The organism is Rhodococcus sp. H29-C3 (assembly GCF_030063405.1).
Classification (GTDB): domain Bacteria; phylum Actinomycetota; class Actinomycetes; order Mycobacteriales; family Mycobacteriaceae; genus Rhodococcoides.
In genome coordinates this window covers 1-57,671 of record NZ_JASITC010000005.1, presented here as the reverse complement: position 1 = coordinate 57,671, position 57,671 = coordinate 1, and the positions used below count along the sequence as shown (strand labels likewise).

Genomic DNA, 57,671 nt, shown 5'->3' with positions numbered 1-57,671 from the left:
CGGCTCGAATCGCGGGCATTTCCGGGGCCAAGAAGACCTCGGAGCTGATACCGCTGTGCCATCAGCTGGCACTGTCTTCGGTGGATGTGCGCTTCGGATTCACCGAAACGACGATCACTGTCGAGGCAACGGCAAAGACCACCGGCCCGACTGGAGTGGAAATGGAGGCGCTGACGGCCGTCGCCGTCGCGGGTCTCACTCTCCACGACATGGTCAAGGCCGTCGACCCGTCCGCAACCATGAACAACGTCCGTCTGCTGAGCAAAGAGGGCGGAAAGCGTGGGCGATGGTCTCGGGGCGTCGAGAAGACCCACGAAACCACCTGCGCTGGAACGAGATCGGCTGTCGTGCTCGTCGCGTCGACCGGTGGTGCGCGAGGCACCCGTGAGGACACCACCGGACCGGTGATAGCGCGGTGGCTGCAGGAGCGCGAGTTCACTGTTCGCGGACCGCTGGTATTTGCCGACGCCGATATCGCATCCGGTCTGGACGACGCATTGACCGGTGCGCCGTCACTGGTGATCACCACTGGGGGCACGGGCGTGTCACCGACCGATGCCACTCCTGAGGCGACGCGAGCAGTTCTCGATTGCGAACTCCCAGGGATCGCCGACGCGATTCGGGCCAAGGGGACGACCGTCACTCCTCATGCGACCTTGAGTCGTGGACTGACCGGGCTCGCAGGAACGACCGTCGTGGTGAATTTACCTGGGTCCCCCGGGGGCGTGAAGGACGGACTCTCGGTTCTCGGGCCAATCCTCGACCATCTGCTCGCGCAGGTTGCCGGTGACGGTCTGCACGCCGAAACACAGGAAGGCGAATTGCCGTGAACGAGCCTTTGGCGAAGATCTCGAAGGATCGGATCGATATCGACATCGTCGAGACCGCAGTCGCCGGGCCGGAGCACGGCGCGGTCGTACTCTTCAGCGGTGTGGTGCGCAATCACGATGGTGGACACGCTGTTTCCGCGCTCGAATATCAGGCACATCCTGATGCAGAGAAATTTCTCCGTGCGTGTTGCGCGGAGGTGGCGGCAGAATCAGGGTTGCCCGTCGCGGCAGTACATCGTGTCGGGGACCTAGTCGTCGGCGATATCGCACTGGTCGCCGCGGTCGCGTCCCCACATCGGGCGGAGGCCTTCGCGACGTGCGCCACGCTGGTCGAACGCATCAAGTCCGAAGTTCCCATCTGGAAACGACAGCATTTCGCCACGGGTACCTCGGAATGGGTCGGTCTCTGACTGCTGCAGCAGGGCGTCTGTTCACGCCGGCTTCGAAGTATATCGATGGACCGGTAGCATCGCCGCTCGATCGGTCGGGTCCCCGGTGCGACGAATACAGTCGAGCAGGCGCACCTCGATGAATTCTTCATCGATATCCGTTCCGATCAACACCAGTGAGGTCGCTCGCCGCTCGTCGCGTCCCCAGGGGGTCGATTCGAATCGGATGTGACGACCGACCGTGCCGAGTACGTACTTTCCCGCGTAGCCATCCACCCCGAAATACACGAACCCTTTGGCACGGTATACCTCTCCCGATGGATTCTTCAGCACCTCGATGAAGCGGCGCGGATCCATCGGCTCTTCGGTCTCGAAGCTCGTAGTCGTATAGGCGGCGTGCAGATGCTGAGAGTGATCGCCTAGATCCTCGTCCTCGTACAGCACCTCGTCGAACGACAATTGCCGTGCCGAGCTTCTGTCGTCAGCACGTGTCGGAACATCGAAAAGTAACGCTGCGTCGACACGGCCATGTCTGGTCACCATGATTGGGACGTCTCCGACCGTCTCACGGACACTGTCGAAAACCGCGGCCGTCTCGGCATCGTCGAGTCGGTCGGTCTTGTTGAGCACCACGAGGTCTGCGAGTCGGAGGTGTTGTTCGATCTCGGGATGCCGTGCGACGGTGGCGCCGAATTCGACTGCATCGACGACTCCGACAAGGCCTCCGTAGACGATCGCCGAATTCTCGCTGGCAAGCACCATCCGAATGAGGCTTCTCGGCTCAGCGATGCCACTGGCCTCGACAACGATCACGTCGAGTGCCCTCGCGGGCTCGGACAGAACGTCGAACATCGAATCCATTTCCTCGATGTCCACGGCGCAGCAAATGCACCCGTTGCCGAGGGACACCATCGAATCTACTTGACCGGCAACCATCATCGAATCGATATTGATGGAGCCGAAGTCGTTGACGATGACTCCGATGCGAATCCCTCGATTGCGCCGAAGCAGATGGTTGAGCAACGTCGTCTTGCCTGCACCGAGAAATCCCGAGACGAGAATTACGGGAATCCTTCGGTCTCCGAGTGCACGCGCCACGAATCGTGAGGTTACTCGGTTGCGAGCATCTGCTTCAGCAGGCCCTGCGCGAAGTTCGACACAGATCGAACGTTGTCGTCGGTCACCAGATCCGACAATCCGTCGATCCCGACGGAATCGACGTAAGGCGCGATCCCCGCAAGCAAGCGCGCGAGCGGACTCCCCCCGGACGAACTCGGGGCGGCTTCGAGCTTCGGCTTACCCGCCGCAGGGGTCGCCGTGGCCGAGTCCGACGGTGCTTCCGGTCCAGTCTCCACGGATAGTGCCGCGACAGTGGTGTTCGGTCCCAGAAGATAGTCGATCAGCCCGGTGGAGATCGCGATGGCGTGCTTCAGCTGCCCCTCCGGGCTTTCGAGCACAGCCGCGTCGTCAGGATTGGAGCCGTTTCCCATCTCGACGAAAACCGAAGGCACAGCGGTGAGTGCCGGCCCGGCGATGTCGGAACGCTCCTGCAGTCCGTCGACTACCCCCGCGTAGTTGGCGGCACTGAACCCGGCTCGCTCGTACGCGTCGCGCATCAGATTCGATGCGGCCCGACCACCGTCCGACTGGGCCGCGTTGGCAGCTGCGTCGGGAATGGGGAGCGTGGGAACGATCAGGTGGAACCCGTGCTTGTCCGCATCGGTGCCCACAGCCGTCGAGTCCGCATGGATGCTGACAGCGACGTCCGCTCCGGACGCACTGGCCGCCCGCGCTCGATCATCGACACAGCCGCCCCAAACAGAGTCGTCGGCACGGCTCATGACGACCGAGGCGCCCAGGCTTTCCAGACTCGATTTCACCAGCTGAGCGACGTTCCAGTTGATGGTGTGTTCGGGAACGCCGTCGACGGTAGTCATCCCTGATGTTTGGCAGTCCTTGGTGCCGCCACGGCCGTCGTCGACCTGCGCAGCCAGATTCTCGGTGTGGCCGGCGCCTTGGTGACCGGGATCCACGAAGACCGTCTTGCCGTCGAGCTCCACACCCGAAGGGGCGGCCGACGCTGTTGCAGGAATCATCAGCGCGCCTGCCATCACACCTGCGGACAGCACGCCGAGCACGGAGGTTCTGTTCATCAAGCAGTTCGACACACTCTGACAAAGAGCGTGCCACTCCCCTTTCACATTGAGAATCAGCAGCCTCTGTGGCATACACGAGTATCAACAGACACTTTCGTCACAAGTGAAGCAGAGAGTGGGGCTGATACGGTCGCGCGATACCGCCAGATCCGAATCTGCAAGCGGAATGTGAGCAAGTCGACACCGAACCGTTGCAGTAGGAGTAGTGAACCGGCCACGGAGTAGTGCATCTCGCGGTAGAACAGGTTCATGACGTTCGTGATTCTTCAACCCTGCTGCAACGACGCATCGTGCGTCGATGTGTGTCCAGTCGACTGTATTCACCCCACCCCGGACGAACCTGGCTTCATGACCTCGGAAATGCTGCACATCGATCCGGATACCTGCATCGACTGCGGTGCATGTGTGGACGAATGCCCCGTCGACGCCATCCGCGCCGACCACGAATTGGAGCCCGAGCAAGAGCGATACCTCGGGATAAATGCCAACTACTTCCAATTTCACCCGATGCAGAGCAGCGGGTACAACACGGTTGCGTCGCCCTTCAAAGGCGTCGACTTCACCGGCCGCAGAATTGCCATCGTCGGATCAGGCCCTGCGGCGTTCTATGCCGCCACCGAACTCGCATCCATCCGCGGTATCGAGGTCGAGATGTACGACCGCCTGTTGACCCCGTACGGGCTGGTTCGGGCGGGCGTAGCACCCGATCATCCAGGCACCAAGGCTGTAACCGATCTCTTCCGCGCGGTCGGCGGCAAAAAGTCGGTACGAATCCATCTCGGCGTCGAGATCGGCTCGGATATCTCTCACGAAGAACTCCTCGAACACCACGATGCAGTCATCTACGCGACGGGCGCCTCCAACGATCGACGCCTCGGGATTGCAGGGGAAGATCTTCCCGGCTCTCACGCAGCGGCCGAGTTCGTCGGGTGGTACAACGGCCACCCCGACTACGCCGACCGCAGCTACGACCTGACCAGCGAAAGAGCAGTCATCGTAGGCAACGGAAACGTCGCCCTCGACATCGCTCGTGTTCTGCTGGTTTCGCCTGACGAACTCGAGAACACCGATATCGCCGACCACGCGCTGGAGGCATTGCGAGGCAGCAAGATCCGCGAGGTGGTAGTTCTGGGACGGCGTGGGTCAGCCCAGGCTGCGTACACGAACCCCGAATTGATCGGGTTGATGAATGCTGCCGACATCGACATCGTGTTGTCAGCCGACGAAGCCGAACCGGACCCCGCCACTTTGGCAGCTCTGGAATCCGGCACCACCGAACCCTCCACCGCGTTGAAGGTGGAACTGGCTCGCGAAATTGCAGCCGGAGACGGCCAAGGCGCAGGATCCGACCCGAACCGGAAGCGCATTGTGCTCCGCTTCTGTGTTTCTCCTGACGAGATACTCGGAGAAGAGTCGGTCACCTCTGTTCGTCTGATACACAATGAACTTCGAACCGACGAGTCCGGCACGGTGAAAGCCCAGCGAACCTCGACCGAAGAGATGCTCGACACCGGTCTGATTCTGCGTTCGGTCGGTTATCACGGAAGCGAAATACCAGGCGTGCCGTTCGATTCCGGTGTCGGCGTGATTCCTAACAAAGATGGCCGCGTGATCGATAATTCAGGCGAAGCGGTATCCGGAACCTATGCAACGGGCTGGATAAAGCGCGGGCCCACCGGCGTAATCGGAACCAACAAGAAGTGTGCGGCCGAGACCATTCGGAGCCTTCTCGAAGACATCGCTGCGGACCGACTTCCTCATGCCCGCGCGGATCGAGCGGAACTCGACCTATTGCTCGAGAAGAGGGCGCCCGACGCACTCGACTTTCCTGCATGGGCACGCATCGACAAAGCAGAGGTTTCGGCTGGCAAAGACACTGGGCGTCCTCGCGTGAAGTTCGTCGGCTTGGACGAGATGAGGCTCGCAGCTCAGCCTCCGAGTACAGATCTTTCCTGATCCCAATTATTCGGCTCCCAGAGCTTGGGCGATATCGTAGATTTTCTACTGGACAGATGAATACATGAACTTCCGATACACAGTCGCTGACATGGATTATTCGAGTGTTCGGTCGTATAGTTTCCTGAGTTCTACTTGGATTCATCCCGATTGATCATTGGAGACCTCCAGAATGGCCAAGAAAGTTTATGTTCAACTGGTCGACGATATCGACGACAAGCCGATCGACTCCGGCGGAGAGCACATAAGCTATTCCGTCAACGGCGTCAGCTACGAGATCGACCTCAGCGACAAGAACGCCAAAGAGTTCCACCGAAAGCTGGATTACTACATCGAACACTCGGCCCGTGTCGGCGGTAAGCGGGCCAAGAGGACCGTCGGCGCCACCTCGACCGGTCAGAAGCGCGATGCCAATCAGACGAAGGCTATCCGCGAGTGGGCAAAATCCAACGGATACACCATTTCGGCTCGGGGCCGAATTCCGTCGGACGTCGAGAACGCCTTCGACGCTGCTCACTGACCGGTCTCGGCACTCGGCCCGGCGACCGAGGCTGCAGCAAGTCGGAACAAGGAAAATGGGGGCCACCAAGAGGTGGCCCCCATTTTCCTTGTTCACCGCCACAAACAGCGCAAGCCCTGACCAGGATCACCGGTCAGGGCTTGCGTGTACTTCTTCTATCAGGACGAACTCGGTGGAGCTAAGGGGACTCGAACCCCTGACCCCCACACTGCCAGTGTGGTGCGCTACCAGCTGCGCCATAGCCCCGTGCTTCACACCCGCACTGTTCTGCGGTTGCTCGAACGAAGTTACACCATGGCCGCATACTGCGACAAATCCGCTGCTGGAAAGCAAATGTCCGGTCAGCCGATCGATTCGATCCAGGACGAGTCGCGGAGAGCATCGACGACCTGACCATCGACGAGAACACCGGGGGTTCCGGCCGCGCCGGCCGCGGACAGGGCTTCACGGGCGCTCGCCGCGTCTGCTGCGGCCACATCGGTCATCGCCCCGGACAGAATGCACTGCGCGGTCGCCTCTCCTGCGCCACTCTTTTGGGCGAGGTCGGCAAGTTCGGTGTCGGTGCGGTCGGAATCACCGTTTTCTTCGGGTTGAAATTCTGCGCCGAACAGGCCTGCGTGAAATGCCGAATAAACAATTGCGTTTTCGGATGCGGCGACACAATGCGATGCAGCAACGGCCCGACTCGAGTAGCTCCCGCTCGCCGAAGAAGCGTCCAGTTGAGGAAGCACAACCAGGTGATACCGAACGGCTATCGCACCCTCGTCGATCTTCTGTGCCAACTCCTGGCCGTGCTTGACTTCCAGATCACCGCAGAATGGGCACATCGGATCTTCGAACAGATCCACGACCGGCGCGGCATTTGCTGCTGCTAGTTGGACGACGCCATCGGGAAGAATGGTCAATTCCACATCTGGATTTTTGACCGTTCCGTAACCGTCATTACGCGGGGTGTCACTGCCGCGCTGCCACATGACCGCCACGACGACGACCACAGCGACCACGAGTACCGCCACCGCGGCCAGAACGTACGTAGAGGTACTGGACGTCGGTTGTGGGGTGTACTTCGCACTCGATGTTCGTTTTTGGCTCACGGTGCAAATAGTACGGAGTGCTATCCAACGGACGCGCGAGGTGCCGGAAACAGTTCATTGCTTACGGGCAGCTGCTTTTGCCGCACTCGCCGTATCCGTTACGAACAGCCACCACACTGCCGCCGCGATCAGAATTGCACCGGACATCACGAAGGCCGTTCCGTAGGAGTAGTACTCGACCACCATTCCGGCGACGATGGGACCGAGGATCGCCCCCACGTCGGACGCCATTTGGAACGTCGAGAGAACCGGGCCACCGCGTGCACGGGAGCCGATGATGTCAGCCACCGAAGCCTGCTGCGCCGGTGTCATCAATCCCGACCCGAAACCCGCAACGAAGGAGGCGATCATGAACAGGGCCAGGTTATCGGTCAGACCGATGGTGGCAGTTCCCACGCCCGCAACGACAAGGCCTGCAACGACGAACGGTTTTCGCCCGCGGACGTCGGACAACCGCCCGGACGTGATCAGCACGAGTGCATTTCCGACGGCGAATACCGCCAGCGCCACTGCAGCCACCGCAGCCGAACGGTCGAGAACTGCGACGACGAACAGCGGAACCAACGCAACGCGCACACCGAACACTGCCCACCCCGTTGCGAAATTCGAGGAAAGAGCAGCCCGGTATGCGGGCACTTTCAACGCAGCGCGCAGCGACATGATCGGTACTGCAGAATCGTGCTCGGATTCGGTCGAATCGACATTACCGAGGCTGAAATAGACGACAGCAGCAGCGATGATCAGAGCGATTGCGTAGATGATGAAGGGCGCCCGTAAACCCAATCCGACGACCGCGCCGCCGACGAGCGGGCCACCGATCGACCCCATCAGGAAGCTCGTCGCGTAGAACCCCGATACGCGTCCGCGGCTGTCTGCCGGGCTCATTCGGATAAGAAGGCCCAGAGCGGACACCGTGAACATTGTCGAGCCGATACCGCCGAGACCCCGAAAGATCAGGAGCTGCCAGTAGGTTTGGGAGAAGGCGCAGGCGCCGGTCGATGCAGCCACGATCAACAGACCTGCCAGGTACACCGGTCGCTCACCGAGCTTCTGCACCAGGAGTCCACTGGCAGGCGCGAACAAGAGTCGCATCGCCGCGAATACGCTGATGACCGCCGATGCAGCGACTACACCGACACCGAATTCGGTGGCGAACTGTGGAATTACCGGTGCGACGATGCCGAATCCAAGAGCTATCACGAAGCTCGCCGAGATCAGGACCCATATTTGCGACGGCAGTGCGCCACCCTTCACCTCGTCGGTGGGTTTCGACGCTGTCACGATCGGTCGAGTGCCTGCGACACCAGTTCTCTCGCAGCGGTCTGAACCTGCGCGAGATGATCTTCGCCCTTGAACGATTCGGCGTAGATCTTGTAGACATCTTCGGTTCCCGATGGACGGGCAGCGAACCACGCGCTTTCGGTGGTCACCTTCAGTCCCCCGATCGCGCCGCCGTTACCGGGCGCGGTAGTCAATGTGGCCGTGATCTTTTCCCCCGCGAGTTCGGTTGCGGTGACCTGATCAGCAGAGAGCTTCGCCAGGACGGCCTTTTCCTCTCTTGAAGCGGGCGCATCGACCCGCGCGTATACGGGACTGCCGTACTGCGCCGTGAACTCGGCGTAGCGCTGGGACGGCGTCATGCCCGTGACAGCGGTGATCTCCGAAGCGAGCAACGCAAGGATGATGCCGTCCTTGTCCGTCGTCCATACCCGTCCGTCGGTTCGCAGGAACGACGCTCCCGCCGACTCCTCGCCGCCGAATCCGAGACCGCCGTCGAGGAGTCCTGGCACGAACCATTTGAATCCGACAGGGACCTCGAGCAAGTCTCGGCCGAGGCCTGCGACGACACGATCGATCATCGAAGACGACACCAGAGTTTTTCCGACTTTGCAGTTCGGCGACCAACCGGACCGGTGCGTGAAGAGGTAGTCGATTGCAACTGCCAGATAGTGATTGGGATTCATCAGACCACCGTCCGGTGTCACCACTCCATGACGGTCCGAGTCGGCGTCGTTTCCCGTGGATATGTCGTACGAGTTCCGTGCTGCGATCAACGACGCCATCGCGTTGGGAGACGAACAATCCATTCGGATCTTTCCGTCGGTATCGAGTGTCATGAAGCGGAAAGTCGCATCGACGAGCGGATTGACGACAGTGAGGTCGAGGTTGTGACGCTCGGCGATCGCCTGCCAGTAGTCGACACTCGCACCACCGAGCGGATCGGCGCCGATGCGCACCCCGGCGGACCTGATCGCGTCGAGATCTACGACGTTCGGCAGATCCTCGACATACGTTCCGAGGAAGTCGTACTTGTCCACCGAGCTACTGAGTGCGGTCGACAACGACGCACGCTTCACACCTGCCAGTCCACCGCGCAGAATCTCGTTCGCACGGTCCGCGATGACGGACGTGGCGTCGCTGTCCGCGGGACCACCGTGCGGAGGGTTGTACTTGAATCCGCCGTCGCGCGGCGGATTGTGCGAAGGTGTCACGACGATGCCGTCGGCCTTGGCCGACGATCCGGCCGAGTTGTAGCGCAGAATCGCGTGACTGACTGCGGGCGTCGGCGTGTATCGATCTCCAGAGTCGACGAGTACCGAAACATCGTTTGCGGCAAGAACTTCCAACGCTGTGGTCCACGCGGGCTCGGACAGCGCGTGCGTGTCACGGCCGATGAACATCGGGCCGGTGATGCCCTGCGAGGCGCGGTATTCGACGATTGCCTGCGTCGTTGCGAGAATATGAGCCTCGTTGAACGCCGTATCCAGACTGGATCCACGGTGACCGGACGTCCCGAAAACGACGTGTTGGCCCGGATCCGACATGTCCGGAGTACGCGAGTAGTAGGCCGTGACCAGCTGGGCTACGTCGACGAGATCCTCGGGCAAAGCAACCGAACCAGCTCTATCGTGCGCCACGATGCGCCTCCTTCTAGTGTCCGAGTCAACCCGGGGTCAACAGTAGTTGGCTTGCCCGGACTTGCGTCGGTGCACCTACGAACTGCTCTTTCGAGAAGGCGGAAGCGGTACGAAGTAGCTCGTGCGACGCTGATACTCGCTGTACCCGTCTCGATTCGCCATCGACTTCTCCAGTAATCGCGCTCCGGTGGCGAAAACCAGAAAGTACGTCATCGCGATCGGTGAAAGAAGCGTGAACACGCCGGGCCAGGCGGACGCTCCGATGAGGAAGATGCCCCACCACACGCAAGCGTCACCGAAGTAGTTCGGGTGACGTGTCCAGGACCATAGGCCTTTATCCATGATCTTGCCCCTGTTGGCCGAGGCAGCTTTGAACGCACTCAACTGTGCGTCGCCGATGGCCTCGAACGCCAACCCGACAGACCACAGCGCGACTCCTACTGCCGCTACGAGCGCAATGGACCCATGCGCGACGGCCGAGACCTGGACCGGGAGCGAGACGAACCACAGCGCGATGGCTTGAGTGAAATAGATCTTGCGCAGCGCATACAGCGTCGGGTTGCCCGGTGCCCTCGAGAGCATTTCCTCGTAGCGGGGATCCTCCCCTTTGCCGCGGGAGCGACGAAACATGTGCAGCGCGAGACGCATACCCCATAACCCCACGATCGCGGCAAGAAGTAGTCGACGCCAGAGTTCACCCGTACCCACTGCAGCTGCAACGAAGGCAATCAACACGAAGCCGGCGCCCCACGTCACGTCGACGACGTTGTGCCTGCCGATTTTTGCGCCGATCAAGGCGGTGACCAGCATCAGCACGGCCGTAGCGACAAGGCTGGATCCAGAGACGGCCAGGAACCCGGTCCAGTCGAAGGTCGTCATACCGGCTTACCAGCCCACTGTGGGCGAACAGGTTCGAGTTCGACCCGGCCTCGGGGGCCTGGGCGCACAGCCAGGATCTGATCGACCCCCATCCTTCCGTCACGGAAAGCCATCCCGCCGCCGATGAGGTAGAGCCGCCATACGCGGGCAACCTCCTCACCGACCAACGCAACCACCTCGTCCCACCTGCTTTCGAAACGATCGGTCCACGAGTCGACCGTACGGACGTAGTGCTCACGCATCGCATGCACGTCACGGACCTCGAGGCCCGCTTCCTCGATCATCGCGACGGTACGACCGACCGGACGCATGTACATGTCCGGCGCGATGAACGACTCGATGAACGCACCTCCCCCCGGATTGTCACCCTCCTTTCGAGACATCTGCTGAATCAATACGCGACCACCGGGCCGGACGTTGTCGAACAACGCTGCGGTGTAGAGCGGATAGTTCGATTCGCCGACATGCTCGCCCATTTCGATCGAAGCGACCGCGTCGAACGGCCCGTCTGATATTTCGCGATAGTCCTGGATCCGTATCTCCACCCGGTCCGCGAGACCACGATCGGCAATCCGCTTGTCGATGAACGCCTTCTGCTCGCGCGAAATCGTCACACCGACCACACGTGCGTCGTAGTGCTCGGCCGCGTGCAGGCTCAACGAGCCCCAACCGCACCCAATGTCGAGAAAACTCTGTCCCGACGAGCGATCGAGTCCGATCTTGCGGCAGACAAGATCGAGCTTGTCCCGCTGTGCGTCTTCGAGGGTGTAATCATCGGCGTCGGAGGTCCAGTAGCCCGACGAGTAGGCCATGCGCGAGTCGAGAACGAGTTCGTAGAAGTCATTGGACAGGTCGTAGTGATGACTGATCGCCGCTCGATCTCTCATCAGCGAATGCAACCGGCCCTTGACCACAGCCTGTGACCCCGGCGGAGGCAATGGCCGCCCGAAAACTCCGAGCTCGCGTGCCAACGCCGCCAACCGAATCAAAGCTGCGGGCCGCGGCCTTATCGCAGTCCAGTTTCGCGATTCCACCTCGGACCAGACGTGGTCGAGTGCAACCGCGAGATCGCCCTCGACGTCCAACTCCCCCAACACATACGCCTGTGCCGCACCCAGCTCGCCCGGGCTCCACAGTAAGCGCCGCAGCACATTCGGGCTGTTCAGCTTCACTCGAGGAGCATGCACCGGTCCCGCGGCGCTACCGTCCCATGCCTCGACTCGCACCGGAATCTCACCACCGACCAATAAACCGATCAAGTCCGCAAGACGTGGTGCGACCGATCGAGAAGCCTGTGTTTTCGCTGCGCTCACTTCTCCCCCTTTCGATCCAATACGATCTGCTGCACATCGAGATATCCGGATCGGAACCCCGCCTCCGAGTAACACAGGTAGAAATGCCACATTCGATCGAAGACGCTGTCGAACCCGAGCTCCGCGGTGTCCGAAGAATGAGCACAGAATGCCTCGTCCCACATTCGGAGCGTGCGAGCGTAGTGATCACCCATCGACAAACGCTCGCGGACGCGGAGAGTCGTCTGCCGCTCGGTCACATCCTCGATTGCACGCACCGACGGCAGAAACCCACCGGGAAAGATGTACTTGTGAACCCAGGTGTAGGTGTTGCGGGTTGCGAGCATGCGGTCGTGCGGCATCGTGATTGCTTGAATCGCAACGCGTCCCGACGGGGCCAGCACGCGGTCGATGGTTTCGAAATACGTTCCCCAGTACTCGTGTCCCACCGCTTCGATCATCTCGACCGACACGACCGCGTCGTATTCGCCGTCGACCGAGCGATAGTCGAGCAGATCCACCTGAACACGGTCGGAGAACCCGGCGGCGGCAATCCGCTTGCCCGCCAATTCCTGCTGCTCGATGGACAAGGTCACCGAACGAACCGTTGCCCCTCGTGCGGCCGCAAGAATCGCCAATTCCCCCCAACCAGTACCGATCTCCAGGACTCGGCTTCCGGCGCCGACGCCGGCGCGATCGAGCAAGCGGTCAATTTTTCGCCGCTGCGCAGCAGCAAGCGGTTCTCCGTCGTCACGTGTTCCGGTCTCGCGAAACAGACCACTCGAGTACGTCATCGTCTCGTCCAGAAACAGTTCGAAAAGCTCGTTGGACAGGTCGTAATGACGCGAGATGTTCGATCGCGTGTTCCTCGTCGTATTTCGTTCTCTGCGGGGCGGTTTCGGAACATAGAGACCTCGCATCCGCTGAAGCGACTTGGGGATGAGCGATGCCATGCGGGTAGCAAATACCTCCAGCACCGCGGTCAGATCTTCGGCATCCCAGTCGCCCGCCATATATGCTTCACCGAATCCGATCAGACCGCTCTCGCCGACGCGCGCAGCGAAGTCTTTCGGACGGCGGACAACCATGAGCGGCGAGGTATCGATTCCACCGCCGAGGATCGTACCGTCGTCCATTCGAACCCGAATCGGCAGCCTACCAACGGCTCGGCGAAACAGGAAGCCAGCGACCGACGCCGCAACCTGGGCTTTCAGGCCCGCCGGCACATGCACGATACCTGGCCACACCTGTCGATCGATTCCTGACTTCGGATGAACAATCGTTGTCATCGAGATGCCTTTCCTACAGCTGGAGCGCTCGGCCGGGAACGCAGGGGAAGTCCCCTCATCCACAATCGAATCCCCTGCCAGCGAATCTGAATCACTACTCGAAGCGGGGCCATGGGTATGGCCAGGGCGGTCCGGATTATCGCGCCCGTGTCCGCCGTCATGCGCTTTCCGGTCACGGTCGCAACGAACGGCGGTTGGTTTTCACGTTGCAGAACGATGGACAAGTGCAGCCTCTCGTTCGGTTCCGGTAACCGCATTCGATACTCGCCGTCGACATCGTTGAACGGAGAGACGTAGAACTTCTTCGGCGTGCGGGCCGATCCGTGTTCGTCGACATCGAGTAGGTAGGCGTGAGACTCCTTGTAGGTGTTGTGGACCTCGGCGACGATGCAGACGAGAGCCCCGTCGGGGTCGTGGCACCAGAACACGCTGAGGGGGTTGAACGTATGGCCGAACACCCGACTGTTGGCAAGCATGGTGATTCGGCCTCCGTGAAGGTCGATTCCACGTTCGGCAAGGTAGGCGTCGATGTTCTCGCGGATGGTCCGTTCGGGATCACCGATGTGATCGCGGGCATCGAATCCGGCCAGAGGTTGAACCCACGTGCGCAACCGAGGCATATCGTCGAGATCTACGAACCAGCTGAAGCTCTTGTACCGAAATCTGTTCTTCAAAGGCGCCGTACGTACGTGCTCGATATCGGTGGAATAGATCGAACTGTTTGCCGACCTTGGCTTGGCCGAGGAGTCCGCAGTCGTCATGTCCACCGACCTCCGAGCCGCTCAGCCGCGACCAGGCCCGATCGCGCACCGTCCTCGTGAAAACCCCAACCGTGGTAAGCCCCAGCGAAAGCTACTGTGTCACTGTTCAACTCAGGTAGCCTTCGCTGCGCCGCCAGGGAGTCAGGGGTGTACTGCGGGTGCTCGTACAACATTTCATCGAGAACCGATGTCGGAGCAACGGAACCTGCGGCGCCAAGGGTGACGAGGTAGCGGCCGGGTCCGTCGAGACGTTGAAGGCGGGTCAAGTCGTAGCTGACCAGAACGTTGTCCGGGCTGGCTCCACACTCCGGTATCCGATAGTTCCACGACGCACGGGCCCGAGATGCCACGGGCAGGACCGACTCGTCGGTGTGTAGCCGAGCCTGATTCACCGAGTAGGGCATCGCCCCGAGAATTTGATGGTCGAGAGCAGTCGGTTCGGCAAGGATCTTCAGTGCTTGGTTCGGATGCACCGCCACCACAGCCGCGTCGAAACGTCGCAGAACATCCGAGCCGTCACGAATGTCGACGCCGTCGGCGTGCCGGTAGACCGCTCGCACCGGGGTCGAGAGGTGAATGTCATCGATGTGTTCAGCGACTCTTCGAACATATTCGATCGACCCCGACGTGACGGTTCGCCATACCGGGGATCCAGTGACGCTGAGCATTCCATGATGGTCGAGGAAGGTGAACAAGTATCGAGCCGGATAGTTCAACGCGACGGCGGGATTACACGACCAGACCGCCGACACCACGGGAGCCATGAAGTGGGAGGAAAAGTAGTCGGAGAACTCGTTTCGCGCGAGGAAGCTCCCGAGCGTTTCGACGGCGGCAGCGGATTGCGAGTCGATCGCGGCCATCGCTTCACGATGAAAGCGTTTGACTTCGAGCAGCATAGACAGATAGCGGGGGCGAGCAAGAGTACGCAGCGACGGGACTATGCCCCTCATCCCTTGTCCGCCGGAATACTCGAGTCCACAACCGTCACACCGGATGGACATACTCATGTCCGATTCCTGTGTCGGCACGTCGAGCTCGCCGAACAGCCGCAGCAGTGTCGGATAGGTGCGGTCGTTGTGCACGATGAACCCAGTATCGACCCCGACTCGCCCTTTCGTTCCGTAGACATAGTGGGTGTCCGCGTGACCGCCGAGCCGTGCATCCGCCTCGAACAAGGTGACGTGGGCGGATTTCGACAACACATAAGCCGCCGTCAGCCCGGCAATTCCGCTTCCGACCACTGCCACCGATCGGCGCGTCATTTTTCGATCCCAGCTCTCCGCGATCCGACATAGTGCGAGGATTCGTTCAGTGCCATAGCCAGGACGGCACTCTTCACTGTGCGCACCCACATGTGTGATCGCCGAATCATGAAGTGACCACCCGGCATGTCGACGAACTCGGCATCGACTCCGCGCCCGACTGCGTGCACCACTTCCGTGCGCGCCTTGCTCGCATCGGTCCAGCTGTCGGACACCCCATGCAGAACTCGAATTCGCTGGCAGACTCCGATTCCCGCCAACTCTCCGCCGTCCGGCCACCACGGAGCCAACGCCACCAGCCCGTCGACCAACGGATCGTCTGCTATTGCAGCAGCAACCCGGCCTCCCATGGAATGGCCGACCACCACCACGCGGACGCCCGGATACTCGCGATGGATGCGGATCAATGCCCACCGCGCATCGCGCACCGGGCTCCGCTCGACACCATTCCAGCCGCGATACCGGTATTGCAGTTGTTGCACGACGATGCCTTCACTCCGCCCGGCTCGACGGAGTGCCCACGTGAACTGCCTCATCCGCAATCCGGAGAGATGCCACGGTCGACTGCTTGCGTGGCTGGCGACCTTGCCGCCGTGCAGAACCAGCACGACGCAGCGGTCCTGCCCTTCCGAGGGCGCCGAGGCGTCGGTCCACAGTTTCGGCTCGAGCCGTTTGTCCATACCCACTATTCGACGCCGTCGCCGCTCTGGGTTGGGTGCACCGAAATTCGGAACTAATCCGGGCGGCGTACACCCTCAGCGAGGTCGATCCCGAACAGAAAAGCGCCGGGCCGTAGAGAGCTTGTGCTCTTCTACGACCCGGCGTTTACGTGGAGCTGCCGGGAATCGAACCCGGGTCCTCTGCTGCATTGCCAGGGCTTCTCCGTGTGCAGTCTGCTATGCCTCTACTTGGATCTCCCGATCTCGCAAACAAGCCAGGATGACGATCCCAGCCACTGTTTGATTTTCCTCATCACTCCGTGGCCGAGTGAATCGGTAAGCCCTCTAGCTGATGCCAGTACCCGGACCGAGGGCAAGCCCGGACTGACAGACACGCAGTCGCTACTTAGGCAGCGAGTGCGTAGTCGCGCTGATTGGAATCGGCGCTTATATTTTTGCGATGACGCTTACGGTGGTCTCTCGCCTGCACCGACACGCTTCCCCTGACTCAACATACAAAGTCGAAACCGTTCAGCCCCGTATGTTCCGAAGCACTGTGCTCCGGCTTGTCAGTGTAACGCGTGCGCCGAGCAGAATCATCCCGATACCCACCGTGGTGTGTCAGGCGCGGTCGACCTGCCGCACAACCGCCTGCAGCGTACGACCCAGCACAACCTTGCGGGCCGGCAGAGACCCGTACCAAAACACCCTCCCTGCGAGTCCGCGTGGGAAGAAGTAGGTTCGCTGTTCGAGTCGAGTACCACCGCCCGCCGAGATCACCTGGTACTGCATCCGCGCGTCGCCCGGCAGTGATGCGGTAGACCGCAACCGAACCTCACCCGAGTTTTCCTCTTCACGATCCTCCCGACGCCAGCCCTTCAATTCGCCCGATTCGACAGCGCCTCGCAGTCGACTACGAATCTCACTCGGCCCGCTGCCGAGAAATACGCTGCGACTGTCGCAGTAGAGGACCTCCCCGGCCCACGTCGGATCGGTCGGCAGTGGATCGGACGGTTGCGCCGAGTCGGAGTCGGACCACGTCGTTTCGGTCTCCCCTTCCTCGATGTTCCGCAGCGCGAGACGCACGGACTCGCGATAAGAAGTCAGACCGTCTGCAGGTCGAGGGATGATCGAATCGACGTCCATTTCGTGTGCGACGGCGTCGAATTGCAAAGATTCGATGAGTGGCATGGCCAGTCCGCGCGGGATCGGGGTGACCAATCCGATCCAATGGCCGGCGAGACGCGGCGTCAACACCGGCAGCACCACCATTCGACGCTGGCGCAGCCCGGCAACCCCCGCGTAGATGTTCATCATTTCGCCGTATTCCATGACGTCGGGGCCTCCGACGTCGAACGTTCGGCTTTCCTTCAGATCGGCCTCGGCGGCACCGATGAGGTAGTGGAGCATGTCTCGCACCGCGATCGGCTGAATCCTGTTGTGCACCCATCTCGGCGTCGTCATGACCGGTAGACGGTTCGTCAGGTGCCGGATCATCTCGAAGGACGCCGATCCCGAACCGATCACGACACCGGCCTGGAGCACCAGGGTAGGGACCGAGGATTCGATAAGGATCCGACCTACTTCAGCGCGAGATTGCAGATGCTCCGACAGCTCGCCGTCGGTGGGGTGCAGTCCGCCCAGGTAGACGATTCTTCCCACTCCGCTTTCCGCGGCGACGTCGGCGACGTTCTCAGCGCCGGTACGCTCGGCATCCGCGAAATTGTCGTGGCCCACCGAGCCCATCGAGTGAACGAGGTAGTAAACGACGTCCACATCCGCGAACGCAGCCTTCAGGGAATCTCGATCGTTGAGATCACCCTGCGCGATCTCGACGTCTTCTGCCCACGGAACACCATCCAGCTTGTCGGGGTTACGCGCCAACACTCGCACTGTGTAACCGGCGTCGAGAAGCCGCGGAGCGAGGCGTCCTCCGAGATAGCCCGTCGCTCCGGTGACAAGCACGCGAAGCGGGGTCGAGTTGATGTTGGCGGTCATCAACCCCTGATACCCCCGTAGTGGGTGATTCAACCGGGATCGGCGGGACAATCATGTGCACCCAGCCGGAATCGGATCATCATGCGACGGCGATCATTCCCACCGCGCCGAGAGCTATGACCATTCCGATCTGCTGCAGACGACCAACACGCTCGCCGAGCATCACCATCGCTAACAGCACCGTCGCGGCCGGATACAGCGACGCGATGACGCTGACCAGCGAGAGCATTCCGCCCTGGTAGGCGTAGAGCAGTGCGGCGTTCGCGACGACGTCGAGCACACCGACGAACGCCGCGAGTTTCAGGACACTTCCATGCGGGGCGGAAAAGTGGCCGGTCGCCAAGGCAACGCTCCACACCACGGCGGTCGCCGAGGCTCGCGACGCGGCCAGTGGCCACAGACCCGCCCCGTCGCCGATCTGATGGAGACAGATGAACGCCAACGCGAAAGTGATGCCCGAGCCGACCGTGAGCCAGGCCACTGTACGGGTGAATTTCATGTCGCGACCGCCCGCGACCTCACCGGTCGCCTCGTCCGGCGATTCTTTACTCACCAAGACGACCGCAACGAGCGCGAGAGCAATTCCGCAGAATGCGAGTATGCCGGGTCTTTCCCCGATCATGAGCCCAGCGAGCACCGGAATACCGGCGACGAGGACGGCCGTCAGCGGCGACACGACGGCCATCGGTCCCGAAGCCAGGGCGAGATAGAACCACCACACCGCAAGTCCCCCGGCGACCCCGGACGCCAGCCCCCACAACATCGGAACCAGCGACACGGTGCCGCCGACGAATGGGGCTATCAGCAAGACGACGACCAAAGAGAACGGGTACGAAACGATGACGACTCGAAGTGCGGCTACCCGCCTCGATGCGACTCCTCCTACGAAGTCGCTGACTCCGTAGCCGACGGCTGCGACGAGCGCGAGCAGGATTGCTGTCAGCGCATGCCCTTGATACGGCGTCCGAGTTCGCGCGTCACCTCGCGCTCGGCGGTGCGGCGCGCGAGGTCCTGACGCTTGTCATAGTCCTGTTTTCCTCGGGCGAGGGCGAGTTCGACCTTGACCTTGCCATCGGAGAAATACATCGACAGCGGGACGATCGTCAGGCTGCCTTCCTTGACCTTGCCCGCGAGACGTTCGATTTCTCGCTTGTGTAGCAAAAGCTTCCGAGTGCGCCTCGGTGCATGGTTGGTCCAGCTGCCCTGCGTGTACTCGGGGATGTGCAGTCCACGCAGCCACACCTCACCGTCGTCTACGGTCGCAAAAGCGTCGGCCAAGGATGCTTTACCGTCGCGAAGACTCTTCACTTCGGTTCCGACAAGGGCGACACCGGCCTCGTAGACATCGAGGATCGCATAGTTGTGTCGCGCTTTTCGGTTGGTCGCGATGGCCTTACGGCCCTTCTCTCTCACTGCAGGGCCCTTTCTCGAGCGCGGGAAGGCGTGTGCGCTCGTGTACACAGCCGCTCCAGCATAGAACCGATGCGCAATCCGTTTTCTTCCGGCCGGAGCGGAGCCTGCGGAGTGAGCAGGATTGGACCGAGCGGAGCCTGCGGAGTGAGCAGGATCAGCCGGAGCGGAGCTATTCTCTGACGTAGAGGCGCAGCGTGATGTATGCGGTCACGGCCGCCATACCGATGCCGACGAGTGCGAGGAACGGCGACACCAGCAGCACGTCACTGTTGGAGATGCGCGCGAGAATGTTGGCTTCGTATACGTCGGCGAGGACGTCGTCGATGAAGATGTTCTTGGCACCGAACAGGCCCGCAATGGCAAGCCCTGATCCGATGATCGCGGCGACGACGGCCTCGAGCAGGAAGGGTAGCTGCGTGTACCACCGTGTTGCGCCGACCAGTCGCATGATGCCGACCTCGGTACGCCTGGTGAAAGCAGCAATCTGAACCATGTTGGCAATCAATAGAATTGCAGCGATCGCCTGAACGATGGCAATAGCGAAGGCAGCGTTACGTACTCCGTTCAACACGCTGAAGAGCCGCTCGACCAGATCGCGTTGATTGAGCACGCTCTGCACGCCTGGACGATCGGCGAAGTTGTCGTTGATGACACCGAACCGCTCGGGATCGCTCAACTTGACTTTGAACGACGCCGGGAAGCTGTCCGGGCTCACCAACTGTGCCAACTCGGGTTGGTCCTTGAAGACCCGCTCGGTCGCGTCCTTGACCGCGTCATCCCGATTCAGGTATTCCACGGACACGACTGCGGGGGTCGACTCCAGGTCGCTACGCAGCGCTGCGCATGTGTCCTGGGCGCACTCAGGGTCGGTCGCGGAGATGTCGTCGGTGAGGAATATCTGAACCTCGACGCGATCGAGAAAGATCTGTTGCGTTTTTCCTGCCATCTGCACAACCAGCAAACCGCCGCCGAAAAGGCCGAGCGAGATTGCGGTCGTGAGAATCATGGCGATGGTCATGGTGATGTTGCGGCGAAGTCCGGTCAGAACCTCACTGAAAATGAAACTTGCGCGCATCGCGGAATCCGGGCCCTTCGGTGTGTGCGGTCGAGAAAGTCATGTGAGCCGGCGCTGCCGGCTGGAGTGGAGCCTGCGGAACGACCCGCTGTCCAGAAGTGGAGCCTGCGGAACGACCCGCTGTCCAGAAGTGGAGCCTGCGGAACGACCCGCTGTCCAGAAGTGGAGCCTGCGGAACGACCCGCTGTCCAGAAGTGGAGCCTGCGGAACGACCCGGGGATGCTATCTGCCCACGCCGTAGACCCCGCGAGCCTCGTCTCGCACCACTCGGCCGTTGTCCAGTTCGACTACGCGTCGGCGCATCGAGTCGACGATGTGATTGTCGTGGGTAGCCATGAGAACTGTCGTGCCGGTTCGGTTGATCCGCTCGAGCAGCATCATGATGTCTTGGCTGGTGTCGGGATCGAGGTTTCCGGTCGGCTCGTCGGCCAGCAGAACGAGAGGTCGGTTGACGAATGCGCGTGCGATCGCGACGCGTTGTTGTTCGCCGCCGGACAGCTCGGAGGGTAAGCGATCGGACTTGCCGCCGAGCCCGACCAGTTCGAGGACCTCGGGCACTGTCCGCTTGATCATCGAACGCGGCTTGCCGATGACTTCGAGGGCGAATGCGACGTTCTCGACGACGGTTTTCTGCTGCAGAAGCCGGAAGTCCTGGAAGACACAACCCATGCTCTGCCTCAACCGTGGAACCCGCCGTGACGAGAGCCGGTTGACGTGAAAGTCCGCTACGTGGATGTCTCCTGAGGTCGGGCTTTCTTCCTTCAGGAGGAGACGCATGAACGTCGACTTGCCGGAACCCGAAGGGCCGATGAGGAAGACGAACTCGCCCTTGTCCACGGATACGGTCACGTTGTCCAGTGCAGGCCTGGTCGACGTCTTGTACGACTTGGACACATTCGTGGTGCTGATCACGGCTCGCAGTGTAGTCCTTACCGGCGGGTAGCCGACCGAAGCGAGGACCGCGATTCGAATGTCATGGGGTGCTCGACGGGGCTGAGGGGGCGGGCGCCTGCGGATATAGCGATCGTAGTTGCGGAGGAACGGTAATACCTGGCAAATAGGTCGGAACCTGCGTCGTCGCGCTCCCCGATTCTCCGGTTGACGACCCGGGCCCTCCCTGCTGTCCCGGCTCCTGCTGTTGCCCTGGCTCCCCCGGTGTGCCGCTTGTGTCCGAGGGGTCCTGCGATGTAGTGGAGTCGACGCTCGACGACGGCGGGACGCCGGTCGACGGCGTCAAGGATTCGGGAACGTAGCTCGGAAGACGGTTCTGGTATTGACCGGTGTCGATCGGAGTCGGGCCGTTCACCGCACTTTCCGGCTCAGGCCGTACCTGACCGTAGAGCAGCGCGGTCAGCACGAAGCAGATTCCGAGCGCCACCGTCGACGTTCGGGCGCGCCCGAAGAGTCGCGACGGGATCTTCCAGTGGCGAGTCGACCGATCGGTGTCGGTGTTCTCTTCGGTCACCTGTCCGCCCCCCGGTCACCTTGGGCCGAGTCGGGTGCGACTCCGGCGGTCGAGACGTCCGGGGCCACGCTGATTCCCTCGGGCTGCAACGCTGCTGCCACCCGAACACGCAATTCGCGTCCGACCTGAAATTGCTTGCCTGGCAACGTTCTCGCTACCAGACGCACATGCACCAGATCGACCTCGATGCTCTCCACACCCATCACGGTGGGCTCGTCGAGCAATAGCTTTCGCAGTCGGGCATCGGCAAATGCAGCGTGCCCGACGCGTCGCAGAATTTCGTTGACGTGTGTCAGGTCGGCGGTGGAAGGAATCGGAACGTCGACCACCGCGCGTGCCCAGTCTTTCGACAGGTTGATCGCTTTGACGATCTGCCCGTTCGGGACGGTGATCACTTCACCGTCCACGCTACGAACCCGAGTGACACGCAATGTGACGTCCTCGACGGTCCCCTCGGCATCTTCCGCCGAACCGAGGACGGCGATCTGTACGACATCACCGAACCCGTACTGCCGTTCGGTGATGATGAAAAATCCGGCGAGAATGTCCTGCACTACGCGCTGCGCGCCGAAGCCGAGAGCTGCGCCCAGGACTGTTGCGGGTGCGACGAGCGAGGTGACGGCGAAACCGAACCGTCGGAGAACTTCGATGGTGACGAGTACATAGACGATGGTGACGGCAACCCAGGTGATCACTTGAGCGAGCGCATGCCGATGCTTGGCTGCCTCGGACCTGACCAGCGCGTCACTGTGCTGGTAGTTCGAATCGATGCGCGTGGTGATCCGCGACCCGGCCCAGCTGATCAACCTGGCCACCAGCATGCCGCCGAGTATGTACAGCACGATTTCCAAACCGCGACCGCTGAGCCAGAGTCGAAGATCGGGAGGCAGTCCGAACGATAAGGCGCTAACCGTCGTGGCAGCCATCATGCCGATTTACTCCTCCCCCCGCATACGCCAGCGAATCCCGGCTTCCAGGAAACCGTCGATATCACCATCGAGCACAGTGGAGGGGTTGTTCACCTCGTATTCGGTACGCAGATCCTTGACCATCTGATACGGATGCAGAACGTAGGACCTCATCTGGTTACCCCACGAACTTCCACCGTCGCCCTTGAGCGCATCCATCTCTGCACGCTCTTCTTTGCGCTTGACCTCGAGGAGCTTGGCCTGCAACACCCGCATCGCGGAGACTTTGTTCTGCAGCTGCGACTTTTCGTTCTGACACGTCACGACGATGCCGGTCGGAATGTGTGTCAATCGGACCGCAGAGTCGGTGGTGTTGACGGACTGACCGCCCGGACCGCTGGACCGGTAGACGTCGACGCGGATGTCGTTCTCGGGAATCTCGATGTGATCGGTGGTCTCGACGACCGGCAGGACCTCTACCTCGGCGAAGGAAGTCTGACGTCGTCCCTGGTTGTCGAACGGGCTGATACGAACCAGCCGATGCGTTCCCTGCTCGACCGAGAGTGTGCCGTACGTATATGGGCCCTTGATCGCGAAGGTCGCACTCTTGATGCCCGCTTCCTCGGCGTACGACGTGTCGTAGACCTCGACGCCGTAACCATGCTTTTCGGCCCAACGGATGTACATCCGCATGAGCATCTCGGCCCAGTCGGCCGCGTCGATTCCGCCGGCGCCGGAACGAATGTTGACGAGCGCGTCGCGCTGGTCGTATTCACCGGACAACAGGGTCCGCACTTCGGCGGCGGCAATGTCTTCTCGCAGAGCGGCGCGCTCGGCGTCGGCATCCGCCGTTGCGGACACCTCGGCCTCACCTTCTTCACCCTCGGCCAGTTCGTACAGAACCGGGAGGTCGTCGAGCCTTTGCCGCAGTGCCTCCGCACGACGCAGTTCCGCCTGGGCGTGCGAGAGCGCACTTGTCACCTGCTGAGCGTGGTCCTGGTCGTTCCACAGGTCCGGCGACACAGCTTGATGCTCCAGCTCGTTGATCCGTCTGCGCAGCTCCTCGATGTCGAGGACAGACTCGATCGTGGTGAGGGTGATGTCGAGTTCGGCTAGGTCTGCGGAAACGTCAGGATGCACGAGAGTCAAGGTTACCGGCACCGTCGATGGCACGGAGACCGCCATGCCCGACGCGACCCCGGACTTCCGACCGCATCGATTGACGAAGGTGACGGCGACTCCGTCGACACCTCTAGTCTTGTTCGCGTGACCGACTACGCTGCCGACCTCCGACTCGCGCTTGCTTTGGCCGACGAAGCCGACTCCATCACGCGGAATCGATTTCTCGCCCTGGACCTCGAAGTCGACGACAAACCGGACCTGACCCCGGTCAGCGACGCGGATCTGGCCGTCGAACAGCAACTTAGGTCCGTGCTGAGCGAGCAACGCCCCGATGATGCAGTGCTCGGTGAGGAATTCGGCGGTGATGTTGCGCTGAAGGGAAGACAGTGGGTCATCGACCCCATCGATGGCACCAAGAACTTCGTTCGCGGCGTGCCGATCTGGGCAACACTCGTCTCACTGCTGAGCGACGGTGTCCCTGTGGTCGGTGTCATCAGCGCGCCGGCACTGAACCGGAGGTGGTGGGCCTCGGAGTCCGCAGGCTCGTTCACAGCCTTCGACAACGGCTCGCCCCGGCGACTCGGTGTTTCGGCTGTGCGGGAATTGTCTTCTGCCAGCTTGAGCTTCGCCAGCCTCTCGGGCTGGTTGGAGCGTGGGGTACGCGAGGAGTTCATCTCGTTGACCGACGATGTGTGGCGTGTGCGTGGCTACGGCGACTTCCTTTCCTATTGCCTGGTGGCCGAAGGCGCGCTGGATATTGCGGCCGAGCCGGAGGTCTCGTTGTGGGACCTGGCTCCGCTGGACATTCTCGTCCGCGAGGCCGGTGGCAGGTTTTCCTCGGTCGACGGCCGACCCGGCCCCCATGGAGGCAGCGCCATCGCGACCAACGGACTTCTGCAGGACGAGGTAGTTCGCCGCCTGAGCTGAGACAACGGGGGGTGACAGTGCTGTGGTGATCGGAGGGTGCCGCACTATGGCTGACGTGCGACGACAGCCAACAACTTACTCAGGAGTAGACAGCTATCTTACTCGGGAGTAAGATAGTGCGGGTCCGAGCCCGACACCGAGAAACAGCTGGTGATCATGAGCAAGCAAGACAGTGTGATCGAAACGAAGCGCAAAGCGCCTCGCGACACGTCCGCGGTTGGCCTCAATCCGTTCAAACGAGATGCCATCGGCACCGCCATGCGCGTGCTCACGGCAATCACCGGATCCGAGCTGGCAGAGAAGTACAACTTCCGCCAAACCATCGACCGCGTCACATACGAGAGCACCAAGACCGGGTTCAAGACCCTGGGAGCCGCAACTCGTAAGTTCGCGAAGGCGACCGGAAACGACAAGCCCAAGCGCCTCGACGACTCCGCGGCCAAGAACCTCGAGTATTTCGATCTGACTCCCGACGACGAGCAGCGCATGATCGTCGAGACGGTCAAGGAATTCGCCGAGGAAATTCTGCGGCCCGCAGCATTCGAGTCGGATGCATCCGCATCGTCTCCAGAGGACCTCGTTCGCAGATCCGCCGAACTCGGCATCACGTTGATCAACGTTCCGGAGGAGCTGGACGGCGCAGCCTCCCAGCGCGGTGCCGTCACCAATTCCCTGGTAGCCGAAGCACTGGCGCACGGAGACATGGGGCTGGCACTACCCATTCTTGCGCCCAGCGGCGTCGCCGTTGCACTCACCCAGTGGGGCACCGACGCCCAGCAGAAAACCTATCTTCCCGCATTCGTCGGCGACAAGGTGCCCAATGCAGCCGTCGTAGTCAACGAGCCTCGCGCATTGTTCGACCCATTTGCATTGGCCACCAAGGCAGTTCGTTCGCCCAGCGGTTTCAAGCTCAATGGCGTCAAAAGTCTCGTTCCCGCGGCAGCAAGTTCCGAATTGTTCATCATCGCCGCCGAACTGGAGGGCCGTCCGGCCTTCTTCATCGTCGAGTCCGACTCCAAAGGCCTTGTGGTCGAAGCCGATCCGAGCATGGGCCTGCGAGCCGCAGGCCTCGGACGGTTGATCCTGACCGACGTTGCCCTTCCGGAATCCGCTCTGCTCGGCGATGGCGATTCGGACCAGCATGCGCTCGACTACGCGAACGCTATCAGCCTCGCTCGCCTTGGTTGGTCCTCCCTCGCAGTCGGTACCAGCCAAGCCGTTCTCGACTACGTCATTCCGTATGTCAACGAGCGTGAGGCTTTCGGTGAGCCAATCAGCAATCGCCAGGCCGTTGCCTTCATGGTCGCCAATATTGCCATCGAGTTGGACGGCATGCGCTTGGTCACCCTCCGCGGTGCTTCGCGCGCAGAGCAGGGACTGTCGTTTGCCCGCGAAGCCGCTCTCGCACGTCGTCTCGCATCGGAAAAGGGTATGCAAATCGGTTCGGACGGAGTTCAACTCCTCGGCGGGCACGGCTTCACCAAGGAGCACCCGGTAGAACGTTGGTACCGCGATCTTCGCGCCATCGGCACTGCCGAAGGCATCGTTCTCATCTGACTCGCGCCCACCTTGAAGAAAATGACCCAAGGACACACACGATGATCAATCTCGAACTACCCAAAAAGCTTCGGGCACAGGCGAATCAAGCGCATCAGGTGGCGGCCGAGATCTTCCGTCCAATCTCGCGCAAGTACGACCTGGCCGAGCACGAATACCCGGTCGAACTCGACACCATGGCGTCCATGATCGAGGGAATGTCCGACGCAGGCAACGATATCGGTGGCGCAGCAGGTGGCCGTCAAAAGGACAGCGAGTCCGCACCGAAGCCCAGCAAGACCGCCAATGCCAACGGCGGAAACATGTCCGCACTGATCAATGTCATCGAAACCTGCTGGGGCGACGTCGGATTGACCTTGTCCATCCCCTATCAGGGGCTCGGCAACTCGGCGATCGCAGCAGTATCCACCGACGAGCAACTCGAACGGTTCGGCAAGGTATGGGCTTCCATGGCCATCACCGAGCCAAGCTTCGGATCCGACTCGGCAGCCGTGACCACAACTGCAGTTCTCGACGGCGACGAGTGGGTTCTCAACGGCGAGAAGATCTACGTGACCGCTGGTGAGCGTTCGAGCCACATCGTTGTATGGGCGACGGTGGACAAGTCGAAGGGACGCGCAGCGATCAAATCGTTCGTCGTACCGCGCGATGCCCCAGGGCTGAGTGTTGCTCGCCTCGAACACAAGCTCGGAATCAAGGCCTCCGACACAGCAGCACTTCTCTTCGAGAATTGCCGGATTCCGAAGGACAATCTCCTCGGAAACCCGGAAGTGGATGTCGACAAGGGGTTCGCGGGCGTCATGCAGACGTTCGACAACACGCGACCACTCGTAGCCGGCATGGCGATCGGTGTAGCCAGGGCTGCCCTCGAAGAGCTGCGGTCGATTCTGACCGAGGCTGGTGTCGATATTTCGTATACCACCCCGGCATACAACCAGCATGCCGCTGCAGCCGAGTTCTTGCGGCTCGAAGCGGATTGGGAGGCATCTCACCTCCTGGCACTTCGAGCAGCCTGGATGGCCGACAACAAGCAGCCGAACTCGCTTCAGGCTTCGATGGCCAAAGCGAAGGCCGGCCGTTCGGCAACGGATATCACGCTCAAAGCCGTCGAACTGGCCGGGACATCTGGGTACTCGGAACGACTTCTTTTGGAGAAGTGGAGCCGAGACTCGAAGATCCTCGACATCTTCGAAGGAACGCAGCAGATTCAGCAACTGATCGTTGCCCGTCGAGTACTGGGAAAGACGTCGGCGACGTTGAAATAGTCGTTCCAAACAGCATCCCTCCGAAGAACCCGTGGTCGGCTCGAGTCGACCACGGGTTCTTTGCGTCCCCGCAGAAGTATCGTCGGTAGATGTGTGGCGGGATATTTTCTGTCGCAGTGTCGAAAACGCTGAACGCCGTTCGTCGTCACCATGTAAGACAACGAACGTGCCGAACAAGGCACCGCTGATACAAGGAGACGAACATGAAGTACATGCTGCTGATCAACGCGCCGAGCGCAGATTTCGATAACGGTTGTTCGGTGGAGGACTGGATACAGTTCGGTAAGGAAATGCAGGATGCGGGCGTGTGGGTTACCGGCCACGCTCTCGCAGATCTCACGACGGCGACAACAGTGCAGGTCGACTCATCCGGGCAGCGCAGCATCACGGACGGACCGTTTGCGGAAACGCGAGAGGTATTGGGCGGGTTCGAGGTCATCGATGTGCCGGATCTGGACGCCGCACTCGATTGGGCCGAACGATGCCCGGGTTCTCGCGGCGGTGGTGCGGTGGTCGTACGACCGATCGCCGACTTCTGAGACTGTCGTGATGAGCCACAGATCGGCATTCTCCCTCGAAGCCGTGTTCCGCGAAGAATACGGGCAACTCCTGGCAACGCTCGTGGGGCGATTCGGCGATCTGGATTTGGCCGAAGACGCTACCTCCGATGCGTTGGAGGCTGCGTTGAGTCGGTGGCCGGTCGATGGCGTCCCTTCGAGACCCGGCGCTTGGCTACTGACGACAGCCCGGCGCCGGGCGGTGGACAGACTTCGACGCGATCAGGCCTACGCCGCCAAACTCGCCGTACTTCAGGTTGAGCAAGATCGCGCATTTCTGTCACCGGTTTCCGGTCCCGTCGACGGCGGTCTGCCCGACGAACGTCTTCAACTTTTCTTCACGTGTGCGCATCCCGCGCTGGCACCGGACGATCGGATTGCGATCACGCTGCGCACTCTGGCCGGGTTGACTACAACCGAAGTTGCTAGGGCCTTCTTGATTCCTTCGTCGACGGCCGGACAGCGAATCTCCAGGGCCAAGCACAAGATCCGGGTCGCGCGGATTCCCTTCCGCGTCCCGGATCGACACGAAATGGCGCAGCGGCTGCCGGGGGTTCTGCAAGTTGTGTATTCGATCTTCACCGAGGGTTATTCAGCGTCGTCCGGCGAAAACCTGATCCGCACAGATCTGGCCGAAGAAGCGATACGGCTCGGCCGGATTCTACACGGTCTGCTTCCTGCCGAGCGTGAAGCTACCGGGCTGTTGTCACTCATGCTCTGCACTCACGCCCGGCGTTCGGCACGCGCAGGAAAAGACGGTGAGATCGTGATGCTAGGAGAGCAGGATCGCCGGCTATGGGACCGCGAGATGATCGATGAAGGGCGGGCGTTGGTGGTCCTCGCTCTCACCGGCGGCTCCCCCGGACCGTACGGCGTTCAAGCAGCTATTGCGGCCTTGCACGACGAAGCTATCGACGCCGAGAGCACGGATTGGCCTCAGATCGCAGAATTGTATGGCGTGCTGGCGACGATCGCGCCGTCGCCGATCGTCTCTCTCAACAGGGCGGCAGCTATCGCTTTGTGCGAGGGCCCCGGCGCCGGCCTCGAATTGATGGAAGCACTGTCTACCGAGCCGTTGCTGAAGAACTACTATCCTTACCTCTGCGCCCGAGCGGATCTCCTCGCACGACTCGATCGCTGGTTGGAAGCTGCTCGATGGTTCGAATGCGCATTCGGCCTCGCTGGCTCCGAACCCGAGAAAAAATTTGTACAGCGCAGACTGTCGGCATGCTATCGCAACGCATCGTCGGCTCCAGAAGACACGCTCGAGGTTTGACACTTCTCCGCAGCTGAAGATCGAACACCAGTACGACTACGTGATCGACGCTTTCCCCTCAGAGTGAACTGAATCACACTATGATCGAGGCCGCAGGGTGCCGGTCCACGGTCTTCGACCCGCCTGCAAGCGAAGCAGTTTCGGCACGACGCACGATCTCGAGGGGATGATCATGTCGGTGAAGCAAAGCATGGTTCGACACCGCACGCTGTCACACATTATCGAAGGAGCCGGTGCAGTACGCGTCATGAATCGAGCGGGACTCATTCCGTTTCCGCGACTGGATCGAGGAATCGCATCGATCCGTGCAGTAGGTAAGTACGGACCCTTCGCGGGTCCGGTCCACGCACACGCCGCGGCGGGCGTCACCACAACCGCTCTCGTCGACGAGATGGGGTCGATGTCCTACATCGACCTCGAGCAGCAGTCCAACGCGCTCGTCCGAGGCTGGATGAACGCAGGTGTCGGAGCGGGATCCGTCATGGGTGTGATGGCTCGCAATCACCGGGGGCTCGTGCTCACCATGCTGGCCGCCGCCAAGGGCGGCATCCGGCTCGTCATGATGAACACCGGTTTCGCTCCCCCACAATTGGCCGACGTCGCAGTCCGCGAGCAGGTCGGCACCTTCGTGTACGACGAGGAGTTCGCCGCTGTCGCGGCGGTTCTCGCACCCGAGGTGAAGGCTTTTCTGAGCTGGTCGGACTCGTCGAATCCCGCAATCGCCACCCTGGCCGACGTGGCGAACGGGCAATCCACCTCGGCCGTCCCTGCACCGACGACGCAAGGAGGGTTCGTTCTACTGACAAGCGGCACGACCGGAACGCCGAAAGGCGCTCCCCGAAATCACACGTCCCCGTTGGCGTCGGCGCAGTTCCTGGATCGGGTTCCACTGCGCCGCGGACAGACGATGGTGATGGCAGCTCCAGCATTCCATGGAACCGGCGTCTCGCAATTCGCGCTGGCCCTGGCGCTGTGCAACACCGTGGTGATGCATCGAAAATTCGATCCAGAAAACACTCTCGCACTCGTCGCTCGCCATTCCGCGGACTCATTGGTGTTGGTTCCGACGATGCTGCAACGGATTGTCGACCTCCCGCCCGCTGTACTCGCGAAGTACGACACATCCTCTCTACGAATAATTTTCGCGGCAGGATCGGCCATCTCACCCGACTTGAGCCGTCGCGCGACCGAGGCGTTCGGGCACGTTCTGCACAATCTTTACGGATCCACCGAGGTCGCAGTTGCGACCGTCGCAACCCCCGAGGATCTCGCTGTGGCGCCCGGCACCGCGGGTCGGCCACCGGTTACGTGCCATGTCGAATTGTTCGACAACGACGGACTGCGCGTAACCGACGTCGGAGCAGTCGGCCGGATCTTCGTCTCGAGCGGACTGAGCTTTTCCGGCTACACCGATGGACGTGACAAGGAGCGGATCGACGGAATGCTGTCCACCGGCGACGTCGGCCACTTCGACGAGAACGGCCTACTGTTCGTCGACGGACGCGACGACGACATGATCGTCTCGGGCGGTGAGAACGTATACCCACTGGAGGTGGAGAACTTACTTGCCGAACGTGCGGATGTCGTCGAGGCAGCCGTGGTCGGAGTCGCCGATCCGGATTTCGGACATCGCCTCAAGGCCTTCATCGTTCCAACGGACAACTCGACACGAAATGCCGAAGAAATCGTGAGCTACGTGAAGTCGAACTTGGCTCGGTACAAGGTTCCACGCGAAATCGTGTTCCTCGACGAACTACCCAGAAACGCTACCGGCAAGATCCTGCGGCGCGCGTTGACGGAGTATGCCGGCCCGGTTGCCGGCGAACTACGGACTACGGACTACGGACTACGGACTACGGACTACGGACTGAGAAGACCAGGTAACAGATCGACTGGATGCCGAACCGACCGAACGTAGTCCAGAAAGAACTAAAGCCGGTACCTGTGATGGGTACCGGCTTTGGTTCTTAGTAGCGGGGACAGGATTTGAACCTGCGACCTCTGGGTTATGAGCCCAGCGAGCTACCGAGCTGCTCCACCCCGCGATGCAGGAACTAAGTTACCGGACGGTCTGGAACGAAAGCAAATCACTGCGCTCCCCGATGAACCGAGACGGAGAAGTTCGGCTCTTCGTCTTCGCCTCAACCTCACCATCGCACCCTTACCGTCATACCCAGGAAGAGAAACCCAGCCGTGCGGTCTCACCTCGCTCGTCCAGGACATCGACTCCAAAACCTGCTCAACACGCCGGCCCCGTAGACCGAATACGGTGCCCTGAGTCACTCGAACCACGTGATCTATAGCACATAACGAGCACATAACGAAGTGGATACGAAATGGTCCCGACCCCTCCTCAGCAGGGGTTATTCCGTGATTCGTCCCAACAGGTGGACGGGCGTGCCGGAAATTCTTGGTGTGACGTCACGAAAATCCTCGACTACCTTCGCTCTCGGTCCTAAAACACAGGGCCAGTACCACCCCCGCCGCTAGCGTTGCTCTGCCCCGCGGGGAATGGATCCCCGAATACGAACGGGGGCAGAGCCGCAACACGTGCGAGTTACTCGTACACAGCGCCTTGGACACGTATTACTCGCGAAGTCCAGCACGGCCGGTTGTGTCAGCATGCGCGGAGAGGATTTATCCCACATGTCCAATGGAACCAATTTCGGCAAGCGTGCACTCGGATGGGCGACCGTCACCGGCGCCGTCGTAGCAATCCCCCTCGGCCTCTCGATGGGCACTGCGAACGCTGCAGAGCACAACTGGGACGGTGTCGCGGCGTGCGAGAGCGGCGGCAACTGGAGCACCAACACCGGTAACGGCTACTACGGTGGCCTGCAGTTCTCGCAGAGCACCTGGACCGCCAACGGTGGAAGCGGATCACCCCAAAGCGCATCCAAGGCAGAGCAGATCCGCGTAGCGGAGAACACCCTGCAAAGCCAGGGACCCGGAGCTTGGCCGGTCTGCGGTCAGAACCTGACCACCGGTGTCTCGGCACCGGCACCCGTTGCCGAGGTCGCGCCTGCACCAGCAGCGCCCGTCCAGGAGGCACCGGTCGAGTACATCGCCCCGGTCGAGCCCGTCGTCACACCGGAACTGCCTGTTGCGCCGGAGTACCAGGCAGCCGCAGAGCAGTACGTCGATCAGGCCACCACCGTCGCACAGCAGGGCTTCGACACTGCGTCCAAGCTCGCCGAGCAGTACGGAGTCAGCGCACAGTTCGAGCAGCTCGTTGCAGCCAACTCGCCGATCTTCAGCGCGATCGGCCGGTAGTCGATCGGCCGATCGGCATGCTGACCCGTCAGCGCTGATCGACGCGACATAGCTTCGCAACAGACGCGAACGGCGCCGTCACTCTTATGAGTGACGGCGCCGTTCGCGTCTGTTCTCGTCTTCAGATCTCTGTCACCGATGTCACTGTCACCCGGTGGCTGCGAGTACCCAACAGTCCGGGTACTCGCAGCTACCGTCAGCTACCGCCGTTGTTATAAGCGTCGATAGCTTGCTGAAGTGCGTCGAAGGCAGTTCCCAACCGTCCGAGATCACCGCTCTGTTGAGCGGTGCGTACATCGGTCAGCGCACTGTTCAATCGCTGCACAGCGGCTTGACTCGGCTGGCCTTGCGCCGGCGGCGCAGTGGCCGGTGGAGGAGTCGCCCCTGCCGTCGCACCTGGCTCGACAGTGGGCTGGGGATTTTCGGGATCACCACCGGGTGCGGTGGCCGCAGTTCCAGTGCCCGAGCCGAAGACCTGATCGAGCGCCTCCGACAACGTCGCTGCGTATCCGACGCGCACACCACCTCCCGAACCAGGTTCGCGGTAGCTCACCAACACCCTGGTCAGCTGTGGGAACGTCGACGTGGACGCAGTATTTCGCTCCGTGTACAACGGTTCCACGTACAGAATGCCGCCGTCGGCAATCGGTAGAGTCAACAGGTTTCCGTATTGGATGTTGTTGGACTGCTGTAACAGGGTTCTATCGGAGGCAACTCGGGCATCCGACGTCATCGAGTTCTGTGCTTGTTGCGGACCCTGCGTCTGAGTGTCGGTCGGCAATTGGAGAATCGTGAACTTGCCGTAATTGTCAGGGTCCGAACGCACCGATATGTACGCCGACAACAACTCCCGATCGAATCCGACCATGGCACTGGTCAATCTGAACGATGGCTTGCCGGTCTCGGGATCGCCGATCAATACATAGTACGGAGGCTGATTGAGATTGGTGCCTCCGTCGACCGTCGGATCACTCGGAACCGACCAGAACGCGTTGTTGGTGAAGAACTCGTTCGGATCATCGACGTGGTACTTGGCGAGCATTTCGCGCTGAACCTTGAACAAGTCCTCCGGATACCGGAAGTGAGACCGAAGGTCGGCAGGGATGGAAGATTCCGGTTGGACCGAGTCCGGGAAAACGCCCATCCATGCGTCGAGCACCGGATCCTTGTCGTCCACCTGGTACAAGGTGACCGAGCCATCGTAGGCATCCACCGTCGCCTTGACGGAGTTACGAATGTACGAGACTTCTTGCTTGGGAAGCGGCCGACCTGTCGTCGATTCCACACTGTCCGCAGTAAGACCGTCCAACGACGCACGCTGCGCGTAAGGATAGTTCTCCAACGTGGTGTAGCCGTCGACTATCCAGACGATCTTTCCGTCCACGACAGCTGGGTAGGAGTCACTGTCCGTGGTCAGCCACGGGGCGGCCTTCTGAACACGCTCGCGGGGATCACGATTGAACAAAATCTTGGAATCGTCACCGATAGCTCCCGAGAACAGGATGTTCCGCTCGGCGTACTTGGCTGCGAAGGCCAACCGGTTGAACCAGTTGCCGACCGATACGCCGCCCGCACCGGAATAGGTGTAGCGAGAGGTATCGGTGTCGTATTCGCGATCGCCGCTCGAACCGCCGGTACCGACGATGGCGTAGTCGGGATCGGCCTGTGCAATGACCTCGCCGTAGTAAATGCGAGGCTGATCCACAGGAATGACCTGATCGGTGCCCTGCGAAGCAATGTCACTGACGGTATAGATCGGGTAACCGCTGTTGCTGTTGGATCCCTCAGCAGTCGGGTCCTGCACCGCTGCGTTGACGCGGTTGGCCGGAGCCGCCACGAAACCGTTTCCGTGCGTGTAGACCGTGTGCCGGTTGATCCAGTCCGTCTGGTTACCAGTGAGACTCTCGGGCGACAGCTCACGTGCCGCGACGATGTAATCCTGAAGCTGGCCGTCGATCTCGTACCGATCGACATCCAGCGATGTTGGAAACCCGAAGAAGTTCTTCAGCTGTTGCTGCTGAGTGAAGGTGCGAGACAATACATTCGGGTCGAGCAGACGCGTATTCGCAATCGTGGTGATGTCCGCCGGGCTTTCCCGTGGAGACTGCGAACCTTCACCCGAATAGTCCTGATACTCGACGTTGTCGTCCCCGATACCGTAGGCATCTCGGGTAGCAGCGATATTCCTTTCGATGTACGCCCGCTCCTTGACTGCAGCGTTGGGACGAACCGAGAACTGCTCCATCAGCAGCGGGAACACTGCACCGACGAGGATCGACGACAGCACCAGCAACGCAGTTGCAAGCGCTGGAACCCGCAAATCGCGGAGGAAGATCGCCGCGAAGAAAGCTGCGGCACAGATCAATGCAATGGCCAACAGAATCAGTTTGGCCGGGAGTACAGCATTGATATCGGTGAAGCCTGCACCGGTGAACGTCGGCTCCTTCCGACTACTGGACAGCAGCGAGTATCGGTCGAACCAGTACGCAATTGCCTTGAACAGAACGAACGAACCGGCGAGGACCGCCAACTGAATACGCGCGGCCCGAGTGAGCGCGCCCTCGCGGCCCGCCAAACGAATGCCACCGAAGATGTATTGCGTCACCAAGTTCGCGAAGAACGCGACGAGCGTAGAGACGAACAACCAGTTCAGAACGAACCTGTAGAACGGAAGGTCGAACGAATAGAAGCCGACATCGAGACCGAACTGTGGATCGGCAACTCCGAAATCGCCGCCGTGCAGGAACAACTGGACCGTGACCCAGTTGGTCTGCGCGATGAGACCGGAGATGAGACCGAAGATCAAGGGAATTCCGACGCCGAACAGACGGAGTCTGCTCATGACGGTCGTTCGGTACCGAGCAATCGGATCGTTCGGCCCGGCAACGGGAACGAAGACGGGACGGTTCCGGTAAGCAAACCAAATCGACAGAAATACGACTCCACCGACCAGCAAGCCGACAACCAGGAAGATCACCAGGCGAGTCAGCACTGTCGTCGTGAAGACCTGACGGAAGCCGACTTCGTCGAACCACAGCCAGTTCGTGTAGGTGTCGATAAGGCGTGGGCCGATCAGCAGCAACGCTGCGAGGACCAAGGCCAGGACAAGTAGAATTCGGCTCCGCCGCGACAGCGACGGTAGTCCGGAGGGGGCCCTCATGCCCACGTGCCACACTCCAACTTCGGGCGGTACAAATCTGTACCGCAGATGGCTTCGGCGGCACACATTGTGCGCCGCCATGTCCGATTTGAGAACCACTGTACGGAAGACCCCATCGACTCGCTCACACCCGTCGACTCTTTCGTAGCCCTGCGAGGTGCATTTTCTGTTCGGTGGGAGGATGAACACGTGAGCGATTTCAGCGACGACCTGTACGGCGACGGCATAGACCACGAAAACGACCCCGAAGAGCTGGGTGCCGCACTGGCGCGATGCGCGCACGAAGTGGCAGATTTCGTCGATGCCGAAGGGTGGGGACAGCCACCGCAACTGTTCGCGCTGGTCCCGACCTCGGTATTGGCGGCCGCAGAGCCTGGACTACTGGAAGAACTGGCCGATGGTTCGGCGCTCACTCCCATTCAGCAGCATTCGCTTCCCGATGACATCAAGGGCGGTTCGCCGGCACTGGACGAGTTTCTCGCCACGACCAGCTGGCCGGAGGGCGTCGTCGGATGCGCACTCGTCCAAGAAATCGTCGTGCTACCACCCGCGGCTGAATCAGCGCTCGACGAAGCACTCGTGCCGTTGCTCGCGAACAGTGACGCAGCAGACGAGGCAGCGCGGCTCGCCGCTCGGACCCACCCCGATCGCAAGGACGGCCGGCTCATCGCCGCAGTGATCAAGGACGGCCCCACGTTGACGCTGCTACAGCTGCAGCCTGACGACGACGCCGACCCCTTCGCCCCGATCGAACTGCTCCTCTACGACAACCTCGCGCCCAATGTCGTGCACGCGTTGTACACGACATTCGACAATGTGGAAGAGGACTGAACCGGTCGACGAAAACTGAACTGGACCAGTCGGCCTCGTTCAGCAGGCAGGTGCGTCTCCCCCGTCGCCGATCGCCTGCAGTGACTCGATAGCGCCGTCGAGCGAGTCGACCCTGACCAGCCGGAGGCCGTCGGGGACGTTCTGTTCGGCCTCGTCGCAGTTGCTCGACGGAACCAGAAATGTCGTCGCACCAGCTTCCCTTGCGGCGATCAGCTTGTACGGGATGCCGCCGATCGGTCCGACCGTCCCGGCGGCATCGATGGTGCCGGTGCCTGCCACGAAGTCACCGTTGCTCAGTTCGCCGGGGCTGAGCTTGTCGACCACCGCGAGACTGAACATCAGTCCGGCAGAGGGTCCGCCGACGTCCGCAAGGTTGAACTTCACGGTGAACGGGACATCGGGTTTCTCGGCCGGTGTGACACCGAGATACCCCTTTTCCGGGTCGTCCGGTCGAGCCCCCAACATCACGGATTCGGTTCGTTCGCCGTCCTCGTTCGACACGACGATCTCGATGACGGCACCGGGTGCTCGAGCACTGACGGCGTCACGAACCCCCGCAACGGTGTCGGCGGGCACACCGTCGATCGAGACCAGGCCTTCACCTTCGGTCAGCTTCCCGGCCGCCGGCCCGTCGGCGGCGACCGATCCGACCGTCAGCACCACAGGCAACCCCAGGTGGTGCAGCGCAGCGAGTTCTGCGCTGGCCTCCGACTGCTCGAAATCCGCCTCGTTACTCTGCTGAACTTCTTCCTTCGTTTTGTCCGGTGGATACACCTCTTCGCGCGGCACAAGTCCCTGCCGTCCACTCACCCAGTAACCTAACGCCTCGAAGATGTTCAATTGATCGCGCACCGCGACGGTGGTCATGTTCAGATGCCCGGTGGTGGGGTCTACTCCCACGCCGTCGATCTCGACTACAGGCACCCCGTCTGCATCACCGAGGGTGTTGTAAGTGGGCCCCGGACCGAGCGCGGCGAACGGAACGGTGACGACCGTCCCCGCGACGCCGAGTACGACAACGGGCACGAGTGCGGCGACCAGAGTAGCGATCCTACGATTCACCCGACAAACAGTAGAACCGATCGAACGACGGCCGGTGCGAGACCCCTCCTTTCCGCATTCTCGGCGACCAAGGGCGCGTGTTCGCCGACAGCGTGATCACCGTTGATACCCTCGAGCGCTGCAGCCTTGTACCGTTGACCCATGAGCAATTTTGGTTTCGAAAGCTCCGACGAGGATCCGGACAAGAAGAAGGATCAGGGCGGAAACAGTACGCCCGGCGGCTTCGGATTCGGCAGTGAGGGTTTCGACCCCGCGGCCCTGGGCCAGATGCTTACCCAGTTCGGGCAGATGCTGAGTGGAATGGGCGCCCAAGGACAGGGAGGCGCGAATGCGGGGCCGGTGAACTACGACCTGGCTTTGCAGCTCGCTCGTCAGCAGATCGGCACGATCACGCCGGTGGCTGCGGGTAAGTCCGAGGCAGTCGCGGACGCCGCGCACCTCGCCGAACTCTGGCTCGACGGCGCTACGACGCTTCCTGCCGGGGCGAGCAAGACACTTGCGTGGACTCCCGGCGACTGGCTCGACAACACCATCGAAACCTGGAAGCGGTTGTGCGATCCAGTCGCAGAGCAGATCTCCGGAATGTGGACTTCCGGTCTTCCAAGTGAGGCTCAGCAGGCGGCCGGGCCGATGATGGGCATGCTGACCCAAATGGGTGGGATGGCGTTCGGGTCTCAACTGGGTCAGGCTCTCGGCCAGCTCTCCAAAGAAGTGCTGACCTCTACCGATATCGGCCTTCCGCTCGGACCGAGCGGAGTCGGAGCGTTACTGCCGGAGGCCATCGCGGCGTTCTCCGAAGGTCTGGAACAACCCGAACGCGAAGTTCTCGTGTTCCTGGCTGCCCGCGAAGCTGCCCATCACCGGTTGTACAGCCATATTCCGTGGTTGCGGCAGCGCGTGCTCGCCACGGTGGAAGAGTATGCCCGGGGTATTCGGATGGACTTCTCGGCAATCGAGGAGGCAGCGGCAGGCCTCGACCCCGCATCCCTCACCGATCCGTCGAAGATCGAAGAGATTCTGCAGCAAGGCGCGTTCGAGCCACAGACGACGCCTGAGCAGAAGCACGCGCTCGAACGCCTCGAGACCATGCTGGCGCTGGTCGAGGGCTGGGTCGAGACCGTCGTAGGTGAAGCACTCGGCGAGAGGCTTCCGGGCGCGGGTGCGCTCGGCGAGACCATTCGACGGCGTCGTGCATCGGGTGGACCGGCTGAACAGACCTTCGCAACATTGGTCGGTCTCGAGTTGCGCCGCCGCAAGGTTCGCGAGGCGAGCGAGCTGTGGCGTCGACTCACCGCCGCGGCCGGCATCGATGGACGCGACGGTGTGTGGTCTCACCCCGATCTGCTGCCCGTATCGGCGGATCTCGACGATCCCGCCGGATTCATCGACGGTGTCGTGGGCGGCGGATCGAGCAGTTTCGACGACCCGATCGCACAACTCGAAGCTACCGAGGCGCAGGAACGATCCGAACGTGAAAAGAGGGACGGCGACAAGTCCTCCTAGAAGTACACGCCGGGAGAAACGCAACCGGGAACTGGGTGGATCGAAAATCTTCGATCCACCCAGTTTTTCGCTCTATCCGCTGTTCAGCACGTTTGTAGCCTGTGGATAACCGACGGTTCGCGACGTAGCGGGACCGTGCAGGCCTGTCATCGTTTCGATTCATGAGCAGATCAGCGATCCGTCGACCGAAGCTTCGTGTATCGGCGTTCGTACAACGGAACGGGACCGTTCGTGTCGGTTGGGATCCCGACCGGTCGTACATCCTCACTCCCCCACCCGGGGTCGAACCGAAGGTCCTGCTCGATATCCTCGGCCAGCTCGACGGCGCCCATTCCCGTGCACACGTGGTGTGGTTCGGGTGCACAGTGGGATTGACTGGCAATTCGATGTCCACTCTCCTCGCCGAACTCGACGAGGCCGGGCTACTGAGCGAGGGAGTCCGTCCATCGACCGACGGAGCTCCAACCGGTGTGGTCACCGTCCACATACTCGGACGAGGACCGCTGTCGGACGCCTTGGCCTCGGGTCTGACCCCTTCGTCCGCCCTCGTCGTCGTGCGTTCGAGTCTCGCGCCTGCACAGTTGCTGACAGTGGACGACGCCGGATGGCCCTGCGACATCGCCGTGCTCGCCGACGATATGGCACCCGATCCACGCGTGATCACTTCGCTCGTGCGTTCACGCACTCCACACCTTCAGGTCCGAATCCGCGACGGCAAGGGGATCGTCGGTCCGTTCGTCGACCCCGGCAACACCAGTTGCCTTCGGTGCGCGGAGTTGATTCGCTGCAGCTTGGATCCACAGTGGCCGCACGTCTCGGCACAACTGCTCGGTCGTGTCGGTGAAGCCACCAAGCCCACCGTCCTGGCAACGGCTGCCGTTGCGCTCGCCCAGATCGAAGCTTTCGTCGCCGGGCATGAGGCGGCGTTGCGGGACAGGTCGTTGGAGCTCGATCTCGTGGCGCACACCATGGACTCCCGCCACTGGGTTCGGCATCCAGGATGCGACTGCGCCCTCGTATAGCAGTCACATGTGTGCTCTCACCTGCTAGGTGGGCAAGAAGTTCTTCGTTCAGCCATGATGGGCATGTGTCAGACATTCCTCGCCGCGGCTCAGCCCGAACTGCCAAGCTCGCACGAATTCCGATCGGTATCGCCGGGCGGGCGGCGGTGGGCTTCGGGAAGAAGCTTGCCGGCGGCAATCGCCAAGAGATCGACAGCGCGCTTGCTGCCAAAGCAGCCGAGCAACTCTTCGCGGTGCTCGGTGAACTCAAAGGTGGCGCAATGAAGTTCGGGCAGGCGCTCAGCGTGATGGAGGCCGCCGTCCCGGAAGAGTTCGCTGAGCCGTATCGGGAGGCGCTCACCAAGCTCCAGGCGGATGCACCGCCCCTACCCGCAGACAAAGTTCATCGGATGCTCGACCGGCAGCTCGGAACCACGTGGCGATCCCGTTTCGTTTCTTTCGACGACACTCCGGTGGCCTCGGCGAGCATCGGACAGGTTCACCGGGCGGTCTGGTCCGACGGACGAGACGTCGCGGTCAAGGTTCAGTACCCAGGCGCAGACGACGCTCTGCGTGCCGACCTGAAAACATTGTCGCGTTTTGCCAACACATTCAGCGCCATCTTCACCGGTGCGGACGTCAAACCTGTGCTCGAAGAATTGATAGCTCGGACCGAGGACGAACTCGACTACCGTATCGAGGCATCGAACCAGCGGGCTTTCGCGCAAGAGTTCGACGGCGACCCACAATTCGCGGTACCCCGCGTCGTCGCCAGCGCACCGAAAGTCCTGGTCAGCGAGTGGATGAGCGGCACACCACTGGCCACCATCATCGCAAGCGGAACAGCGGAACAGCGGAACGACGCAGGAGCACTGCTGGCATTGTTCGCTTTTGCGGCTCCGGCAAGGGCAGGTCTGCTGCACGCCGATCCACATCCCGGAAACTTCATGCTGCTGCCCGACGGTCGACTCGGCGTCATCGACTTCGGTGCGACCGCCCCGATGCCCAACGGGTTGCCGCCGGTGCTGGGCAGGATGGTTCGGTTGGCGCGCGAAGAACGATTCGACGAGTTGGTCGAACTGTGTACCGACAATGGATTCGTCATTCCCGGGCGCACTGTGACCGCGACGGAAATATCGGACTATCTACGGCCGTTCACGGATCCGATTCGCACCGATACATTCCACTTCACGCGCGCTTGGCTTCAGAAGGCAGCAGGTTCTGCAGCTGAATTCGACAGTGCCCAGCTCAAAACTGTTCGCGCACTGAATATGCCTGCCGAATACATCATGATCTTCCGTGTTCTCGGTGGCCTGGTGGGTATCTGTGCACAATTGGACGCATACGCGCCCTACATGTCGATCTTGACCGAATGGATGCCCGGCTTCACCGACGACGACGCTCGGTCGAGCGAAGGCTGATCGGACCGACGCAAAAGCCGGGCATCACATACCGATCTCACGCAACCTCCAGCTGATTGCTCCTGTCTTTCCGCGGCCGGCCACGCGGACGTTTGCGGGCAATGACGACACCCTGATCAAGTATTTCGCCGCCCCACACGCCCCACGGCTCGGCGCGATCGAGTGCTGCACTCAAACACATGCGGCGGATGGGGCACTCGACGCACAGCTCTTTGGCTCGCTCCAGTTCATGCGGACTTTCCGCGAACCACAAGTCGGGATCGTCTGCCCGGCAGGGTACTTCGACTCCGAAGACAGTGCCGTTATTGGTCGATATCGCTGGTTGCTGCGGTGACGGAGCGATACGTGCTGCGCTCGGATGTGAATCGGTCGAACTCTCGACCTCGTATCGGCATGTCGTCCGGGTTATGACGGTAGACACGTCATTCTCCTCTACTTTTCGTACGGCGTATGTGCGGTTCTGCGACTTATGTGCGAACCCTGGGCCGAACGTTCGAGTCAGGAGGGGGTCTTCTCGAACAAAAATGGCCACGGTCCGCATGAGCGGGTCCGTGGCCTTTGGAAGGCGATTCTCGAAGCGTTCCTATCGAGGCTTTCCTCGATATCGACCTTCGCTCACGGACACACTCTGTGCTCGGCGATGAAATGCTGCCGCGCCTGCGGGGCGTACTGCTGCGCCCCAGGCCTGGACTGGCCAGTTCGCGGCAATCGTGTCGATTCCCGCCGGGGTGGCACCGGCGGTTGCATCGGCAGCAGCGAGGTAGGCAGAAACACAAGCCATAGGCACGGACTGAACAGCGTGCGTGTCATCAGCAACGACAATGTGATTCGTCATCGTTCTCCCACCTCCTCTTCGACCAATGGATAATTCATTCACCAAGTCAATATTCTTCCCGCTCGCGGCCTACCACGGGCGGTGGAAACAGACTAAACCCCACGCTTCGAATGGCACAAGCTATTTTCTACCTGCAGTTCTGCGGTCGCGACCCGACCTACTTGGCCGAGGAATCACGAACCACCGTCAGCACATCCTCACCGAACCGCTCGAGCTTCTTGGCGCCGATGCCGGGGATAGCGACGAGACCGCGATCGTCCTGTGGAAGCTGTTCTGCGATCGCCGTCAAAGTCGTGTCACTGAACACAACGTATGCGGGCACCTTCAACTCGCGGGACTTGTCCAGTCGCCACGACTTCAACGCGTCGAGAAGTTCGACATCGACATCCGACGGATGGCTTTCACATCTACCCAACATCGTTGCGGCGGAACCGATCAACGGTTTTCCACATAGACGACACTTGGGGCCGGATTTCTTGGTAGCGGGTACTGCAATCCGAGACGCGGGTGAGTCCTCCGGAATCAACCCGTTGAGAAAGCGAGATCGACGACGCGACTTCCGTCCGCCCTCGTTGCGGGCCAACGCCCACGACAAGTGAAGATGCTCCCTCGCGCGCGTGACACCGACGTAGAGGAGTCGCCGCTCCTCTTCGATGGCAGCATCGTTGTTCGAACTCGGATCATTGCCCAGCGCGTGCGAGATGGGAAGCGTTCCGTCCGCAAGTCCGACGAGGAACACTGCGTCCCACTCGAGCCCCTTCGCTGCGTGCAGGGAGGCAAGGGTGACGCCCTGTACAACCGGTGGATGCCGCGCCTCGGCACGCGCTGCAAGTTCACCCAAGAGACGATCGAGGTCCAACTCGGGATCCTGCGCCAGCAATTCCTCGGTCACCTGAACCAGACCGCCGAGCGAAGCCCATTTCTCACGCGCCTGAGCACCTGCTGGTTCCGTTGTGGTCAGACCGAGCGGGGCGAGAACAGCGCGCACGAGTGAGGGCACACCCTTACCAGACTTGGACTCCATCGGCAGATCGTCTCGACCCGATGCTGTCCGCAAAGCGGAAATACCCTGGCGAACTTCAGGTCTGTTGAAAAATCCTTCGCCGCCTCGAACCTGGTACGGGATCTTCATTTCCGTCAACGCCTGTTCGTGAACCTCCGATTGAGCGTTGATCCGATATAACACCGCGATCTCCGAAGGTGCCACGCCCGAAGAAATCAATCTCTTCACAGCGCGGGCGACTCCATCGGCCTCGGCCGGCTCGTCGTCGTATTCGAAGAACTCTGGTTCCGGCCCTGACGGGCGCTGCCCGATCAACTGCAACCGAGTGCCGGCGATGCGGCCTCTCGCTGCGCCGATGACTCGGTTGGCCAACGACACGACCTCGGGTGTCGACCGGTAGTCGCGCTCGAGTCGGACGACTGTGGCGTCGGGAAAACGTCGGGAGAAGTCGAGGAGGTAGCGCGGGGTTGCACCGGTGAAGGAATAGATAGTCTGATTTGCATCTCCGACGACGGTGAGATCGTCACGTTCTCCGAGCCAAGCGTCGAGAACTCGCTGCTGAAGCGGCGTCACGTCCTGATACTCGTCCACCACGAAGCACCGGTATCTCTCGCGAAATTCGTCGGCGACCGCGGAGTGCTCCTCGAGAGCAGCCGCGGTGTGCAACAGCAGATCGTCGAAATCGAGCAACATGCCGTCGCCGCCGTGAGTCTTGAGGTCCTCGTAGCCGGCGTAGACCGAGGCGACCTTCGACGCATCCATGGGAACTTCTCGATGCAGACGTGCCGCTACCGCGGGATAGTCCTCGGGTGCAACGAGCGAACCTTTGGCCCACTCGATTTCACCCGCCAGGTCCCTGATCGAATCGGTGGACGTCGATACACCCGCACGATGGGCGGACTGGCTCACGAGTGCGAACTTACGATCGAGCAGTTGCCAACCGGTATCACCGACAACTTGCGGCCAGAAGTATTTGAGCTGTCTGAGCGCGGCAGCGTGAAAGGTCCGCGCTTGCACCGGTGGACCTTCGCCACCGACCCCCAACTCGCGGAGTCGGCCACGCATCTCGCCTGCCGCGCGTGCGGTGAAGGTCACCGCAAGCACCTGGCCCGCCGAGACGTGCCCGGCAGAGACCAGGTGCGCAATCCGCCTGGTTATGGTCCGAGTCTTACCTGTTCCTGCACCCGCCAGAACACACACGGGGCCACGTGGCGCCGACACGGCAGCAGACTGTTCGGGATCCAACCCGGCGATCATCGAGTCCACTGGCATGCCGACCATCATGTCAGGAGGCACCGACGGTACATGGAGCGCGGTTCCGGATGCCGGCTACCCGCCTACTGCCATGGAACAATCGCACACCGGACAGTGTTGAATCTCCTCGTGACTACTTCCGAAAATCAGGCCCCACTCACCGTCTACTCCACGACGTGGTGTGGCTACTGCCGCAGGCTCAAGACTCAACTGGACGAAGCCGGTATCGAGTACAAGGAGATAGACATCGAGCAGGATCCGACGTCGGCCGAGTTCGTGGGCAGTGTCAACGGAGGCAACCACATCGTCCCCACCGTCCTGTTCGCCGACGGCACGACTGCAACCAATCCCTCACTCGCGGCAGTGAAGAGCGCTTTGTCGATGTAAGGCCTCCCGGCCGGGACCGCTAATCGACAGCGGCCCAGGCCTCGAGCATTCCGCGTGCGATGGAGATCGATCCGGGGAGCAGCAACCGTGAATCGGACTCTGCTGCCCAATCCCCCAATTTCAGAGCCGCTCGCACTTCCTCGCGATCGAACCAGTGGGCCTCTACAATTTCGCCGTCCAGAAATTGCAGGGGTACTTCCGGGTCGCCGACTGCCGAGAAGCCGATCATCACCGACCGGGGAAACGGCCACGGCTGACTTCCCAGGTAGGTGATATCGGACACGGTGATGCCGACTTCTTCGGCGATTTCGCGGACGACACATGTTTCCAGAGACTCGCCCGCCTCGACGAATCCCGCCAGAATGGAAAACCTTCGCTCGGGCCATGTCGGTGCGCGAGCGAGGAGGACCCGGTCTGCGCCGTCGTGAACCAGACAGATGACCGCGGGGTCCGTGCGAGGAAACTCCTCGTGGCCATCGGACGTGCTCGTCCTCGACCATCCTGCGGCCGACGGTGTGGTCGCCGCCCCGTCGATGGCGCTGAAGCTGGCTCGGGCGTGCCAATTGAGGATGGCGAGCGCCGTGGTGAGGATCGACAACTCGATCTCGTCGAGACGTTCTCCAATTGCCCGTAGATCCCCCAACTCTCCGCTCAAAGCGCCTACGCGCTGAGCCCAAAGATGTTGGCCGTCTCGAACTCCGAGAAATACCGCATCCAACGCAGGCTCGGCCGCAACCTCGGAGGCAGGTGTGTAGACAAGGCCTGCTGCGTCGATTCGGAGCCGACCTCGGTGATCGATCTGAACGACTTTCGCCGTCGGCCAGCCCGCCCGTAGAGCTTCGGTATCTTTTCTCGACTCCTCCGCCCGATCGAGCGGCGACCGTGACAGAAGCGGGGGTTGAGCAAGTTCGAATCGTGGCACAACCACGACACTATCGTGGAGGGCGTCGGACCCTGCCGTAGGACCGGAGCGACTACGCCGGGCGAGTGCAGGCTCGCCTCCTCGACATCCCGTCGTCAGTCTCCGACACGACGAATGTAGAGTAGCCGGTCGGTCGCCTCGACTGCATCGACCTCGGGCGATCCGACACGGAAGAGCTTGCCGCTACGGACAACCCCCAGAACTATGTCGGTCAGGTGGCGAGGAGAACCCCCGACCTCGTCGCGTTCGACTTCGCGTTCGGCGATGGCAAAGCCCGCCTCGGGAGTCAGAAGATCCTCGATCATTTCCACGACGTTCGGCGTCGTCGTAGCGATTCCCAGCAGCCGGCCCGCAGTCTCGGAGGATACGACCACCGAGTCTGCACCGGATTGCCGCAGCAGGTGGGTGTTCTCGGCTTCCCTGATCGCCGCGACGATCTTCGCTTTGGGCGCGATCTCTCGCGCGGTCAGTGTGACCAGGACCGCGGTATCGTCCCGGTTGGTGGCGACGATGATCGCGGCTGCGTGCTGTGCACCGGTCAACCGCAGAACATCGGACTTGGTAGCCGAACCGTGCACGGTCACCAGCCCCATGCTCGACGCAGATTCCAGCACAGCTGGATCGGTATCGACGACCACGATCTCCGACGCAGGAACACCGTCACCCAGCATGGCGTCCACAGCCGTGCGGCCCTTGGTTCCGAAGCCGATGACCACGGTGTGATTGCGCACTTTGTGCCTCCAACGCTGAATTTTGAATGCCTGTCGAGAGCGCTCGGTGAGTACTGCGAGCGTCGTGCCGACCAACAAGATGAGGAAGAAGATTCGGAGCGGGGTGATGACGAGAATGTTCACCAATCGAGCCGAAGGCGTGATCGGGGTGATATCGCCGTAGCCGGTCGTGGAGAGCGAGACGGTTGCGTAGTAGAGAGAGTCCAGGAACGAAAGTTCGTCGCCCTGCGCGTCTTGATATCCGTCGCGATCGAAATACACGATCAACGCAGCCAGGAGCAACGCACCGAGCGCGACGAGAATACGTCGATAGATCGCCCGCCACGGGCTGCTCTGTAGCTCGGGCACCCGGAGCACACCCACGAGTGCAAAGTCGGGTCTGTCGGTCAACGTGTCCCCGGCGGTCAAACGCGCTCGTAACCTACCTGCCACGTCGGCCACCTATGTCGATATCATCCACGGCTGGCAGCGTAACCCTGTTCGAGCGCTCCGTAGTACCGCTGCCGAGAGTTTCACCGATACCCATGTGGCACGGTGTACCCATGAGCGAGCACAAAAGCCAGGCTGCAGCAGTCCGCCTAGCAGTGATATTGGGCGGCGCGGGCGTTCTCCACTTCGCCACACCCCAGTACTTCGACATTCAGGTGCCTGCCGCATTGCCGGGCAAAGCACGGACCTACACCCAGGTATCCGGCGTAGCCGAACTCGCCGTCGCTGCGACGCTTGCGGTGCCACGGACCAGACGCCTCGGGGGTGCACTGGCCGCCGCGCTGTTCGTAGCCGTATTCCCCGCGAATATCGACCTTGCACGACGGTATGTCCGTAATTCGAAGACTTCTCCCGTCGTCAAGGCTGCCCTGATAGCCCGGCTTCCACTTCAAATACCGTTGGTGACCCAAGCACTGGAGGCACGCCGTAACGCATCCTAGGTCGACTCGGAAACCTATGCCTCACTGCCCAAATCCACGTGCGCGGTTCCGTCTATGAGCGTGGCGAGCGCCCGCGCGTCCGGCAGGTCGCTCGGCGCGACAGTACGGCCGCTGCGCACGTAGTGGAATGCCGCCCGAACCTTATCGAGCGGGACAGGGTCCGATTCGGGGCGTGCGGCGGACATCAATTCGGCCCAGGCGATTCGATAGGCCGCCAACTGCATGACCACCGACTTCTCCTCGGTGGCTGTCGGTTCCTTACCGGTCTTCCAATCGATGACAGTCCAGCCTCCGTCCGAATCAGCGAACACCGCGTCGATCCGACCGCGCAACACTGTTCCCGCGACCGACGTTTCGAAGGGAACCTCGACTTCGATCGGGCTTCGGAGCGCCCAAGTGGACTCGAGAAACGCGTGCTGCAGAGTCTCCAGATCGATGTCGGCCGCCGCGCCGTTGTCCGCAGAGCCGGGAAGTTCGTCCAGATCGAGTAATCGCGTTGCCCCGAACCGCCGTTCGATCCACGCATGAAATGCTGTCCCGCGCCGCGCGAGCGGGTTCGGTGGGAACGGTAGCGGTCGCCGGAGCCGTTCGGCCAAAGCATCGGGATCCGCGGCGAGGTCGACCAATTGGCTGACCGAGAGATTCTCGGGCAACGCAACGGTCACCGTCGGATGAGAGCGTTCCTCACGCTCAGCCAGAAGTGCATTTACATCGGCTGCCCAATTCTCAGGATCGGCGGCGCTCTCGAGGTCCGCCTCCCGGGGTGGCGTACGTGCCGAGAGCGCCGCGATCACCGAGCGCGCACCGTTCTCCACGGCAGGCCGACGCGCACCGAGTGGGTCGCGTGGCCAGATCGCTGAATACGGTTCTGCGCTCAGCGGATTGGCGGTACCGCTTTCCGGTGTTGGGGCCCATCCGTCGATCACCGCAACCGGCTCGGATCCTGTGGCGGCGGACTCGTCGACGAGCTTCTTCAGCTCGTCCAAGAACGGGGACGGACCGCGAGGCTTGGAACTGCTCTCGTCCCACTGGTGGCCGGAAACGAACAGCGCACGCTCCGTTCGGGTAAGCGCAACGTAGAACAATCGTCGATCCTCGGCGAGACGGCGACGGGCCAGCGCGTCCTTGTGCCGACCGACAGCTTCTTGGAGATCCTTTCTGCTGTACAGCTCACTCAGATCCAACACGGGCACACCGTCGGAACCCTCCGCATCGAGCGCTCTGTCTCCGCGGAGGGCAGGCGGTAGCTCGGCCATTGCGCCGAGCCAGGTCGACGATGCAGTCGACGACGGGAACACGCCCTTCGAGACATGAGGGACAGCAACGACTTCCCATTCAAGACCCTTCGCCGAGTGCACCGTGAGCACCTGCACACGATGCGGTGACACCTCGACCTCGCCGGGGGCCAAACCGTTCTCGACTGTTTCCGCGGCCGCGAGGAAAGAAAGGAACCCTGTGATCGTTGCCTTGGGGTTGTCTGCGTAATCGGCAACGACACCGGCGAACTCGTCGAGATGTTCCCGGCCGACGTCTCCACCAGTTGTGAACGGTGTACGTGCCTGAGCCTCGGTCCCGATTCCCATCAGCCGTTCGATGTCTGCGACGAGCTCGGTCAAAGGCTGACCGATGCGCTCACGCAACGTGTGCAGTTCTGCGGCGAGTGCAGTGATACGGCGTCGGCCCACCTCCGAATAGTGCTCTGCTGGGCCTGGATCGGCGATTGCGTCCGCCAGACCCGCATCTTCGGAGTGCTCACCGGGCAACGAGCTCCCGAGCGCAGCGTCCAGTTCGGCGGCATCCTCGACGCGTCCCACTGCTCCATAGCCGGACCTTATGCCCAGTTCTCTGGCCCGGCGAGAAAGCGCACGAAGGTCTGCGGCACCGATTTGCCAGCGGGACCCGGTGAGAATCCGCATTGCTGCGCTACCTGCCAACGGATCGGCCACTACTCTGAGCATCGCGATCACGTCGGCGACTTCGGGGATGTGGAGCAGGCCGCCGAGCCCCACGACCTCTACCGGAAGGCCTCGTTCACGCAGAACCTCGGCAATCGGTTCGGCGTCTGCGTTGCGCCGCACCAGCACTGCAGCGGTGGGGGGTGTACGTCCGTTCTCGGCTGCGGACCGATACTCCCCTGCTATCCGGTCGCCCACCCACTCACGTTCACTGAGCACTGTGTCGGTGACCGTCAATCGAACATCACCAGGGGTGGCCCCTGGACGTGCGCGAAGTGTCGGCACACTGACTCCTGTTTGCCGGAGCGGCGCCGTGACGAGGTTGGCCAGCTCGAGTGCCTCCGGTGGGTTGCGCCAACTGGTCGACAGCTCGAGCCGCGGGGCAGGTGCACCTCCCGCCAACGGAAAATCCGTCGCGAAGCGCGGAAGGTTGGCCGCCGAAGCTCCACGCCAACCGTAGATCGACTGCATTGGATCTCCCACTGCTGTCAAGGCAAGGGTGGAATCGGAACCTCCTCCGAACAGTGAAGACAGCAACACTCGTTGAGCGTGCCCGGTGTCTTGGTATTCGTCGAGCAGCACCAGCCGGAATCGTTCTCGCTCGGAACGGCCTACCTCAGGATGCTCGGCAGCGACTCGTGCAGCCATGGACATCTGACTCCCGAAGTCGAGTGCCCCCTCACGTCGAAGTGTCTCGGCGAGGCGGCTCACGAGGGGCAACAGCGCAACTCGCTTATGTTGCGCATCGAGAATGTCGAGAAGTTCTTTCGTGGGTCCGCCGCGCTGCCCAGCACCTGGCGCGAGAGTGTGCACGAGCTTGTCCAGATCTGTGTGTGCCTGTCGCAGATCATCGGGATCGACAAGATGCTCGGCGAGTTGCCCCGACAGCGCCAGCACGGTCTCGGTGATCGAGGTCGGGTTGCGGTCGGTATCGAGGTCTCCGTCCCAGGTGCTGACGACACGGTGGGCGAGTTGCCACAGTTCGGTTTCCGAGAGCAACGTGGCAGAAGGCTCGATCGGCAACAGGAGTCCGTGCTCGGTCAACAATCGTCCGGCGTACGAGTGGTAGGTGCTGACCTCTGGTTCTCCGCTCACGATGCGGTCACGCAGCTGCAGACTGGGGTCGAGTGCCCGCACGACATCCGATCCCGCGAGACGCGCCAAGCGAGCCCGGATCCTCGACGTCAGTTGCTGCGCAGCCTTTCTGGTGAAGGTGAGCCCGAGAACGCTGTCCGGGTCCACGAAGCCGTTGGCAACCATCCACACCACTCGGGCCGCCATCGTTTCGGTCTTACCGGCGCCGGCTCCGGCGACCACGAGCGTCGGTCCGAACGCAGATGCAATGACAGCGGCTTGTTCGGGGGTCGGTGGATGCTTCTGACCGAGAGCGCTCGCCAGTTCGATCGGATCGATTCGAGCTGAACCGACATCGATCGGAGCCCGATTCTTGGAACGAGCCATCATCGGTCGGTCACCTGTCTGCCGGTCTCGTGCGCTGGGCAACTCGATTTCACGGGGCAGTGTCGACACCCGTCGTTGACGAAGGCGACGAACGTCGGCCCCTGTGTTGCGGACGCGGCCTCGTGCACGGCATCACGCCACTGCTCGAGGACCTCCGGTGTCGGCGCCTGCTGGATTCGCTGCGTCGCCCCGTCCTTGTTGTGGGATTTGGCCACGAACACCAGACGCGCTCCTCCTGGTTCTCCCGCCGGCTCACCTTCGATGGCACCCGCCGCTGCGGCGACCTGATACGTCGCCAGCTGACTATGTCTGCGGGCGTCTTCCTTCGACATCACGGTCCTGGCAGTCTTGACGTCGATGATCACGGGCCGTCCGTCGACATCACGCTCGAGTCTGTCGATCCGTCCACGAAGAGCTACCGACGGTTCTCCTTCCGACCGTGACTCCAGAATTCCGTCGACCTCGACTTCGACGCCTATTTCGGTAAGTTCGCCGCGAGTACCGCGAAGCCATGTCTCGAAGGTGTTCAACATGGCTCCGGTTCTGTCCAACTCATGCCGCGAATACCATTGCGAACCCAGGTCCACACCATCCCACGCAGTTTCGAGTGCCCGCCGCACCTGCTCGGGTGGCATATTGCCTGCCACGGCCTGCACGAGGGTATGCACGAGGGTGCCGGTGACGGCGTGCGTATTGGCGCCGTCGTTTCCGCCGTGCCGATCGAGCATCCAACGCAGAGGACACGTGGTGAGCTGCTCGACGGTGGAGGGTGAGAGAGGTACCGGCCCGTCCGCGAGGACCCACAGCGGAGAGTCGGTACTGACTCCACCGATACCGAACCACTCTTTCGGGTCCGCTCCTTTCACACCTGCCTGTACTAGCCGAGCAAGTTGCTGCGCGGCCCGGTCGTGTTTGGCTGGATCATCTTCTGCGACAATCGGATCACATACCGCACTGCGTAGTTCTGCGACGAGCATCGGCAGTGCCAGGATGCGACCGGACACGTATGCCGGCGGGGCTTGGGACGCATCGAGATCCGGCTCGCCCCTCCCCTGTAGCTCGTCGATGAATCGAGACCTCACCAGATCGGTGTCTCCAGTACTCGAATCCACCGCGGTCACCAATAGCACCGATCGCGCGCGCGAGCAGGCGACGAAAAAAAGCTTGCGTTCCGCTGCCAGCAGGGGTGCAGTCTTCGACAGCTTGTCATCGATGAGCTCGCCGGCATCGGCAATTCCGGCAGCGAGATCGACCAGAGCCTCGGTACCCAGAAGACTTCCCCGCGAGCGAAGCCCCGGCCACAAGCCTTCCTGAACGCCCGCGACGGCGACCAGTTCCCATTCCCGACCAGCTGCTGAGTGCGCACTCAGCACCGTGACGGCGTCGGGTTGCACGGACGAACGGATGGAGTTGGACGTCGAAATCTGTTGTCCGGAGATGTAGTCGACGAAACCTGCTAGTCCCGCCTGGGGTAACCGGTCGACATACGAAGCGGCTGATTCGAACAACGCGACGACGGCGTCGAGATCTCGATCGGCCTGCGCGCCAGTGGATCCCCCCCGCGTCGAGCTGGCAGCCCAGCGCCTCTCCAAGCCCGATGCCTGCCACGCTGCCCACAACACGTCCTCGACTCCACGGCCTCGGCGAGCGGACGCTTTACGGACGACACCGAGTACCTTGCGCAGCGGCGCGGATTCGACATCGGACAACGCTGAGACAAAGCGGGCACTGGGGACGGCTGACGGATCGCGGTCCTCGGAGTCAGTGGGGATCGCAGTACCGACGATCACGGTGCGCAACAGTTCGGCAGAATCTCGTTCGCCTCCCGAGGAGAGCTCGATACGGCGTATCCCGCGGCGCAACCTGCGCAGGCTCACCGGATCCGCACCGCCGATCGGGCCGGACAACAACGCCAAAGCGTCTTCGCCGTCGAAGGATTCATCGACGATCGCCCGCAGCACGAGCAGTAGACCGACCGCCCCGTGTTGCCGATGCACGGGAATCTCGGAGGCAGGCGTGACGATCGGTACACCCGCGGACTGCAACGCCCGTCGCAAGGGCGCGATCGTCCTGGGCACGGATCGCACTACGACGGCCATGTCCGACCAGGGCATTCCGTCGTCGAGATGTGCTCGTCGCATCGTGTCGGCGATGAGGGCCGCTTCCTTTGCCACTGACGGCAGGGTCTGCACCAGGGTGCGAGTTGGACCGTATCTAGGCCCTCCCACCGCTTCGGCACCTCGGTGTCTTCCAGTTCCGGAGAGCCTGCCCGCGATCGGTCCGGTGATCTCGGCAATCTCTCTGCTACTGCGGAAGTTTCGATCGAGGACGATCCGCCGCTCCGAACCAGGCTCTGCAAGATCGGCGACGAACGAAGGATCGGCACCACGGAAAGTGAACACGGACTGGTCCGGATCTCCGGCTATTACCGTGCTCTCGGTGTTGATGCCGATGAGCCGAATCAGCTGCGCCGCCTGGGGGTCGAGATGTTGGGCATCGTCCACCACTAGATGTCTGATCCGAGCGCGCTCGGACGCCAGCAACTCGGGGTCGGTGGCGAACGCCATGAGCGCGCTGCCGATGAGCTCGGCAGCATCGAGGCCAGGAGCCGTCGCTCCCGCTGCTTCTACTCCGACAGCGCCACGCAGCAACATCGACTGCTCGTACCTGGCCGCGAACTTTCCGACCGCGACCCACTCGGGACGCGTGTGCCGACGTCCGAGCTTGACGAGATCTTCCGGGCCGAGGCCACGCTCGGCCGAGCGGAGCATCAAGTCACGAACCGCGGTGACGAATCCCGACATACCGAGAGCAGGACGCACTCGTTCGGGCCAATCGGCGGCCCCGTCTTCGATGTCTCCCCGCAGCATCTCTCGCACCACTGCGTCTTGCTCGGCACCGGTGAGCAATCGTGGTGGTGGATTGCCGTAGATGGCTGCCTGCAGGCGGAGGACGGCGAATGCATACGAGTGAACGGTCCGAACCAGTGGCTCGCGAGTTGCACGTGGCGCCTGCTCCCCGGCGAACAGTCCAGCCGTTATTTCCTCCCGGACCGCCGTGGCAGCGCGCTTCGATTGCGTGAGTACCAGCACCGATTCTGGGTCGCCACACACAATCCGCGACACTGCGTAGTCGGCGACCAGTGCGGTCTTTCCCGTACCCGGGCCACCGAGTACTTGCCACGGGTTCCATCCGGGCGATCCGTTCGATGCGGCTCGAGCCGCATTCTCATCGCTGGAAAGAAGGCGGGCAGCGGGCCCAGTCCAGATGCGGCGAGGGGACTTCGTCTTGGGCGCCCGAACGAGTGTGGTGGTACCGCCGCCGATGGCCGGTACTCCGCTCGGATTCGCCGTAGTCATGGAGAAGATTCGATCATGCGCCACCGACAGACCCTCACCCGCGCGTGTTCGATGCTCGAATTCTCGTCCACGTGATGTTGGTCGGCCGCGATGCGGCATAGTGTCAGCAGTGCCAGAATTGAACTTTCACCAGTACGGCCCGGACACCGGACCCGAGATCCTCGCAATCCATGGGATGACCGGCCACGGTGCTCGCTGGGGTGACCTTGCCGACAATTATCTTCCGCAGGCCCGGGTGCTCGCTCCGGACCTGATCGGCCACGGCCGTTCGCCTTGGACGCCGCCGTGGGATATCGGTGCGCAGGTGGATGGGCTGAAGACGCTTCTCGACAACCATGCCCACGGTCCTGTTCTCGTCGTCGGCCATTCGTACGGGTGTGCGTTGGCGGTCCACCTTGCGGTGAAGCATCCCGAGCTCGTCCGCGGGCTCGTTCTGCTCGATCCGGCTATCGAACTCGACCCCGTCGACCTGCTCGAAGTGGCCGAGCTGACTGCGGTGCATTCCGACTACACGGACGCCGCGGAAGCAAAGGCCGAGAAGATCAACGGTGCTTGGGCCGACGTACCGCAGGCGCTACTCGATCTCGAGGTCGAACAGCACCTCGAGACGATGGACAACGGCCGCGTCAAGTGGCGGACTTCCACCGCTGCAATAGTCGCGTCCTGGGGTGAACTGGCCAGGCCGCTGCTGGTACCGCCGACGGGTACACCGACCGTCGTCGTTCAGGCAAAGAGGGTGCAGCCGCCGTACGTCAGCAAGGAACTGAAGGCCGCATTCCGCACGCAATTGGGCGAGAATCTCACTCTTGTCCAGTTGGATTGCAATCACATGGTTGCCCAGGCGAAACCCAAAGAGGTTGCCAAGTTGGTCCTCGAATTGCTGTAGATGGCTGCGATCACGGAGAAACACGTCGAACGGGTACGCGAGATCGTTGCCTCGGTTCCGCCGGGAAGGGTTGTCACCTACGGCGATATCGCAGCGGCCGCAGGATTGTCGAGTCCTCGAACAGTCGGGTGGATCATGCGCACCGATTCGGCCGACCTACCTTGGCACCGGGTCGTGCCCGCCAACGGAAGACCGGCCGCGCATCTGGCGACACGGCAACTCGCCGAGCTACAGGGTGAGGGCGTCGAGATTCGCGACGGCCGTGTCGATCTACGAACTGCCCGCTTCGATCTGGGGTGAACAACTTCAGACGATGTGCTCGACGGCGGGCGCATCGCCCCGCAGGCCGAGATCTCCGGTTGCAACTTTAGCCAGTACATCCACCGCCGCAACGATTTCCGAAGCGGATCGGGTGAAGGGAATGCGCAGCTTATCGTCGAAGGCATAGCCGGTTCCAAATCTGGTTCCCGAGACGAGAAGCAGATCGCGGGTGGCTGCACGACGAACCAGATCCTGCGAGGACAACCCCTGCGGCAGTCCGCACCACAGCGACAACCCCCCGTCGGGAACGCGAAATGTCCAGTCAGGCAACTGGGCCACCACCCGTGAGACGAGCAGATCTCTGCGCTCACGTAAGCCTGCAACGCGCTCGGCGACAATATTGTCGAACATCGCGAACAATCGGACAGCGGCGGCTTGCTCGACCATGGAGACCGACAATTGGCGACGGTTGTACACCCGAGCCATACGGGAGATCAGCTGCTGATCCGATCTCACCCACCCGACCCGGAGCCCACCCCACACCGTCTTGCTCAACGATCCTATCGAGATGGTTGCCGTACCTGGAACGGGAACTCCGAAGGGCTCGAGGGGATCCGAATGATCCAGTGTCAGATCGGCGGCGACTTCGTCCACGATGGTCAACACGCCGTGCCGAGCCAACGTCGCCGCCAGCCTGCGCCTGCCATCGGCTGTCATCCGGTTGCCCGACGGGTTCGAGAAGTCCGGCATGAAGTAGGCAAGCGTCGGGGCGTTCTGGCGCGCGGCACGATCCACGTCCTCGACCAACGCGTCGGGGTTACCCGCGTCGACCGCCACCGGGACAGGAAGGGCGCCGAAGCTCTCCAATAGTTCCGGTGCCCCCGGGTATGTCGGGTGCTCTATCAAGACGCGGTTGCCGGGTCTGACGAACGTATCCAGCACGAGATGCATTGCGTCACCCGCACCCGAGACTACCAGCACCTGGTCCGGAGTGGTGGGTAGACCACGATGGGAGTATCTGTCCGCGATGGCTCTGCGTAGATCCGAGGTGCCCGGTGGTGCGTAGCCGTGCCCTGACATGGTCTTCGCCAGTGCCGACACCGCGTCCACAAGAGCAGCCGCAAGGAACGGCGAGGCCTCCGGCGCCGCATTGACGAAATCGAGAACGCTCGAACCCTCCGAGCCCATCATCGATACCCAGGAACTCTCGTTGCTGGGGACCGCGACGAAGGTGCCTGCCCCGTGTATCGCTGCCGCCCAACCTTGCTCGCGTAATTCCCGGTACGCAGAGGTGACCGTCACACGGCTGACGCCGAGTTGGGCCGACATCACCCGCTCGGGCGGCAACCTCTTGCCCGCCGGGACGGTGCCGTCGGCAATGATTCCTCGCAACTGATTCGCCAACGAACGGTAGAGCGGCAACCCTTCGATCTTGACCGACCCCATCAGCCCCGCAAGCGTGCGCGCATCCACCTCGGACTGGGAACCGGTGGAATCAGTGGAATCAGTGGAATCAACCGACGAGCCGACGCGGAATGACATCAGTCCAGTTTCACACACAGGCCCTAGTAAATCTCGGCTATCACAGTCCAATAATGAGCCATGTTGATAATAGGACTGCTCCTGTTGCTCCCTGTTGCCTCGTTGGCCTGGCTTCCCGTCATTGTGCGAAGTGGTGGTCGGTGCGGCCTCGACGGCCCACCCCGTAGTCATCGTCTACCCGAATCGACCTCACGCACTAACCTCGGGCTTTCACGCGAATTGAGCTCGACCGAGTGTCAGTTCAGAGGAATGGTGCCCTGAACTGGGAAGATTGAACTTGCGAAGGTAACAATCCAGCGAGTTCGAGAGGCACCATTCCGGTGAGTA

47 protein-coding genes, 2 tRNA genes, 1 other RNA gene and 1 pseudogene (1 of these 51 running past the window's edge) are annotated in these 57,671 nt (G+C 61.7%); 19 read left to right on the top strand and 32 right to left on the bottom strand.

What is annotated here, in order from left to right:
• Together moaCB and QMK32_RS13245 are read left to right on the top strand one after the other, a co-directional pair.
• Positions 1-830 carry the 3' portion of a bifunctional molybdenum cofactor biosynthesis protein MoaC/MoaB gene (moaCB, locus tag QMK32_RS13250; RefSeq protein ID WP_283475425.1) on the top strand. 169 nt of this gene lie to the left of the window's left edge, so only the last 830 of its 999 coding nucleotides appear in the window; its start codon lies off the left edge, out of view; its stop codon occupies positions 828-830.
• Complete coding sequence (locus QMK32_RS13245) at positions 827-1,240, top strand: molybdenum cofactor biosynthesis protein MoaE (protein WP_283475423.1); 414 nt, start codon at positions 827-829, stop codon at positions 1,238-1,240. Before moaCB ends, QMK32_RS13245 begins: the two co-directional genes overlap by 4 nt.
• A 21-nt stretch (positions 1,241-1,261) precedes the next feature.
• Here the strand turns inward: QMK32_RS13245 and QMK32_RS13240 are convergent, their stop codons facing one another.
• Both QMK32_RS13240 and QMK32_RS13235 read right to left on the bottom strand, forming a co-directional pair.
• Complete coding sequence (locus tag QMK32_RS13240) at positions 1,262-2,317, bottom strand: CobW family GTP-binding protein (protein WP_283475421.1); 1,056 nt, start codon at positions 2,315-2,317, stop codon at positions 1,262-1,264.
• A gap of 11 nt (positions 2,318-2,328) precedes the next feature.
• Positions 2,329-3,372 carry an N-acetylmuramoyl-L-alanine amidase gene (locus QMK32_RS13235; protein ID WP_283475419.1) on the bottom strand — a complete coding sequence of 348 codons (1,044 nt, stop codon included), beginning with the start codon at positions 3,370-3,372 and terminating at the stop codon, positions 2,329-2,331.
• A gap of 252 nt (positions 3,373-3,624) precedes the next feature.
• Here QMK32_RS13235 and QMK32_RS13230 point away from each other — a divergent pair, with 252 nt between their 5' ends.
• Both QMK32_RS13230 and QMK32_RS13225 read left to right on the top strand, forming a co-directional pair.
• Positions 3,625-5,331: an FAD-dependent oxidoreductase gene (locus QMK32_RS13230; RefSeq protein WP_283475417.1), complete on the top strand. Its 1,707-nt coding sequence runs from the start codon at positions 3,625-3,627 to the stop codon at positions 5,329-5,331.
• 172 nt (positions 5,332-5,503) lie between these two features.
• The gene (locus QMK32_RS13225) at positions 5,504-5,851 is read left to right on the top strand and encodes a histone-like nucleoid-structuring protein Lsr2 (RefSeq protein ID WP_283475415.1); all 348 of its coding nucleotides are present in this window, start codon (positions 5,504-5,506) and stop codon (positions 5,849-5,851) included.
• 173 nt (positions 5,852-6,024) lie between these two features.
• Here the strand turns inward: QMK32_RS13225 and QMK32_RS13220 are convergent.
• The 19 genes from QMK32_RS13220 to prfB all read right to left on the bottom strand — a co-directional run bounded on the left by QMK32_RS13220 (position 6,025) and on the right by prfB (position 24,004).
• Positions 6,025-6,097: transfer RNA gene (locus tag QMK32_RS13220), tRNA-Ala, on the bottom strand.
• A gap of 95 nt (positions 6,098-6,192) precedes the next feature.
• On the bottom strand, positions 6,193-6,945 hold the full coding sequence (locus tag QMK32_RS13215) for a DsbA family protein (protein WP_283475413.1): 753 nt from the start codon (positions 6,943-6,945) through the stop codon (positions 6,193-6,195).
• Positions 6,946-6,999: 54 nt separating this feature from the next.
• Complete coding sequence (locus QMK32_RS13210) at positions 7,000-8,226, bottom strand: MFS transporter (protein ID WP_283475411.1); 1,227 nt, start codon at positions 8,224-8,226, stop codon at positions 7,000-7,002.
• Positions 8,223-9,863, bottom strand: coding sequence for a phosphoglucomutase (alpha-D-glucose-1,6-bisphosphate-dependent) (gene pgm / locus QMK32_RS13205; protein WP_283475410.1), 1,641 nt, complete (start codon positions 9,861-9,863; stop codon positions 8,223-8,225). The genes QMK32_RS13210 and pgm overlap by 4 nt, the downstream gene beginning before the upstream one ends.
• Before the next feature lie 75 nt (positions 9,864-9,938).
• Positions 9,939-10,742 (bottom strand): DUF1295 domain-containing protein, encoded by an 804-nt coding sequence (locus tag QMK32_RS13200; protein ID WP_283475408.1) that lies wholly within the window; start codon positions 10,740-10,742, stop codon positions 9,939-9,941.
• The gene (locus tag QMK32_RS13195) at positions 10,739-12,055 is read right to left on the bottom strand and encodes a class I SAM-dependent methyltransferase (RefSeq protein WP_502943595.1); all 1,317 of its coding nucleotides are present in this window, start codon (positions 12,053-12,055) and stop codon (positions 10,739-10,741) included. The genes QMK32_RS13200 and QMK32_RS13195 overlap by 4 nt, the downstream gene beginning before the upstream one ends.
• A complete protein-coding gene (locus tag QMK32_RS13190; protein ID WP_283475406.1) occupies positions 12,052-13,323 on the bottom strand; it encodes an SAM-dependent methyltransferase in 1,272 nt (423 codons plus the stop codon). Before QMK32_RS13190 ends, QMK32_RS13195 begins: the two co-directional genes overlap by 4 nt.
• Complete coding sequence (locus QMK32_RS13185; protein ID WP_283475405.1) at positions 13,320-14,084, bottom strand: DUF1365 domain-containing protein; 765 nt, start codon at positions 14,082-14,084, stop codon at positions 13,320-13,322. The genes QMK32_RS13190 and QMK32_RS13185 overlap by 4 nt, the downstream gene beginning before the upstream one ends.
• Positions 14,081-15,346, bottom strand: coding sequence for an NAD(P)/FAD-dependent oxidoreductase (locus QMK32_RS13180; RefSeq protein WP_283475403.1), 1,266 nt, complete (start codon positions 15,344-15,346; stop codon positions 14,081-14,083). The genes QMK32_RS13185 and QMK32_RS13180 overlap by 4 nt, the downstream gene beginning before the upstream one ends.
• Complete coding sequence (locus tag QMK32_RS13175; RefSeq protein ID WP_283475401.1) at positions 15,343-16,026, bottom strand: alpha/beta hydrolase; 684 nt, start codon at positions 16,024-16,026, stop codon at positions 15,343-15,345. The genes QMK32_RS13180 and QMK32_RS13175 overlap by 4 nt, the downstream gene beginning before the upstream one ends.
• A gap of 147 nt (positions 16,027-16,173) precedes the next feature.
• Positions 16,174-16,544, bottom strand: a transfer-messenger RNA (tmRNA) gene (gene ssrA / locus QMK32_RS13170).
• 82 nt (positions 16,545-16,626) lie between these two features.
• Positions 16,627-18,003, bottom strand: coding sequence for a DUF2867 domain-containing protein (locus QMK32_RS13165; RefSeq protein WP_283475399.1), 1,377 nt, complete (start codon positions 18,001-18,003; stop codon positions 16,627-16,629).
• 79 nt (positions 18,004-18,082) lie between these two features.
• A complete protein-coding gene (locus tag QMK32_RS13160; RefSeq protein ID WP_502943619.1) occupies positions 18,083-18,946 on the bottom strand; it encodes an EamA family transporter in 864 nt (287 codons plus the stop codon).
• Complete coding sequence (gene smpB / locus QMK32_RS13155; protein WP_283475397.1) at positions 18,943-19,416, bottom strand: SsrA-binding protein SmpB; 474 nt, start codon at positions 19,414-19,416, stop codon at positions 18,943-18,945. The genes QMK32_RS13160 and smpB overlap by 4 nt, the downstream gene beginning before the upstream one ends.
• Positions 19,417-19,585: 169 nt before the next feature.
• A complete protein-coding gene (gene ftsX, locus QMK32_RS13150) occupies positions 19,586-20,491 on the bottom strand; it encodes a permease-like cell division protein FtsX (protein ID WP_269303333.1) in 906 nt (301 codons plus the stop codon).
• A 222-nt stretch (positions 20,492-20,713) separates the two neighbouring features.
• The gene (ftsE, locus tag QMK32_RS13145; RefSeq protein WP_088944447.1) at positions 20,714-21,403 is read right to left on the bottom strand and encodes a cell division ATP-binding protein FtsE; all 690 of its coding nucleotides are present in this window, start codon (positions 21,401-21,403) and stop codon (positions 20,714-20,716) included.
• Between the two features lie 61 nt (positions 21,404-21,464).
• Positions 21,465-21,956, bottom strand: coding sequence for an Rv3103c transmembrane domain-containing protein (locus QMK32_RS13140; protein ID WP_283475392.1), 492 nt, complete (start codon positions 21,954-21,956; stop codon positions 21,465-21,467).
• On the bottom strand, positions 21,953-22,882 hold the full coding sequence (locus QMK32_RS13135; RefSeq protein WP_442972342.1) for a mechanosensitive ion channel family protein: 930 nt from the start codon (positions 22,880-22,882) through the stop codon (positions 21,953-21,955). Before QMK32_RS13135 ends, QMK32_RS13140 begins: the two co-directional genes overlap by 4 nt.
• A gap of 9 nt (positions 22,883-22,891) precedes the next feature.
• Complete coding sequence (gene prfB / locus QMK32_RS13130; RefSeq protein ID WP_269303325.1) at positions 22,892-24,004, bottom strand: peptide chain release factor 2; 1,113 nt, start codon at positions 24,002-24,004, stop codon at positions 22,892-22,894.
• A gap of 126 nt (positions 24,005-24,130) precedes the next feature.
• Between prfB and QMK32_RS13125 the strand changes: the two genes are divergently transcribed.
• From QMK32_RS13125 to QMK32_RS13100, 6 genes and pseudogenes are all read left to right on the top strand, one after another.
• Positions 24,131-24,913 (top strand): inositol monophosphatase family protein, encoded by a 783-nt coding sequence (locus QMK32_RS13125; RefSeq protein ID WP_283475391.1) that lies wholly within the window; start codon positions 24,131-24,133, stop codon positions 24,911-24,913.
• A 150-nt stretch (positions 24,914-25,063) separates the two neighbouring features.
• Complete coding sequence (locus QMK32_RS13120) at positions 25,064-26,470, top strand: acyl-CoA dehydrogenase family protein (RefSeq protein WP_283475390.1); 1,407 nt, start codon at positions 25,064-25,066, stop codon at positions 26,468-26,470.
• 41 nt (positions 26,471-26,511) lie between these two features.
• The gene (locus QMK32_RS13115; RefSeq protein WP_283475389.1) at positions 26,512-27,735 is read left to right on the top strand and encodes an acyl-CoA dehydrogenase family protein; all 1,224 of its coding nucleotides are present in this window, start codon (positions 26,512-26,514) and stop codon (positions 27,733-27,735) included.
• Between the two features lie 203 nt (positions 27,736-27,938).
• A complete protein-coding gene (locus tag QMK32_RS13110; protein ID WP_269303319.1) occupies positions 27,939-28,274 on the top strand; it encodes a YciI family protein in 336 nt (111 codons plus the stop codon).
• A 10-nt stretch (positions 28,275-28,284) separates the two neighbouring features.
• A complete protein-coding gene (locus QMK32_RS13105) occupies positions 28,285-29,568 on the top strand; it encodes an RNA polymerase sigma factor (protein WP_283475388.1) in 1,284 nt (427 codons plus the stop codon).
• Between the two features lie 190 nt (positions 29,569-29,758).
• Positions 29,759-31,369: pseudogene (locus QMK32_RS13100) on the top strand (acyl-CoA synthetase); the annotation flags it as partial.
• A gap of 170 nt (positions 31,370-31,539) precedes the next feature.
• Here the strand turns inward: QMK32_RS13100 and QMK32_RS13095 are convergent.
• A tRNA-Met gene (locus tag QMK32_RS13095) sits at positions 31,540-31,613 on the bottom strand.
• A 601-nt stretch (positions 31,614-32,214) separates the two neighbouring features.
• Between QMK32_RS13095 and QMK32_RS13090 the strand changes: the two genes are divergently transcribed.
• Positions 32,215-32,841, top strand: a complete 627-nt coding sequence (locus QMK32_RS13090) for a transglycosylase family protein (RefSeq protein WP_283475387.1) — start codon at positions 32,215-32,217, stop codon at positions 32,839-32,841.
• Positions 32,842-33,037: 196 nt separating this feature from the next.
• Here the strand turns inward: QMK32_RS13090 and QMK32_RS13085 are convergent, their stop codons facing one another.
• Positions 33,038-36,007: a UPF0182 family protein gene (locus QMK32_RS13085; RefSeq protein WP_283475386.1), complete on the bottom strand. Its 2,970-nt coding sequence runs from the start codon at positions 36,005-36,007 to the stop codon at positions 33,038-33,040.
• 219 nt (positions 36,008-36,226) lie between these two features.
• Between QMK32_RS13085 and QMK32_RS13080 the strand changes: the two genes are divergently transcribed.
• A complete protein-coding gene (locus QMK32_RS13080; protein ID WP_283475835.1) occupies positions 36,227-36,832 on the top strand; it encodes a PPA1309 family protein in 606 nt (201 codons plus the stop codon).
• 39 nt (positions 36,833-36,871) lie between these two features.
• Here the strand turns inward: QMK32_RS13080 and QMK32_RS13075 are convergent, their stop codons facing one another.
• Positions 36,872-37,894, bottom strand: a complete 1,023-nt coding sequence (locus QMK32_RS13075; RefSeq protein WP_283475385.1) for a YlbL family protein — start codon at positions 37,892-37,894, stop codon at positions 36,872-36,874.
• 141 nt (positions 37,895-38,035) lie between these two features.
• Between QMK32_RS13075 and QMK32_RS13070 the strand changes: the two genes are divergently transcribed.
• From QMK32_RS13070 to QMK32_RS13060, 3 genes are all read left to right on the top strand, one after another.
• Positions 38,036-39,397, top strand: a complete 1,362-nt coding sequence (locus tag QMK32_RS13070; protein WP_283475384.1) for a zinc-dependent metalloprotease — start codon at positions 38,036-38,038, stop codon at positions 39,395-39,397.
• Between the two features lie 161 nt (positions 39,398-39,558).
• Positions 39,559-40,419 (top strand): TOMM precursor leader peptide-binding protein, encoded by an 861-nt coding sequence (locus tag QMK32_RS13065; protein ID WP_283475383.1) that lies wholly within the window; start codon positions 39,559-39,561, stop codon positions 40,417-40,419.
• Between the two features lie 65 nt (positions 40,420-40,484).
• Entirely contained in the window at positions 40,485-41,819 is a 1,335-nt protein-coding gene (locus QMK32_RS13060) for an ABC1 kinase family protein (protein WP_283475382.1), read from the top strand.
• Positions 41,820-41,856: 37 nt separating this feature from the next.
• On the opposite strand, the gene QMK32_RS13055 is transcribed toward QMK32_RS13060, so the two are convergent.
• The 3 genes from QMK32_RS13055 to QMK32_RS13045 form a co-directional block, all read right to left on the bottom strand.
• Entirely contained in the window at positions 41,857-42,135 is a 279-nt protein-coding gene (locus QMK32_RS13055) for a WhiB family transcriptional regulator (protein WP_283475834.1), read from the bottom strand.
• A gap of 267 nt (positions 42,136-42,402) precedes the next feature.
• Positions 42,403-42,654 carry a hypothetical protein gene (locus QMK32_RS13050; protein WP_283475381.1) on the bottom strand — a complete coding sequence of 84 codons (252 nt, stop codon included), beginning with the start codon at positions 42,652-42,654 and terminating at the stop codon, positions 42,403-42,405.
• A gap of 157 nt (positions 42,655-42,811) precedes the next feature.
• Positions 42,812-44,938 (bottom strand): ATP-dependent DNA helicase UvrD2, encoded by a 2,127-nt coding sequence (locus QMK32_RS13045; protein ID WP_283475831.1) that lies wholly within the window; start codon positions 44,936-44,938, stop codon positions 42,812-42,814.
• Positions 44,939-45,040: 102 nt separating this feature from the next.
• Here QMK32_RS13045 and QMK32_RS13040 point away from each other — a divergent pair, with 102 nt between their 5' ends.
• Positions 45,041-45,298, top strand: a complete 258-nt coding sequence (locus QMK32_RS13040) for a mycoredoxin (RefSeq protein ID WP_283475380.1) — start codon at positions 45,041-45,043, stop codon at positions 45,296-45,298.
• A 19-nt stretch (positions 45,299-45,317) separates the two neighbouring features.
• Here the strand turns inward: QMK32_RS13040 and nudC are convergent, their stop codons facing one another.
• Together nudC and QMK32_RS13030 are read right to left on the bottom strand one after the other, a co-directional pair.
• The gene (nudC, locus tag QMK32_RS13035; RefSeq protein WP_283475379.1) at positions 45,318-46,220 is read right to left on the bottom strand and encodes an NAD(+) diphosphatase; all 903 of its coding nucleotides are present in this window, start codon (positions 46,218-46,220) and stop codon (positions 45,318-45,320) included.
• Between the two features lie 95 nt (positions 46,221-46,315).
• Positions 46,316-47,383, bottom strand: coding sequence for a potassium channel family protein (locus QMK32_RS13030; RefSeq protein ID WP_269303299.1), 1,068 nt, complete (start codon positions 47,381-47,383; stop codon positions 46,316-46,318).
• Positions 47,384-47,493: 110 nt separating this feature from the next.
• Between QMK32_RS13030 and QMK32_RS13025 the strand changes: the two genes are divergently transcribed.
• On the top strand, positions 47,494-47,880 hold the full coding sequence (locus tag QMK32_RS13025) for a DoxX family protein (protein WP_283475378.1): 387 nt from the start codon (positions 47,494-47,496) through the stop codon (positions 47,878-47,880).
• Positions 47,881-47,894: 14 nt separating this feature from the next.
• On the opposite strand, the gene QMK32_RS13020 is transcribed toward QMK32_RS13025, so the two are convergent.
• Positions 47,895-51,299 carry an ATP-dependent helicase gene (locus tag QMK32_RS13020; RefSeq protein ID WP_283475377.1) on the bottom strand — a complete coding sequence of 1,135 codons (3,405 nt, stop codon included), beginning with the start codon at positions 51,297-51,299 and terminating at the stop codon, positions 47,895-47,897.
• Positions 51,296-54,655, bottom strand: coding sequence for an ATP-dependent helicase (locus tag QMK32_RS13015; RefSeq protein WP_283475376.1), 3,360 nt, complete (start codon positions 54,653-54,655; stop codon positions 51,296-51,298). Before QMK32_RS13015 ends, QMK32_RS13020 begins: the two co-directional genes overlap by 4 nt.
• 109 nt (positions 54,656-54,764) lie before the next feature.
• On the opposite strand from QMK32_RS13015, the gene QMK32_RS13010 reads away from it, so the two are divergent.
• Together QMK32_RS13010 and QMK32_RS13005 are read left to right on the top strand one after the other, a co-directional pair.
• On the top strand, positions 54,765-55,541 hold the full coding sequence (locus QMK32_RS13010; RefSeq protein WP_269303291.1) for an alpha/beta fold hydrolase: 777 nt from the start codon (positions 54,765-54,767) through the stop codon (positions 55,539-55,541).
• On the top strand, positions 55,542-55,841 hold the full coding sequence (locus tag QMK32_RS13005) for an MGMT family protein (RefSeq protein ID WP_269303289.1): 300 nt from the start codon (positions 55,542-55,544) through the stop codon (positions 55,839-55,841).
• Between the two features lie 6 nt (positions 55,842-55,847).
• Here QMK32_RS13005 and yczR read toward each other — a convergent pair whose 3' ends face one another.
• Positions 55,848-57,344, bottom strand: coding sequence for a MocR-like transcription factor YczR (gene yczR, locus QMK32_RS13000; RefSeq protein WP_283475375.1), 1,497 nt, complete (start codon positions 57,342-57,344; stop codon positions 55,848-55,850).
• Positions 57,345-57,671: the final 327 nt, after the last annotated feature.

Bases quoted from the DNA above. Each gene is read 5' to 3' on its own strand.
- QMK32_RS13235 (WP_283475419.1), bottom strand. From the start codon at position 3,372: ATGAACAGAACCTCCGTGCTCGGCGTGCTGTCCGCAGGTGTGATGGCA.
- QMK32_RS13230 (WP_283475417.1), top strand. From the start codon at position 3,625: ATGACGTTCGTGATTCTTCAACCCTGCTGCAACGACGCATCGTGCGTC.
- QMK32_RS13225 (WP_283475415.1), top strand. From the start codon at position 5,504: ATGGCCAAGAAAGTTTATGTTCAACTGGTCGACGATATCGACGACAAG.
- QMK32_RS13200 (WP_283475408.1), bottom strand. From the start codon at position 10,742: ATGACGACCTTCGACTGGACCGGGTTCCTGGCCGTCTCTGGATCCAGC.
- QMK32_RS13190 (WP_283475406.1), bottom strand. From the start codon at position 13,323: ATGACAACGATTGTTCATCCGAAGTCAGGAATCGATCGACAGGTGTGG.
- QMK32_RS13185 (WP_283475405.1), bottom strand. From the start codon at position 14,084: ATGACGACTGCGGACTCCTCGGCCAAGCCAAGGTCGGCAAACAGTTCG.
- QMK32_RS13180 (WP_283475403.1), bottom strand. From the start codon at position 15,346: ATGACGCGCCGATCGGTGGCAGTGGTCGGAAGCGGAATTGCCGGGCTG.
- QMK32_RS13175 (WP_283475401.1), bottom strand. From the start codon at position 16,026: ATGGACAAACGGCTCGAGCCGAAACTGTGGACCGACGCCTCGGCGCCC.
- QMK32_RS13165 (WP_283475399.1), bottom strand. From the start codon at position 18,003: ATGACCGCCAACATCAACTCGACCCCGCTTCGCGTGCTTGTCACCGGA.
- ftsX (WP_269303333.1), bottom strand. From the start codon at position 20,491: ATGCGCGCAAGTTTCATTTTCAGTGAGGTTCTGACCGGACTTCGCCGC.
- QMK32_RS13135 (WP_442972342.1), bottom strand. From the start codon at position 22,882: ATGGCTGCCACGACGGTTAGCGCCTTATCGTTCGGACTGCCTCCCGAT.
- QMK32_RS13115 (WP_283475389.1), top strand. From the start codon at position 26,512: ATGATCAATCTCGAACTACCCAAAAAGCTTCGGGCACAGGCGAATCAA.
- QMK32_RS13110 (WP_269303319.1), top strand. From the start codon at position 27,939: ATGAAGTACATGCTGCTGATCAACGCGCCGAGCGCAGATTTCGATAAC.
- QMK32_RS13105 (WP_283475388.1), top strand. From the start codon at position 28,285: ATGAGCCACAGATCGGCATTCTCCCTCGAAGCCGTGTTCCGCGAAGAA.
- QMK32_RS13090 (WP_283475387.1), top strand. From the start codon at position 32,215: ATGTCCAATGGAACCAATTTCGGCAAGCGTGCACTCGGATGGGCGACC.
- QMK32_RS13070 (WP_283475384.1), top strand. From the start codon at position 38,036: ATGAGCAATTTTGGTTTCGAAAGCTCCGACGAGGATCCGGACAAGAAG.
- QMK32_RS13065 (WP_283475383.1), top strand. From the start codon at position 39,559: ATGAGCAGATCAGCGATCCGTCGACCGAAGCTTCGTGTATCGGCGTTC.
- QMK32_RS13050 (WP_283475381.1), bottom strand. From the start codon at position 42,654: ATGACGAATCACATTGTCGTTGCTGATGACACGCACGCTGTTCAGTCC.
- QMK32_RS13045 (WP_283475831.1), bottom strand. From the start codon at position 44,938: ATGGTCGGCATGCCAGTGGACTCGATGATCGCCGGGTTGGATCCCGAA.
- QMK32_RS13025 (WP_283475378.1), top strand. From the start codon at position 47,494: ATGAGCGAGCACAAAAGCCAGGCTGCAGCAGTCCGCCTAGCAGTGATA.
- QMK32_RS13020 (WP_283475377.1), bottom strand. From the start codon at position 51,299: ATGATGGCTCGTTCCAAGAATCGGGCTCCGATCGATGTCGGTTCAGCT.
- QMK32_RS13015 (WP_283475376.1), bottom strand. From the start codon at position 54,655: ATGACTACGGCGAATCCGAGCGGAGTACCGGCCATCGGCGGCGGTACC.
- QMK32_RS13005 (WP_269303289.1), top strand. From the start codon at position 55,542: ATGGCTGCGATCACGGAGAAACACGTCGAACGGGTACGCGAGATCGTT.
- yczR (WP_283475375.1), bottom strand. From the start codon at position 57,344: ATGTCATTCCGCGTCGGCTCGTCGGTTGATTCCACTGATTCCACTGAT.